Here is a 57,044-nt window from a genome sequence, read left to right on the forward strand (position 1 = left end):
GTTCATCCTGAGCCAGGATCAAACTCTCCGTAAATGTGTTACAGACACAGACCGGGGACCAAGGAAAATTGGTCGACCGCCCTGCACTAAATTCGAAACCGGCTAAAAAAACCGTCCCAATACCCACGGGGTGGGCGGAAACGGCCTGTTCAACCAATCAATATAAATAAATTGGTATCAATAAACTTGGCACACTATTGAGTTCTCAAACAACAGACTGCTTCCGGCACCGGCAGGCGATCCTCAAGGGGATCAAGCTCTGCGTCGCTCCGGAGCAACTTTTCTATCTTAGCCACGCTGTCCTGTGGGTGTCAAACCGGCCGTTTGTCCTTCCGGCGAACCGGTGGGAACCGAAGTTCCCGGACTCACGACTGTTGGTTGAAACCCGAGGGATCCGGCCTCCTGGATCAAAGTCCAGGATCGCGATTCCCTCGATCAGCGCGGGTATTAACTCTAGCACGGTTTTCGGGGACTGCGCATACACGTGCGGCCCGGACTCCCCTGCGGGTGTCCGGGCCGCCAACTGCACCTACGGCTTGGGGACCAGGTACAGCACGCCCAGCGGCGGAACCGTGAGCGTGGCCGAGGCGGGCTGGCCGTTGCAGGCACCCTCTACGGCCTGGACAACCCCCATGTTCCCGACGCCGGATCCGCCGAACTCGGCGGCGTCGGTGTTCAGTGCTTCCACCCATTCACCGGCCCACGGCATACCCAGCCGGAAATCCTGGCGCGGGGCGCCGGCGAAGTTCGCAATGCACACCACCGGATTGCCCTGGTGGTCCCAGCGGATGAAGGAGAGGACGTTGAGTGCGCCGTCGTTCTCATTGATCCATTGGAAGCCTGCGGGCTCGTTGTCGCGGGCGGACAGAGCCGGCGTGCTGCGGTAGATCTCGTTGAGCTGCTTGACCATCAGCTGGACACCCTTATGCTGCGGGGTATCGGTCAGGTACCAATCCAGTCCGTACTGCTCGGACCACTCCGCTTCCTGGCCGAATTCGGTGCCCATGAAGATGAGCTGCTTGCCCGGGTGTGCCCACTGGAAGGCCAGGTAGGCACGCAGGTTGGCCAGCTGCTGCCACCGGTCACCGGGCATCTTGCGCAGCAGGGAGCCCTTGCCATGCACTACTTCGTCATGGCTGATCGGCAGCAGGAAGTTCTCCGTGTACGCGTAGACCAGGGAGAAGGTCAGCTGGGCGTGGTGGTACACGCGGTTGATCGGGTCTTCGGACATGTACTGGAGGGTGTCGTGCATCCAGCCCATGTTCCACTTGAGCCCGAAGCCGAGGCCGCCGGAGCTGGTGGGACGGGTGACGCCCGGGAAGGCGGTGGATTCCTCGGCGATCATCACGATGCCGGGCACCCGCTTGTAGGCAGTCGCGTTGACTTCCTGCAGGAAGGAGATCGCCTCGAGGTTCTCCCGGCCGCCGTAGATGTTGGGCGTCCACTGGCCTTCCGGACGCGAGTAGTCCAGGTACAGCATCGATGCCACGGCATCCACGCGGAGCCCGTCGACGTGGAATTCTTCCAGCCAGTAAATCGCGTTGGCCACGAGGAAGTTCCGCACTTCACGGCGGCCGAAGTCGAAGACCAGCGTTCCCCAGTCGAGCTGCTCCCCGCGGAACGGGTCGCCGTGCTCATAGAGGGTCTGCCCGTCGAAGTTCGCCAGCGCCCACGGGTCCTTCGGGAAGTGGGCCGGAACCCAGTCCAGAATGACGCCGATGCCGGCCTGGTGCAGCCGGTCCACTAGGTAGCGGAATTCGTCCGGATGCCCGAACCGCGCGGTGGGGGCGAAGTAGGAGGTGACCTGGTAACCCCAGGACCCGCCGAACGGATGTTCGGCTACGGGCATCAGTTCGACGTGGGTGAAGCCCTGCCACTGCACGTACTCGGCCAGCTGATCTGCCATTTCGCGGTAGTTCAGTCCAAGCCGCCAGGATCCCAGATGGACCTCGTACACGCTCATGGGCGAGTTGTGCGGATCCCGTGCGGCCCGGGTTTCCATCCATTCGGCGTCGCCGAATTCGTAGGTTGACTCGACCACGCGTGAGCCGGTCAGCGGCGGCACCTCGGTGCCCTTGGCCATCGGGTCGGCCTTCTCCCGCCAGACACTGTCGCTGCCCAGGATTTCGTACTTATAGCGGGCACCGGGTTCGACGCCGGGAACGAAGATTTCCCAGACGCCGGAGCTGCCGAGGGAGCGCATCGCGTTGATGATGCCGTTCCAGCCGTTGAAATCTCCCTTGACGCGCACCGCGCGGGCATTGGGAGCCCAGACGGCGAAACTGACGCCGGAAATGTCGCCCAGCACCGAGTCGTAATGGTGCAGGTTCGCGCCCAGGACCGTCCACAGGTTTTCGTGCCGGCCCTCACCGATCAGGTGCAGGTCCACGTCGCCGAGGGAGGGAAGGAAGCGGTACGGATCATCGAAGAGCTGGGGCTCCCCGTCGTCGTACGTCACCTCCACGCGGTAGTCCGGAACGGCGCCCGCAGTCTGAGCGGGCAGGGTGCCCACCCAGATGCCGTTGTACTCGTGCTGCAGCGGTACACGGTTCCCGGAGGTCACCGCCACGACTTCGCGTGCCAGCGGGCGGAGGGTCCGAATGGTCACGACGGTTCCGGACTCATCCAGATGTGCGCCAAGGACCGCGTGGGGCTGGTAGTAACTGCCCTCGGAAACGGCCTGGAGCACGTCCTCGGAAACGGGGATGGGCTCGGTGGAGACGGGAACGTCGGGCACCTCGGGCTCTGCGGTAGCGGATGTGGACCGCGTCTTGCGTGGCTTATTCACTGTGCTCTCTTCCTGGCTCTCGTCCGCGCGTGCTGCGTTTTCGGCCTGCGCCAGAATGTTGCGGACGGCCGTGGCCGGCACGCTGATCCAGCGGGGGCGGTTCCGCATCTCGTAGACAACTTCGTACAGCGCCTTGTCCAGCCACAGGGCCAGGAACAGGGGGTCGCTGCGGTTAATGGTGGTGCCGGTTTCCTTCTCGTAACCGCGAAGGAAGGCGTCTGACGCTGCCGTTGCCCACCGGTGGGCGGACTCGTTGCGCTCCTGCACGGATTCGGCCGCTTCGCCGGTACCCTCGGCGCCGTCGATCAGGGCGACGCCGGCGGCGTAGTCGATGGAGCGCAGCATGCCCACGACGTCGCGCAGCGGCGCATCCGGCACGCTCCGTTCCGCGGCCGGCCGCAGCGGCTCGCCCTCGAAGTCAAGGACGATCCAGCCCCGTTCCGGAACGCGCAGGACCTGGCCGAGGTGGTAGTCCGCGTGGATGCGCTGCAGGTTGGGCAGCGTCTGGAGGTTGCGAACCTGCTCCAGCAGGTACTCCACGGCATCATCGAAAGGCCCGACGACGACGCCCGCTTCCGCCCAGGCCCACCGGATCCGGGAGCTGAGGGACTCAAGGAACTCTGCACGTTCCGCAGCGCTGGGAGGCCGGCTGCCGAACGCAGCCGCCAGCTGCTGGTGGATGCGGCCGGTGGCGGCACCGAGCTCTTCGGCCTCCGCAGTGAAATTCCGTCCGGCAAGCGCGGCCGAGGACGCGGTCCGCCAGGCGTCTTCGCTGCCCGGGAAGAATTCCCGCAGCACGGACAGGTGTCCGGTCAGCAGGGTCTCCCCGGACTCGTCCGCAGGATCCGTCCAGGAGCCGGTCACCCAGCCGTAGGTCGCCGGAACGTCCACCGACCCTACTTCGGTCAGCCGTGCGCTGACCTCCACGTCCGGGCTCTCGCCGGCAGCCACCACGCGGTAGAACTTCACGATCAGCGGTGCCTCCGGGGCCTGCACAACCACGGAGGTGTTGGACTGTTCGCCCTTCAGGGCCTTGGTGGGCAGCGGCGCCCGGAACGGCCCCCAATCGGCGAAGCCGTCCTGGGCAAAACCGTGCGTGTGCCCGTCCAGGGACGAAGCCTGGGACCGCATCAGCTCCAGCCACGCGGTGACGAAGACCGGGTCGGCCGTGGCGTCGTAGAGCCACCGCTCCCCCAGGTCCTCATGCTGGGCACGGCCCAGCAGCGAGTCCTCCAGCTCGGGCGCCGGGACCCTCCGGTAGCTCACCGGAACGCTGATGACGTCCCGGCGGTCGCCGGAGACGACGGCAATGAGGTGGACTTCCAGCCCGACCTCGCCGGCGGGATCCTCAAGCCTGATGCCGCCGACCCTGTCCAGCAGGACTTCGCGGCCTTTTGCGGGGAACCAGCGTTGTTCGGGCAGCCAGGAGGTCAGGATTTCGGGCAGGGACGGTGTCAGCGGGCTCATCTCCGTGCCGCCTCCGAGATCGGAATCACGGGAATGGCTTCGGTCTGCGGCGAGGACGTGTCGGACTTCGCCGACCGCAGGCGCAGCCAGTAGAAGTCGTGGCTGCCCAGGGTCAGCGTCAGGGCACCGTCTTCTCCGATGGTCGGGAAGAGCGTGCCGCCGAAAGCGTCCCGCAGTCCGCGGTTGGCGAACTCCGGCAGCTTCATGGACGCGGAGATGGGGTGCTGGGAGAGGTTGAAGATGCACAGCACTGTCTCGCCCACCTCGCCCTCCGGGTTGTTGTCCGGCAGCTCGCGCACAAAGGCCAGGGCGGCCTCGGCATCGGTCGGCACGTTGCGGTAGGAACCCAGGCCGAAGGCCGGGTGGGCGCGGCGGACCATGATCATCTGCCGGATCCAGTGCAGCAGCGAACTCGAGCTCGCGAGCTGGGCTTCCACGTTGACGTGGTTGTAGTGGTACACCAGCGACTGCACCACCGGCAGGTACAGCTTGCCGGGATCGGCGGTGGAGAACCCGGCGTTGCGGTCCGGATTCCACTGCATGGGCGTACGGGAGGAATCGCGGTCTTCCAGCCAGATGTTGTCCCCCATGCCCAGCTCATCGCCGTAGTACAGGAACGGGCTGCCCGGCAGGGCCAGCAGCATCGCATGGATCAGTTCGATTTCCGACCGCGAATTGTCCAGCAGCGGAGCCAGCCGGCGGCGGATGCCGATGTTGGCCCGCATGCGGGAATCCGGGGCGTACCAGCCGAGCATGGCCTGGCGCTCTTCATTGGTGACCATTTCCAGCGTCAGCTCGTCATGGTTGCGCAGGAAGGTGCCCCACTGGGCGCCGGCCGGGATTGCAGGCGTCTCTTCCATGGTCTGGATGATCGGCGCGGCCTTCTGGTCCCTCAGCGCGTAGAACAGGCGCGGCATGATCGGGAAGTGGAAGCACATGTGGCATTCGTCGCCGGTTTCGTCGCCGAAGTACTCCACGACTTCGTGCGGCATCTGGTTTGCCTCGGCGATGATGACGCGGCCCGGGTAGTTCTCGTCGACCATGGTGCGCAGGTCCTTGAGGAACCGGTGCGTGGCCGGCAGGTTTTCACAGTTCGTGCCGTCCTCTTCGAAGAGGTACGGGATGGCGTCGGCCCGGAAGCCGTCGATGCCCTGGTCCAGCCAGAAGCGGACGACGTCGAAGATCGCCTCGATGACCTTGGGGTTCTCGAAGTTCAGGTCCGGCTGGTGGCTGAAGAACCGGTGCCAGAAGAACTGCCGGCGGACCGGGTCGAAGGTCCAGTTCGATTCCTCGGTGTCCACGAAGATGATCCGGGCGTCTTCATACTTCTCATCCGTGTCGGACCAGACGTAGAAGTCTCCGTAGGGGCCGTCCGGGTCGCTGCGGGACTCTTCGAACCACGGGTGCTTGTCCGAGGTGTGGTTCAGCGGAAGGTCGATGATGACGCGCAGGCCGCGGGCGTGTGCTTCGGCAACCAGGCGCTTGAAGTCGCTGATGGTGCCGAATTCGTCGAGGACATCGTAGTAGTCGGAAATGTCATAACCGCCGTCGCGCAGGGGCGACTTGAAGAACGGCGGCAGCCACAGGCAGTCGATGCCCAGCCACTGCAGGTAGTCCAGCTTTTCGATCAGGCCGCTGAAGTCGCCTGATCCGTCCCCGTTGGCGTCGGCGAAGCCGCGGACCAGGACCTCGTAGAAAACGGCTTTGCGGTACCAATGCGGGTCATTGGTCAAGCCGGGAGCATGCAGTTGAAACGGGTTGGGCACTAGGAGTTCCTCCGAACTGACAGGATGTGCGCGGGTTCAAAGTGGGCGTCCAGACGGACGTAGTTGTGGGCTCCCCAGCGCCAGCTCTGGCCGCTGATGAGGTCATCCACCCAGAAGGTGCCGTCTTCGTTCAGATCCTGCGGGGCGAGGTGAAGCGCATCGAGGTCGAGCGTGACAGTGGATTCGCGGGCGCTGTGGGGATCCACGTTAACCACAATAATGAGTGTGTCCTTGCTGGACGGATCGCCGGGGCGGGTCTGTTTGTGCTTGGAGTAGACCACTGTGGACTCGTCGGTACTGGAGTGCACCGTGAGGTTTTCGAGGTCCCCCAAAGCGGGATGGTTCCGGCGGATTTCATTCAGCCGGGTGATATAGGGGGCGAGACTGCGGCCTTCTGCTTCCGCTGCGGCGAAGTCCCGCTGCTTGTACTCGAACTTTTCGTTGTCGATGTACTCTTCGGCGCCAGGCCGGGCTACGTGCTCGAACAGCTCGTAGCCGGCGTAGACACCCCAGAGCGGGCTGCCGGTGGCAGCCAGTACGGCCCGGATCTTGAAGGCACCGGGACCGCCGAACTGCAGGAATTCGGTGAGGATGTCCGGGGTATTGACGAAGAAGTTCGGGCGGAAGAACGCCGAGGACTCATGGGAGACCTCGGTGAAGTACTCCTCGATCTCCTCGCGGGTGTTCCGCCAGGTGAAGTAGCTGTAGGACTGCTGGAACCCTGCCTTGGCGAGGGCATGCATCATGGGCGGGCGCGTGAACGCCTCGGCCAGGAAGATGACGTCCGGGTGCTCTTCGTTAACCGTGCCGATCAACCATTCCCAGAACCGCAGCGGTTTGGTGTGCGGGTTGTCCACCCGGAAGATGCGGACGCCGTGGCTGATCCACAGGCGCACAATGCGCAGGATCTCCTGCGACAGGCCTTCATAGTCATTGTCGAAGTTCAGGGGGTAGATGTCCTGGTACTTCTTCGGCGGGTTCTCGGCGTAGGCGATGGTGCCGTCAACACGCGTGGTGAACCATTCCGGGTGGCTGGTCACCCAGGGATGGTCCGGGGAGGCCTGCAGGGCCAGGTCGATGGCGACCTCCAGGCCCAGGCCCCGGGCACTGTCGACGAACGCGTCAAAGTCCTCGAACGTCCCCAGATCGGGGTGGATGGCGTCGTGTCCGCCTTCGGCCGCTCCGATGGCCCAGGGGGAGCCGGGATCCTGCGGACCGGCGACCAGGGTGTTGTTCGGACCCTTGCGGTGCGTGGTGCCGATCGGATGGATGGGCGGCAGGTAGATAACGTCGAACTGCATGTCCGCCACGCGCTGCAGGCTCCGGGCAGCGGTCCGGAACGTTCCGGAGGTCCACTCGCGGGTGGAGGGGTTCAATTCGGCACCCTCGGAGCGCGGGAAGAATTCGTACCAGGCGCCGCGGCCTGCCAGCTCCCGCTCTACGAGGAGGGGGAAGCGGTCCGAGCTGGTGACCAGGTCACGGATCGGATCGCGGTCCAGGATGGCCGTCACGGCTTCGGTGCCGGCGGCAGCGAGGCGCTCCTCCACCGGGAGGCCGGTGTCTGCGAGCGCTGCTGCGGCGGCGCGGAAGACCTCGGCGTCGGCTCCGCTGCGTTCGGCGGCTGCGAAGCTGAAGAGCTGGTGGCCTTCGGTGAGCATCAGTTCGACGTCGACGCCGGCGGCAATCTTCACTTCTGCGTTGTGGTGCCAGGTGGCGTAGACGTCGGCCCACCCCTCCACGGCGAAGCTCCAGTGGCCCGTCCCAACAGGACGCAGCATGCCTTCCCACCGGTCGAGTCCCAGACCCACCGGGTGCATCCGGCTGCGGGCGACGACGGCGCCCTCCGGGTCGTAGAGAACGGCACTGGCCCCTACCAGGTCATGTCCCTCGCGGAACACTGTGGCCCCGATGACGAGGTCCTCTCCGGGTACGGCTTTCGCGGGGAATCTCCCGTACTCCACTACGGGGGAAACGTTGGTGATGGGGATCCGGCCAAACCGGAGATCCTTCGAGGGCAGGTCTTCTGGTGTCAACGCGCTGGATGTGGTCACAGACTAGACGTTATCGAGAATTTGGGCAGAATGCTAAGGCAACGTACTTTTACGGAATCACCTCCGACCGGCCACTGTTTGGCCGGGTTTTCAAGATGCCCGATATTTACTCGGGTAATTGTCCGTCATTTCGGTTTCTGAGCCGTCAAGTGCGCTAGCGTGACCGGGGTGAAGGCAATCCGTAGATTTACCGTCCGTACTGTCCTCCCGTCCAGCATTGCCCCTTTGGGCCGGCTGGCATCGAACCTCCGGTGGTCGTGGCATCAGCCCACACTCAGGTTGTTTGAGAGCCTGGATCCCGAGGCCTGGCGGGCCAGCGGCGGTGACCCGGTGAAGCTCCTGGGCACCGTAAGCCGGGAGAAGCTCGAGAGCATTGCACAGGATGAGCACCTGGTCTCGGTGATCTCCGATCTGGGCGCCGATTTGGACAGATACCTCAACGAACCACGCTGGTACCAGGGACTGGGTGAAGACGCCCCTACGTCGATTGCCTACTTCTCCCCCGAGTACGGCATCAGCGCCGTGCTGCCGCAGTACTCCGGCGGTTTGGGCATCCTCGCCGGTGACCATTTGAAAGCAGCTTCCGACCTCGGCGTACCCCTCGTGGCCGTGGGGCTGCTGTACAAGGCCGGCTACTTCAAGCAGGCCCTTTCCCGCGACGGGTGGCAGCTGGAGACCTACCCCGTGCTGGACCCCAACGGCCTGCCGCTGACCCTGCTGCGCGAAGAAGACGGCACCCCCGCAAGAATCACCCTGCCGTTGCCGGACAACCGTCACCTTTCGGCGCAGATCTGGCGCGCCGACGTCGGACGCGTGCCCCTGCTGCTGCTGGACTCGGACGTCATCGGAAACGACGACGCCGCCCGCGGCATCACCGACCGCCTGTACGGAGGCGGCGGGGACCACAGGCTGCAGCAGGAACTGCTCCTGGGCATGGGCGGCGTCAAGGCCCTCCGTGTGCACCAGCGCCTCACCGGTGCCCCTGCAGCCGAGGTCTTCCACAGCAACGAGGGCCACGCCGGTTTCCTGGGTGTGGAGCGGATCCGCGAACTGATGGACCAGGGCATGACCTGGGAGGAAGCGCTGACCGTCTCCCGCGCCTCGACCGTCTTCACCACGCACACCCCGGTGCCGGCCGGCATTGACCGGTTCGAACAGACCCAGATCCGCCACTTCTTCACTGCCGGCCTCGCACAGTCGGTCCCCACCGACAAGATCCTGTCCCTCGGGGTGGAGAACTACGAGGGCGGAGACTCGACCAAATTCAACATGGCCGTGATGGGCCTGCGCCTGGCTCAGCGGGCCAACGGCGTGGCCAAGCTGCACGGGGAAGTGTCCCGGGAGATGTTCTCCGGCCTGTGGCCGGGCTTCGACAACTCCGAAGTTCCGATCACCTCCGTCACCAACGGCGTCCATGTCCCCACCTGGATCGATCCGGAGGTCACTGCCCTCGCCAGCGAAAAGTTCGGCGTCGCCACCGTGCACGACCGCGACTGGGGCAGGGCCTACGAGATTGACGACAAGGACCTCTGGGACCTGCGGAGGAAGCTGCGCAGCAACCTGGTCCAGGACGTCCGGCGCCGCGTGAAGCGCGCCTGGCGCCGGCGCGGTGCATCGGATGCCGAACTCGCGTGGACGGAGAACGTGCTGGATCCGGACGTGCTGACCATCGGCTTTGCCCGCCGGGTGCCCACCTACAAGCGGCTGACCCTGATGCTGCGGGATCCGGACCGGCTCAAGGCACTGCTGCTGCACCCCACCCACCCGATCCAGGTGGTAGTGGCCGGCAAGTCCCACCCTGCCGATGAGCAGGGCAAGAAGATGATCCAGGACCTGGTGCGCTTCACCGACGACCCTGAGGTCCGGCACCGGATCGTGTTCCTGCCCAACTACGACATTGCGATGGCTCAGACCCTCTTCCCCGGATGCGATGTATGGCTGAACAATCCGCTGCGTCCGCTGGAAGCCTCGGGCACCTCCGGCATGAAGTCGGCCATCAACGGCGGGCTGAACCTCTCCATCCTCGACGGATGGTGGGACGAGATGTACGACGGCAACAACGGATGGGCCATCCCCTCCGCCAACCCCACCAAGGGCACGCGGACGCGCGAGGTCTACAACGCGGACCAGCGGGACGACATTGAGGCAGCCGCGCTGTACGACCTGCTGGAAAATTCCGTGGGACCGATGTTCTACGGAACGGAGCCGCCGGCCGATGCCGGAGCGGCCGGACCCTCGGATCCGCCCACTGATTCGCTGCCGCACGAGTGGCTGGAAATGGTCAAGCACACGCTGGCGGATCTGGGGCCGAATGTGTCCGCCTCGCGGATGCTCAAGGACTACGTCAACCGGCTGTACCGGCCCGCAAGCTCCTCCGGCCGGTACATGGCGGCAGACGGCTACACGGCGGCAAAGGACCTCGCCCTGTGGATCGCGAAGGTCCGGGACGGCTGGTCCACGGTGCAGGTGGAGAACGTGGATTCCGTGGGCGTCAGCGAGAACCCGCAGATCGGCGACAGCCTCACCGTCCAGGCCTACGTCTCCCTCGGGTCCCTGCGGCCGGAGGACGTCAGCGTGGAAGCTGCCTACGGCATGGTGACCGAGAACGACAAGATCAGCGAGCACCGCATCCAGGAGCTGGCCCCCGCGGAGGATCTGGGCTCCGGACGCCACCTGTTCCGCGGGACCATCCGGATTGAGCAGGCCGGACCGTTTGGCTACACCGTCCGGGTGCTGCCGACGCATTCGGGGCTGGCGTCGAAGGCTGAACTGGGGCTCGTCGTCAACGCCTGATCATGCTGTGCCTGCTGCATGTGGCGTAGCTGCGCCTCGTGCTCCAGGCCGCGCGCCGGGCGTTCCGGAACGGCGGCAACGAAAATCCCCGCTCGCAGAGCTCGCGGAGATTATTAAAGCCGCCTAACCCGGAACGTCCGGAGCGCACACGTGCCCGTCTCACCTGTTCGCCATCATGGGCTCACTTGGTCGGTGTCCGCGTCACCAAATCGGCGTCCCGGGCAGCCTGTAGGGCATGTATGCCGTCGTCGCCTCGTGGGAGGGGGCGAAGCGTCTCCGATGCCGGTCTAGGCGCGGTAGAGGCTGATGGAGTTGGCAGGGACGGTGTCCGTTTCCCCAGGGGACAGGAGACGGACCCCGTTCTCCGGAGAAGCCGTCGAAAAGACGAGCTTGTAGGATTCGCCGGGGACGGCAGTGTCCCCTAAAGCGTGGCCGGTATCGGAAGCCGCACCGAGGACAGCCGGTGCGTCCGGAAGGCGGATCTCGACGTCGGACCGGCTGCCGTTCAGGACGAGTAGTCCGTTGACGGAACCGGTTCCGGAGCCGGTCAGCACCTGCACCACCCGGTTGGCGGGATCGCCCCACTGTTCCGGGGTCATGGGCTTGCCCTCCGGATCGAACCACAGCAGGAAGGACTGCCGCCGGTCGGCCGGGAAACGGTACGGCTGGCTGGCCAGGTATTCCCGGCGCAGCCGCAGCAGCTCGCGGGTGGTGGACAGCATTCGGCGGGCGGCGTCGTCGAGGTTCCAATGCAGCCAGGAAAGCTCGGTGTCCTGGCAATATGCGTTGTTGTTGCCGCGCTGGCTCCGCCCGATTTCGTCTCCGGCCGTCAGCATCGGCACGCCTAGGGACATCGCGAGCGTGGCCATCAGGTTCCGGGCGGTCAGTGCCCGGGCGGCGTTGATCCGTTCATCATCCGTGGGTCCCTCGATGCCGTGGTTATAGCTGCGGTTTTCCCCTGAACCGTCCCGGTTTTCTTCACCGTTGGCCTCGTTGTGCTTGCGCTCAAACATTGTCAGGTCGGAGAGCGTAAACCCGTCGTGGGCGGTGATGAAGTTGATCGATGCCAGCGGCGTCCGGCCGGAGCCGGCGAACAGCTCGGCCGAACCGGCCAGGGCACCGGCGAGCCGCGCGATGGAGCCACCTTCCCGTCCGGCGGTATTGTCCGCCTGCCCGCGGAGCCAGAAGTCCCGGGCAATGTCGCGGAAATGGTCGTTCCAGTCCGCCCAACCCTGCGGGAACCGGCCGGTCTGCCAGCCGTCGTGGCCCACATCCCACGGCTCGGAGATGAGTTTTACGTCCTGCAGGACGGCATCCGCCGCGACGGCCACAAGGAAGGGGTGCCGCGGGTCGAACCTGCCGTCGGCGTCGCGGCAGAGCGTGGGTGCCAGGTCAAAGCGGAAGCCGTCCACCTGGAATTCCTGCACCCAGTACCGCAGGGAATCCAGGGCCATCTGGATGACCCGGGGTTCACTGAAATCCAGCGTGTTGCCGCACCCCGTTGTGTCCAGGTAGGCGCCGTCCGGACCATGACGGTAGTAGGTCTCGTCCCCCAGTCCGCGCCAGCTCAGCGCGGGCTGGTCGGCCTTCCCCTCTGCGGTGTGGTTGTAGACCACGTCCAGCAGGACTTCAATGCCGGCCTCGTGGAGGGACTTCACCATGGCTTTGACTTCGTCCTGCACCGCCTGCGCGCCGGCTTCCCGCGCGGCCCGGGTGGCGTAGCCGTTGTGCGGCGCGAAGAACGCGAGGGTATTGTACCCCCAGTAATTGGCCAGGCCCAGGTCCTGCAGATGCAGTTCATCGGTGTGGAAATGCACCGGCAGCAGCTCCACGGCCGTGATGCCGAGGTCCCGCAGATACTGGACCATCACCGGATGGCCCATGCCGGCATAGGTTCCGCGGAGCTCTTCGGGGATCCCGGGATGCAGCATGGTCTGGCCACGGACGTGGGCTTCGTAGATGACGGTGTCCCGCAACGGGGTATGCGGCCGGCGGGTGGTGCCCCAGTCAAAATCCGCGCCCGTGTACACCGAGAAATAGAGCGGGCTGTTGTCCGGCCCCTGGACTTCTTCGACGCCCCGCCCGTAGGGGTCCAGCAGCAGCTGGAAACTGCCCGGCTCGGCGGGAAGCTCCCGGCCCCGCGGCCAGAAGCCGTAACGGCCCCCGTGCGGCAGGCCAAAGATCCGGCCGTGGTGGATGCCCAGCACGGTGTCCGTCAACGAGGCCAGGGTCCAAATACCGGGCGCCGTTTCGTAGTACACGTCCACCTCGGGCAGGCCCGGGGCGTACACGGACACGTTGACGGCATCCGGGACGTCCGGCACACCGGGAACGGTGTGCCGGACGCCCAGGGGTAAGGGCCGCGAGTCCCGCTTTGAGGCGCTGCCCGCGGTGGTTCCGGTGATCACGTGTGCCATGCATGCCCTTTGCTGCCGGTACTGCCCTTTTGCGGCCGGTGGCTCCGGCCCCGAACTAGGCGGAGCGCTGCCGGGAGATCTCGTACAAGGTAATGCCGACAGCCATGGAAGCGTTAAGCGACTCCATGGCGGAGTCGATGGGAATGGAGACGATCTGGTCGCAGTTCTCGCGGACCAGGCGGGACAGGCCCTTGCCCTCGGATCCCACCACGATGCAGATCGGTTCCTTGGCCAGCACGATGGCCGGAAGCGAGACATCGCCGTCGCCGTCCAGGCCGAGGACAAAGATGCCCATCTTCTTGAACGTCTTCAGCGTGTTGTTCAGGTTGCCCGCACGGGCCACGGGAACGCGCACAGCTGCGCCGGCGCTGGTCTTCCAGGCGGAGGCGGTGACGCCCACCGCGCGGCGTTCCGGGACGATGACGCCGTGGGCGCTGAAGGCCGAGGCGGACCGGATGATCGCGCCGAGGTTACGCGGGTCGGTGATGCCGTCCAGGGCGACGAAGAGCGGCGCGTTGCGGACGTGGCCCTTCTTCCAGGCTTCCAGCGTCTCCGAGGCCAGATCAGTGGGATCGGCGTACTCGTACGGCGGGATCTGCAGGACCAGGCCCTGGTGCACGGCCTCGTTGGTCATGCGGTCCAGTTCGGGCTTGTGCGTTTCCATCACCGGCAGACCGCGCTCAGCGGCGATCTTCAGGGATTCACGGACACGGTCATCCATGTCGATGCGGACGGCAATGTGCAGCGCCTTGGCCGGGATGCCGGCGCGCAGCGCCTCGACCACGGAGTTGCGGCCGGTGACAACCTCTTCGGCGACCTTGCCGCGGACGTTGGTGCCGCTGCGGCCGCCGGCGCGGGCATCGCCGCGCTTGGGGTCGCCGCGTTTGGCGGCGGAGCGCTCAGCGAGCTGCTTGCTCTTGAACGCCTTGTGATAGGGGCGCTCTTCAGCCTTGGGTGTGGGGCCCTTACCCTCGAGGGCCTTGCGGCCGAGCCCGCCGGTACCGCCGCTGGGGCCCTTCTTGGCTTTGCGCATTGCGCCGGGACGTCCATTGTTGGCCATCGGTTACACCTTTACTAGAAGAAAGCATTCTCTTCCAGTTTACGCAGTCCGCGGACCGGTTGGTGGACAGCGCCGCTGGAGTCAGGCGACGCTCCACGTCACGCCGTCGGCGCCGTCCTCCACGGTGATGCCGGCGGCAGCCAGCGCATCGCGGATGGCGTCGGCCCGCGCCCAGTCCTTTGCGGCCCGCGCGGCCTTCCGCTCGGCAAGGCGGTCCTGGACCAGCGACTCCAGCGCGGCGTCGGCGGGACCCGCCGCGGCAGCGGCATCGGCGGTGTCATCCAGTCCCAGGACGGAGGTCATAGCCCGCACCTCGCCCAGGGCCCGTTCCACCGCCGCGCCGTCGCCGGCTGCCAGGGCGGTATTGCCGGCACGCACCGTGTCATGCAGCACGGCCAGCGCCTGCGGAACGTTCAGGTCATCGTCCATCGCAGCGGCGAAGGCATCCGGAACCGCGGCGGGCGCGGTGTCGGCCTTGGCAGCGGCCTTGGTGATAAACCCGTCAATACGCTCGACGGCGGAAGCGGCCTCCTGCAGCGAGGTGGGCCGGTAATCCAGCACGGACCGGTAGTGGGCCTGGCCCAGGTAGTAGCGGACCACGCGGGGGCTGGCCTGCTCCAGCATTTCGGTCGGGCTGATGGTGTTGCCGATGGACTTGGACATCTTCTCGCCCTCGAAGGTGACCATGCCGTTGTGCATCCAGAAGTTCGCGAACCCGTGGCCGGCCGCCTGGGACTGCGCCATCTCGTTCTCATGGTGCGGGAAGCGCAGGTCCAGCCCGCCGCCGTGGATGTCGAACTCGGTCCCGAGGTATTTGGTGACCATGGCGGAGCATTCCAGGTGCCAGCCGGGACGTCCCCGGCCCCAGGGGCTGTCCCAGGACGCGGTGTCCGGCTCGCCTTCCTTGTGCCCCTTCCACAGTGCGAAGTCCCGCGGATCGCGCTTGCCGCGCGGGCCGGCGTCGGGCGCTGCCTGCATGTCGTCGATGTTCTGGCGGGTCAGCGAACCGTACTTCTGCCAGGAGCGCACGTCGAAGTACACGTCGCCGGAATCATCCAGGGCGGGATAGGCGTGCCCGCGCTCGATCAGGGCGGCGATCAGCGCGTGCATTTCCGGGATGTGCCCCGTGGCGCGCGGTTCGTAGGTGGGCCGCTGGACGCCGAGGGTGTCATACGCCTTGGCGAATTCCTGCTCAAAGCGGTAGGCCAGCGCCCACCACGGCTCATCCGGCACGACGCCGGGAGCGGGTTCGGCGCCCACGGAATCGGCCGCCTTGGCCAGGATCTTGTCGTCAATATCCGTCACATTGCGCACCACGGTGACCTGCAGCCCGCGGTAACGCAGCCAGCGGGTGAGCTGGTCGAAAGCAATGGCCGAGCGGACGTGCCCTACGTGCGGCAGCCCCTGCACGGTGGCGCCGCAGTAGTAGAGGCTGGCCTTGCCTTCCACCAGGGGAACGAAGTCCCGGACCTGCGCTGTTGCCGTGTCATAGAATCTCAAGCTCACTGCTCTAGGCTAGCCGAAACGGCGGGCCCTCAGTCAGCGGCGGTCTCAGCGGCGGCAACGACGGCGGTGGCCACCGCCGCGATTCCCTCCCCGCGGCCGGTGAAGCCCAGGGCATCGGTGGTGGTGGCCGAAACGCTGACCGGTGCACCCGCGGCCGCGCTCAGGACCGCTTCGGCCTCCGCCCGGCGGGGACTGAACTTGGGCCGGTTGCCGATCAGCTGGACGGCGACGTTGCCGATCTCGAAGCCGGCCGCCCGCACAATCCGTGCCGCTTCCCGCAGCAGCACCGTCCCGGCAGCGCCGGCGTATTCGGGCCGGTCGGTGCCGAAGTGGGTGCCGAGATCCCCCAGGCCGGCCGCGGAGAAGAGCGCGTCGGCGGCGGCGTGGGCCACGGGGTCGCCGTCGGAGTGGCCGGCCAGGCCGCGTTCGCCCTCCCAGTGCAGCCCGGCTACCCAGAGCTGGCGCGGGGCGTCGTCGGGCGCGAAGGCGTGGACGTCCACGCCGATTCCGGTACGGGGCAGGGCCATGTCAGTTCTCCTGGCGGTGGTGCCCGCCGGCCAGGATCGCTTCTGCGAGCACCAGGTCCAGCGGGGTGGTGATTTTCAGGGACAGCTGTGAGCCTTCGACCACGTAAACCTCGGTCCCCAGGGACTCCACCAGCATGGCGTCGTCGGTGACCGCAGCCGCAGTGTCGGCATCGAAGGAAAGGGCCGCCTCGTGGGCCCGGCGCAGCAGGGCGGCATCGAAACCCTGCGGGGTCTGGACGGCGCGCAGCCGGGAACGGTCGGGGGTCCCGGTGACAACCCGTGCGGCGGCTGCTTTCGGAACGGGCACGGGCGCCGTGTCCTTCACCGTGTCCACCACGGGCACGGCGGGGATGACGGCGGCAGCACCGGCGGCCAGCGCGGCGGCCACGCGGTGGAAGACCTCCGGCGGGGTGAGCGCACGGGCGGCATCGTGGACCAGCACAGCGTCCAGGTCCGCGGGCAGCACCTGAAGCGCGGCCCGGACGGAGTCGGACCGGGTGGCGCCGCCGTCGACCGCCGGAACATTCCCCGGGAACCCGGCGCAGATGCTGCGCATTACGGTGTCGCCGGCCGGCACGGCAACCGCAACGGCGGCGGCGATGTCCGCGGCCCGGACGGCGCGCAGGGCATGGAGGAGCATTGGTTCACCGGCAACCGGCACCTGGGCCTTGGGCATGCCGTAGCCGAGCCGTTGACCGGATCCTCCGGCTACTACGACGACGCCGATCCGGGGCGGGCGGGAAGAGGAAGGGGACACCGTTCCACCCTAATGCCAGCGCACCGGTGCTTAAACAGCGATTGCCGGCCCCGAAGGACCGGCAAGCGCAGGAAGTGACGTAGCTGCCTAGCTCGCGAGGACTTCGTCGAGCACGGCTGCGGCCTGGTCTTCATCCGTTTTCTCAGCAAGCGCCAGTTCCGAAATGAGGATCTGGCGTGCCTTGGCGAGCATTCGCTTCTCGCCGGCGGACAGCCCGCGGTCATGGTCGCGGCGCCAGAGATCGCGGACGACCTCCGCTACCTTCACGACATCACCGGACGCGAGCTTTTCCAGGTTCGCCTTGTAACGGCGCGACCAGTTAGTGGGCTCTTCAGTGAGCTCGGCGCGCAGGACGTCAAAGACGTGCTCCAGGCCTTCCTTGCCCACTACATCGCGCACCCCAACGAGGTCGACGTTCTCAGCCGGTACTTCTATGGTCAGATCACCCTGGGCCACCTTAAGCTTGAGATACATTTTCTCTTCGCCCTTGATGGTTCGCATCTTGATCTCTTCGATCTTCGCGGCACCGTGGTGAGGATAAACAACTGTTTCGCCAACCTCAAAAACCATGTGGTCTTTCCCCTTTCCCGGGGCTCAGTTTATCAGAGATGCGACACGCCGAGTAGAGTTTGCGCAGGTCAGGTACTGCATGGGCTCCGTTGTAGGTAGTATTCCGCCTTTCGCGGGTAGTCGAAGCCGTTCCGCGCCGCCCCGGCAGAGCCGTCCGCAGCAGCCGTCAAATCCTGTTTTTCAGTGTTTTGCGGATAGGCTAGGCAGCAAAGATAGCCTTAGGTCGGTAGACCGCAATACTTCAGGAGTTTGTGCTGTGAGATTCACACCCAAGAACCGGGTCCGGCGCACCGCTGCGGCCGGTGTCATCGCGCTGGCCATGCTGGGCACGGCAGGCTGCAGCGCTGTGAACGAGCAGGCAACCACCATCGAGTACTCCCCGTCCGACGGGATCCTGGAGAACGTCGGCGACCTGCAGCTGCGCAACATCCTGGTGGTCAGCAACGGCTCCGGCGAACCCGGCCGGCTGATCGGCACCGTCATCAATGACGGCGCACAAACGCAGAAGTTCACCCTTGCCGTTGGCGGCGCTTCCCTGCCCTTCGAGCTCGAGGCCGGAGACAAGGTTGTCTTCGAAGACGAGGCCGAGGCCCAGGTCTACGTCCCGGAGGTAGAGGTCGACGCAGGCACCGGCATCAACACGGAGCTGACAGTCAACGGCGACACCACCACCTTGAACATCCCGGTGGTCAACGGCGATCAGCCGGACTACCGCCCGTACCTGCCCGCTGAATCGGAGTACACACCGCGTCCGACGGAGGAACCGTCCGGCGAGGCCGAGGGTCACTGACACCCTTCCGAACAGAGATAGAAGGGGCCGGCGCACTGCGCCGGCCCCTTCTGCATTTCGGGTTATGCCTCGAACTTGTAGCCCAGCCCGCGGACGGTCACCAGGTGACGCGGTGCGGAGGAATCGGCTTCGATTTTCGCCCGCAGCCGTTTGACGTGGACATCGAGCGTTTTGGTGTCCCCCACGTAGTCCGCCCCCCAGACACGCTCGATCAGCTGGCCGCGGGTCAGAACCCGGCCGGAGTTCCGCAGGAGCAGTTCCAGCAGTTCGAATTCCTTCAGCGGGAAGGGCACACTGGCGCCGTGGACCTGCACCACATGCCGGTCCACGTCCATGCGGACCGGCCCGGCCTCCAGCGCCGCGCCGGCAAAGTCCGCACCCTCCCCCCTGCGCCGCAGCACCGCCCGGACCCGCGCCAGCAGCTCGCGGGAGGAATACGGTTTGGTGACGTAGTCGTCTGCCCCGATCTCGAGCCCCACCACTTTGTCGATTTCGGCATCGCGTGCGGTCAGCATGATGACCGGGACGTCGGACCGCTGGCGGATCCGGCGGCAGACCTCCGTGCCGGAAAGCCCGGGCAGCATCAGGTCCAGCAGGATCAGGTCTGCGCCCGTCTGCTCGAAGGTTGTAACGGCATCGGTGCCGTTGTCCACTACGTCGACGTCGAATCCCTCCCGTGCCAGCAGGTAGGAGAGGGCGTCGCTGAAGGACTCCTCGTCTTCGACAATCAGGATTCTGGTCAAGCGGGAACTCCCTGTTTCGATTCGCGGATGTCCGCGGGGTCCATTTCCGGCAGCCGCACGGTGAAGGTGGATCCGTGCCCCGGGCGGGACCACAGGTCCACTTCCCCGCCGTGGTTGGCGACGACGTGTTTGACGATGCTCAGCCCCAGCCCGGTTCCGCCCGTGTGCCGGGAGCGGGCGGAGTCGATCCGGTAGAACCGTTCGAACACCCGTTCCTGTTCCTCGGGAGCGATGCCCGGACCCTGGTCGGTTACGGCCACCTGGGCCATGCCGTTGCGGGACTGCAGCCCGATTCCCACCCTGCTGCCTGCGGGTGAATAGCGGATGGCGTTGTCGATCAGGTTCCGGAAGGCGGTGGTCAGCATGGGGGCATCCCCGTAGACCGCGGCATCCGACCTGCCGCCCAGGATCACCTCGATGTCCTTGTTCTCGGCATTCAGCCGGTTGGCTTCAACGGCGTCCTCGAGGATCCGGTTCACGTCCACGGGCTTGGCACGGTCCACGATGTCGGTGCTCTGCAGGCGGGACAGCTCGATGATGTCCTGCACCAGGGCGGTGAGGCGGGTGGATTCCCGGTGCATCCGGCCGGCGAACCGGCGGACGGCTTCCTCGTCCCCCGCGGCGTCGTGCAGCGCTTCCGAGAGCAGCGAAATGGCACCCACCGGCGTCTTCAGCTCGTGGGAAACGTTGGCGACGAAGTCATTGCGGACTTCCTCGGTGCGGGTGATCTCCGTCCGGTCATCGGCCAGGATCAGCACGTACTCCTCCCCCACCGTGGCCACCCGGACCTGCAGGATGAGGGACCCTTCACCAAGCGGGCCCCGCGGAAGCTCCAGCCGGGCCTCCTCGATGACGCCGTCGCGGCGGACCCGCGCGCAGATCTCCAGCAGCCGGTCATTCATGATCGTGTGCCCGCGCACCAGGCCGAACGCGTAGGCTCCGGGACTGGCCCGGACGACGCCGTCGATGGCATCGGCAACGATATAGGCCCGTCCGATGACGCCGAGCACCTCCGCCGCGCCCTCGGGGACCGTCGGCTCGGAGATCTCCGCCAGCTCCCGCCGCTGCCGCTGGCTGGCCGCGTACGCAAGGACGCCGAAGACACCCACAACCAGGCCGAGAACGCCGGCCAGCAAGGCCAGCAGTACAGGATTCACTCTCATAGCTTAGGCCGGTCTCCGCTCCCCGGAGCGAAACCGGTGGCTTTGGACCATTCGTTAAACTAACGTTCATCTAAGGGCACCGTGTGGTTCACTCCCGGCTGACATCCTGCAGGAGCGGCTTTCGGTGCAGGACGTACCGAAGGCCGCCGCACCGCCCCGCAGCCCGCCTACGATCCACCCGTTTTTGAGAGGACCCTTAAGTGCGCAAGGTTTTCCAGGCCGAGCTTCACCAAATCGGTGAAGAACTGACTCAGATATCCCAGCTCGTAACGGAGGCAATGCGCAAAGCGACGCTGGCCTTCGAAGGCGCCGATATCGAACTCGCGCAGGACGTGATCGCCGCAGACGCGCGGATCGACTTCCTGCAGAACGACCTCGATGAGCGCGCCATCGATGTCCTGGCCCTTCAGGGTCCCGTGGCCAGCGACCTGCGGATGATCGTGGGATCACTGCGGATGAGCGCCTCCCTCGAACGCATGGGCGACCTGGCCCGTCACATTGCCCAGCTGGCCCGCCTGCGTTATCCCGCCAATGTGGTGCCGGACAACATGGTGGAGACCTTCCGCGAAATGGCCCAGCTGGACATCCGCATCTCGGAACAGCTGTCCGAGCTGCTGGAGACCCGGAACCTGGAAATGAGCAAGGAAATCTACGACGCCAACAGCCGGATCAACGAGCTGCACGCCGGGGTCTTCAAATCCATTGCCTCCCCGGACTGGAACGTCCCCGCCGTCAGCACGGTGGACCTGACCCTGGCCAGCCGCTATTTCGAGCGCTTTGCGGACCACGGCGTCTCCGTCACCCGCAAGGTCAATTACCTTGTGACCGGCGAGTGGCACCCGCTGTCCGAGTCGGGCGTGTAGCCGTTCCCCCAGCGGCAAAACCTGACGCACCAAAAAGGGCGGTCCCGATCGGGACCGCCCTTTTGTGCGTCAGTGGCAGCTATTACTTCTTCTTGCCCTGGCTGGCTACGGCCTTGATGGATTCGGCGGCGGCCTCGGGATCGAGGTAGGTGCCGCCGGCCTTGACCGGCTTGAGGTCTTCATCGAGTTCGTACACCAGCGGGATGCCGGTGGGGATGTTCACGGCCGCGATATCGGCGTCGCTGATGCCGTCCAGGTGCTTGACCAGCGCGCGCAGGGAGTTGCCGTGCGCGGCGATCATCACGGTCTTGCCAGTGCGGATGTCCTTGGAGATGTCCGATTCCCAGTAGGGCAGGAAACGTTCCAGCACGTCCTTGAGGCACTCGGTGCGCGGCAGTTCGTTCGATTCCAGGTCCGCGTAGCGGGGATCGTGGGCCTGGGAAAAGTCGCTGTCATCCGCCAGGGGCGGCGGCGGGGTGTCGTAGGACCGGCGCCAGAGCATGAACTGCTCCTCACCGTATTCGGCCAGGGTCTGGGCCTTGTCCTTGCCCTGCAGCGCGCCGTAGTGGCGCTCGTTCAGGCGCCAGCTGCGCTTGACGTCGATCCAGATGCGGTCGGCGGCACCCAGGGCCAGGTTCGCGGTGTTGATGGCCCGTTTCAGGCGGGAGGTGTAGAGGATGTCCGGGAGAACGTTGTTCTCTACCAGCAGCTCTCCGCCGCGGAGGGCTTCTTCACGTCCCAGGTCCGTCAGATCCACGTCCACCCAGCCCGTGAAGAGGTTCTTTTCATTCCATTCACTCTGCCCGTGGCGCAGAAGGATCAGTTTGTAGGTCATATAAGCATGGTATCGGAGAGCGTACCCGGCAGGGAGGGCGGCGGCACTTTGGCCGGGCAGATGGGCGGGGCCCGGAATCTAATGAGCAGATAACGGGGGTATCCGCGGGAGTCCTCGATCTGGTGAACAGATAACGGCGGTATCCGTCGGCCATAACCCCGTTACCTGCTCAGTAGATCGGTCCCGTCCGGAGAATCGTCCGTGTGGCCTGCACGGGATCCCACCGGGCCGGGTGGTGCTGCTGTTTCTCCTGGGACACCTTTGGCCACAGGCGCACCATTGCATGGAATTCCGTGTCCGCCGGCGGCGACTCGGCCCCGGTCCCCGGCTCTCTGCCCCCGGCCGCCGGTCCCGCCGCCGTCAGGGGCATCCGCTGGTGGCCGGTAACATTGGGTGGTGCAAAAACAGCTGAAACCCGTAGGAACTGCGACCAGGGGCACTACAAACCCCAACCGGCTCCGAAGGGTGGACCGCTGGCTGGCAGGACCGGCACGGTGGCGGCTGCGGCAGGCCGCCGACCCTTTGATCGTGGATCTGGGCTACGGCGCCGCCCCCACCACCGCCGTCGAACTCCATGGCCGCCTCGGCCGGGTGCGGGCAGACGTGGAAGTCATGGGAATCGAGATTGATCCGGCCCGCGTCGCGGCGGCCAAGCCCCTGGAACGTGCGGGGCTGAGCTTCCGGCAGGGCGGCTTCGAGCTGCCGGTGGACGGGCGCCGTCCAGTGATGGTCCGTGCCTTCAACGTGCTGCGCCAGTACGCGGAGGAGGACTATGCGCAGCATTGGGACATGGTCTGCTCCCGGCTGGCACCGGGAGGAATTTTCGTGGACGGCACCTGCGACGAGATCGGCCGGCGTTCCACCTGGGTGGAGCTGGATGCCTCGGGTCCGGTGTCGCTGAGCATTTCCCTGCGGTTCGGTGCGTTCGGGCGCCCCTCCGATGTTGCCGAACGGCTGCCCAAAGCCCTGATCCACCGCAACGTCCCCGGCGAGCGGGTCCACACCTTCCTGCAGGCAATGGACCGGGCGTGGGAGGAAGCTGCACCGATGGCCTCGTACGGCAACCGGCACCGCTGGCTAGCGATGTGCAGCGCGTTGAAGGCCGGCGGCGTGCCGCTGCTGACGGGGCCGTCGCGCTGGCGGCTGGGCGAAATCACCGTGGCCTGGGACGCCGTCCGCCCTTCCTAGCCGGCGGCCGGACGGGCTCGAGGCTCGCCGGCGGCGAAAGGGCTTAAAGCAACCGGCCCCGGACCTGCCGTGGAAACGGCTGGTCCGGGGCCGGACGGAAGTTCAACGGTTCGCGCTTACCAGGGGCCGTACGGGCCCTGGTTGCTGTTCCCGCGGCCGCGGGAACTGCCGATGGCGGGCTTCACATCGGCCAGGTACACGCAGGCGGCAACAACTGCGGCAAGCTGGAACAGGATCAGGCTCAGGGACGGCAGCAGCACGGACAGCACGCCAACGGCGGCGGCTCCGCCCGTGAGGCCCAGCCAGAATCCCTTGGTCCGCTTGTAGGCACGTTCAAAATCAGCGGGCTTGCGCCGGGCGCAGTCCAGAAGTGCCCAGAGTTCAATGCCAAGCGCCACAAGGCCGAGCGCCAGGTAGAGGTAATACTGAATCATCATCATGAGGGCCACAGCGCTAGCCTACCGTGTAAGTGCCTGCTCTAGGTCCCCCCAAAGGTCTTCGACATTCTCAATGCCGACCGAAAGGCGCAGCAGTCCCTCCGGAACGGTGTGCGGCTCTCCGGGCTGGCGGCGCCGCCGTTCAATGAGCGATTCCACTCCGCCGAGCGAGGTGGCCGGCAGCCAGAGTTCCACGGCGTCGGCAACCTTTTCCGCGGCGGCAGCTCCCCCGGCGACCTCGATGCACAGAATCGAGCCGAATCCGGACATCTGCGCGGCGGCCCGGGCATGCCCCGGGTCCTCCGGCAGACCCGGATAACGCACATGCTCCACCTGAGGGAGGGTCTGCAGCCGGCGGGCGAGATCCATGGCGGTGGCCTGCGAGCGCTCCATCCGCAGGGCCAGCGTGCGCAGCCCGCGCAGTGCCAGCCACACTTCAAAGGGCCCGGCCACCGCCCCGTGCAGCGAGCGGTACCGGAGCAGGCGGTCCCGGAGATCCGGATCGGACGTAACGGCCGCACCCAAGACGACGTCGGAGTGTCCGGCCAGGTACTTGGTCACGGAGTGCACGACGACGTCGGCACCTAGGTCCAGCGGCCGGGTCACCAGCGGGGTGGAGAACGTGTTGTCTGCAACCACCAGCGCGCCGGCCGCGTGCGCTGCTTCTGCCAGTGCCGCGATGTCCGCCACCTCCAGCATGGGATTGGTGGGGCTCTCCACCCAGAGCATCGAGGCGCCGTCGAGGTGCGCAATCACGTCCCCGGTCTGGTCAATATCCACCGTCCGCACGGAAAACCGGCCGTTCGCCGCCTCTTCGGCGGCCAGCAGGAGCGAGCCCTGGTAGCTGTGCCGCGGCATCACCACGACGCCGCCGGCGGGAACCAGAGACAGGGCTGCCATTACGGACGCCAGTCCCGAGCCGAAGACCAGTGCCGGCAGGTCCGCACCCTCAAGCTCGGCGAGCGCCTGCTCGAAAGGATCCCAGGTGGGGTTCGAATACCGGCCGTAGCCGCGCTCCCCCGGGACGGGAGTTCCCGTGCCGAAGTAAGTGGAGGACAACACGATCGGCGGATTCACCGGCGCGTCGTGTTCCCGGGGCGGGCGTCCCGCGGAAACGACGAGGGTATCGGGGGAAACGGCGTGCCCGTGCGGAGAGGTTTGGCTCATAAGGAACAGCGTAGACCGCCGGTCCGCACGGAGTGCCGTGACACTGTGCCGCCGGTGCTCCGGGCGGCCCAGTGTCGGCGCCCGGCCTCCCCAGCCGGACTAGGTAGGCTAGGCGGGTGAGCAATTCTAATCTCCCTGAAACCCGCGGCCTGTTTATTGCCATGGAGGGCGGAGACGGCGCCGGGAAATCCACCCAGGCGCAGCGGCTGGCAGCCGCACTGCAGGAGACCGGCCGTACGGTCCTGCGCACCCGTGAACCGGGCGGCACCCCCGTGGGCGAACAGCTGCGCGCCCTGGTCCTTGACCACGGCAACGGCGACATTGATGCGCGCACCGAAGCGTTGATCTTCGCTGCATCCCGCGCCGCGCATGTCCAGCAGGTCATCGAGCCGGCCCTCGCCAACGGAACGGTGGTGGTCTGCGACCGCTACGTTGACAGCTCCATTGCCTACCAGGGCGCCGGCCGGCACCTGGGCACCGAATCCGTCCGCACCCTGAACGAGTGGGCCACCGGCGGCCTGCAGCCGGACCTCACCGTCCTGCTGGACGTCGATCCCGAACGCGGACGGGACCGCCGGACCGCCGGCCAGGCTACCGAGGACCGGCTCGAGTCCGAACCGGACACCTTCCACCAGCAGATCCGCCTGGCGTTCCTTGAGGCCGCGCAGGCGGCTCCCGGCCGGTACCTGGTGCTCGACGCCGGCCGGCCCGTGGACGAACTTGCCGGCACCATCCTGCACCGCGTGGAAAAGCTGCTGCCGTGAGCGTGTGGGACGACCTGCAGGGGCAGGACCCGGTGGTGGCCCAGCTGCGCCGCGGCGCAGCCGATGCCCGGCCCAACCACGCCTGGCTGTTCACCGGCCCGCCCGGCTCCGGCCGCTCCAATGCTGCCCGGGCCTTTGCCGCGGCGCTGGTCTGCGAGCAGCAGGACCCGGAACTGCGCGGCTGCGGTGAGTGCAAGTCCTGCCGCACCGTACTGGCCGGCTCGCACGCCGACGTCGCCTCCGTCACCACGGAAAAGGTCACCATCAGCATCGATGAGGCCCGCGAACTGGTCCGGAAGGCCCAGGACAAGCCGTCCACCGGCCGCTGGCGCGTCATCATTGTGGAGGACGCTGACCGGATGCAGGAGCGCAGCACCAACGTGCTGCTGAAAGCCATTGAAGAGCCGCCGCCTAGGACCATCTGGCTGCTCTGTGCACCCAGCCCGGGCGACGTGCTGGTCACCATCCGGTCCAGGTGCCGTCCCGTGGGGCTGCGGCTGCCGCCGGTGGAGGATGTGGCGGAACTCCTGATCCGGCGCGACGCCATCGATCCGGAGGTGGCGCTGAACGCTGCCCGGGCCGCGCAGAGCCACATCGGCGTCGCCAAGCGCCTGGCCACCGACGAGGGTGCGCGGCAGCGCCGCGAGAGCATTGTGCGGCTGCCCCTGTCGCTGCGGAATGTCTCCGGCGCCATGAAGGCCGCGGCGGACCTGGTGGCACTGGCCGAAGCGGAGGCTGCGAGCTCCTTTGAACAGCGCGACGCCGCGGAGAAGGAAGCGCTGCTGGCTTCGCTCGGCGCACCTGCCACCGGCACGTTGCCCCCGGCGCTGCGGAGCCAGGTCAAGCGGCTCGAGGAGGACCAGGTCCGCCGGGCCAAACGGTCCAAGAACGATTACTTTGACCGCGCCCTGACGGACCTGCTCTCCTTCTACCGCGACGTGCTGATGATCCAGCTGGGCGGCTCCGGCCCCCTGGTCAACGAGGGACTCCGCCGCGAGCTGGACGAGTTCGCGGCGTACGGCTCTCCGGAGCAGACACTGATGCGCATGGAGGAGATCAACACCGTGCGGCGCCGCCTGGTGACCACCAACGTCGCACCGCTGCTGGCGATCGAAGCGATGGCGCTGAGCCTGCTGTAATGTCCAGTTATCCGCCGCATCCCGCCAGTCCGGCCGGCCCGCGTACCAAGCCGCTCCAGGAGTAAGAATGACCACCGCCACTGCACGCCGCCGCTTCCCGCGACTGGCCGCCGCCGCTGCTTCGGTGGTGCTGCTGGCGTCGTCGACCGCCTGTACCGCGGACTCCGGGCCGGGTGCCGAAGAAACCGGCAGCGGGGACACCGCCACCACCGCTGCCGCGGAGGTCATTGGCGACGTGCCGGAGGAGCTCAGGGAGTTCTACAGCCAGGACGTCACCTGGTCGGAGTGCGAAGGAGACTTCCGCTGTGCCTCCGTCACCGTCCCCATGAACTATGCAGACCCTGATGCGGCCACGGTGGAATTGTCAGTGATCATGGCGGAGGCGGAGGAGGAAGCCCGCGGCACGATCCTGATCAACCCCGGCGGTCCCGGCGGATCCGGATACGACGTCGTCAACCAGTCCCTGGAAAACATCACCAGCGATCGGCTGCGGGAGAACTTCAACATCCTCGGGTTCGATCCGCGCGGCGTCGGCCGGTCCACCCCGGTTCAGTGCCTGAGCGATGAGGAAATGGACGAGGCCCGGGCCGAGTACATCGATCCGAGCACCCCCGAAGGTCTGGCCGCCTCGCGGATCAGCGCGAAGGAGTTCGCGGATGCCTGCGCGGCGGAGACCGGTGAACTGCTCGGCTTTGTCGACACGGCCAGTGCTGCCCGCGACATGGACATCCTGCGGGCGGTTGCAGGCGATGAAAAACTCAACTACCTCGGGTTCTCCTACGGCACCTACCTCGGCGCCACCTATGCCGAGCTCTTCCCGGAGAAGACGGGGCGGCTGGTCCTCGACGGCGCCCTGAACCCTGCGTCCACCAACGAGGAAGTCACCCTCGGCCAGGCCGCTGCATTTGAAAAGGCCATCCGCGCGTACGTCGAGGACTGCGTGACAGGCAGCAACTGTCCGCTCGAGGGCAGCGCCGACGACGGCGTCGCCACCATCCGCCAGCTGCTGGCCTCCGTCGAGGCCAGTCCCATGACAGCGGCCGATGGGCGGCCCGTCACGGTTTCCACCTTCGTCAGCGGCTTCATTCTTCCGCTGTACGACGACGTCAACTGGCCGGTGCTCTCGCAGGCACTGGAGACCGCACTGCAGGGCGACCCGACGTATATGCTCCGCCTCGCGGACATCAGTGCGGACCGTGCGGAAGACGGCACCTACCAGTCCAACAGCACCGTGGCATTCAACGCGGTCAACTGCCTCGACTACCCCATGGTCAGCGACGACGCACAGATGGCAGCGGACGCCCGGGACCTTCAGTCGGCGTCCCCCACCATCGGCAAGTACCTGGCCTACGGCGGCGTCACCTGCGAGGCCTGGCCCCACGCACCGGTGAATGAACCGCATCCCATCAAGGCCTCCGGCGCGGCGGACCTGCTGGTGGTCGGCACCACCGGCGACCCCGCCACCCCCTACGAATGGTCCGAGGCCCTGGCCGCACAGCTGGAGTCCGCGGTGCTGGTGACATGGGAAGGCGAGGGCCATACGGCGTACGGGCGCGGCAGCCAGTGCATCGAAGACACGGTGGATGACTACTTCGTGGACGGGACCGTTCCGGAGGACAACACGGTCTGCTGATCTCCGCAGGACGGTGCCCGATCCGGGGCTTTCGCTGCAGGTGACGGGCGGCCGGGGCGGCAGCCGTTTTGACCCCGCGCCGCCGGTACGTATAAAGTAGTTCTTTGTGGATTCTGGCCGGTAACGGACAGCTGAAGCCCGCCTCCTTAGCTCAGTTGGTAGAGCGTCTCACTCGTAATGAGAAGGTCGCCAGTTCGATTCTGGCAGGAGGCTCAGATAAACCCCCGGCATTTATGCCGGGGGTTTTCTGTTGTCCGGGGCAGGTCCGCCAAGGGCGTCTTGCGGAAAAACTGCGCAGAACTTCCGGCTTCCTTGCGCCATGCTTTGGGCTTTCCCGCTGGCCGCGGCCATAGTCTCGGGACAGCAAACGGGACAGGCCTCAGGCCGTAGGGACAATTCGCCGTCCCGGTCTGTGCCGGGTGCACCCCCCGGGGGCTGGGCGCCAACCGCTCAAGCGCGGCGTGACCTAGCTGCCGGCCCCTTGATACGCCCGGCCGTCCCCGGGCATCTGACCAGGAACCCCCGCCGTTTTCCCCAAGAAACGGCGGGGGTTTCTGCTTTCCGGGCGTGCGGAAAGAGGCTCAGCGGCCGAAAGGGAAAGACCGGTGCTGGTTAGGAAGCGGGGCCGGTTTCCGGCGGAAGGGTCCTGCCGGCCAGCAGCGCCTTGATGCGCTCTTCGGCGTCCGGTACGGCGGCGGCACTGGCGGCCATATTGGCTTCTTCCACTGCCCGCAGTACCTCATTGCGCTGGATTTTGACGCCGCGGGGAGCATCGATGCCGATACGGATGCCGTCGCCGCGTGAATCCAGGACGGTAATGACAATGTCATCCCCGATCAGGATCTGTTCCCCGGACCTGCGTGTTAGCACCAGCATTCGCCCACTCTACCCCACGCCGGGGCCGTTGACGCTGGCCGGGAAGGGCCCCGGACGGCGACGGCGGAGCTCTGACGTCAGAGCACCGGCGTGGGCGAGGGGCCGCCGTCGAGCCAGCCGATCGGCAGGCCCAGCGCGTTGACGGACTGCGGCGTTCCGGTGGTGTCAATGCCTTCGACGGCAGCGGCATCCACTGCTGCGACGGCACGCACCGCCCCCACCCAGGCGGCTGTGTCTTCCGGTTTCCGGCCGGCGTCGACCGCCACCCAGACCTGGTCCGCGGCCAGGGCGGAAATCAGCGTCGAATGCCTGCCCATTTCGGTGCCGGATCGTCCCAGCCCGTAGGCCAGGAAGATGCTGTGGCCGGCCATCACACCGGCAGCGCGCGCGGTTGCCACTGCGCGCCGGTCCGCGGCGCGGCCCACGCCGTCGGTCTCCAGGACGCCGGCCACGCGGACGGCTGCCGCTCCCGCGCCGGACAGGTCAGCCATGGACCGGCAGACCTCCAGCGCGTCATCGCCCAGACCGACCACCATCACCAGGTCTCCGGCGCCGTCGAGGGGCGCGGGAGCCATGGGGACGTCGCTGCGCCGGGCAGGTTCCATGCCCTGGTGGATCCAGCCCGACGCTGCCTGGCTCTGTGGCAGCTGGTCGGGGACGAAAGGAGCCGGGCTCTGCGCCGGAGTGCCGGTGCTCGCGGCGAGGGTATCCATCAGTTCGGCGAACGCATGGGACCCGGTGGAGACAGCAGGCGTCACCGCCAGTGCCGGAACGTCCGGGACGAAGGGGGCGACGGGGTGCAAAGTGGATTCGGCCCGCTCCGCCTCCTCGAGCAGGGCGGAAATTCCGGCACTGCCGGGCACGGTCCTGCTCGGCAGGTCCGGTTCCACGGGTGCACGACGCCGGCCGCTGGGCGGCAGCTCCACGGTCACCTCATAGTGCTGGCGGGACAGGAAACCGCCGATCCCGCCCACGGTCACCTTTTCCGCGGCAACAATCCGCGCCCGGGGGCCGTGTTCGGCCAATACCTGGGCTTTCAGGACGTCAAGCGACGGCCCCTCAAGCTGAAATCGTCTCGGTTCCACGTACCACCCCTACAGTCTCGATACCGACATTACCCGCTGTGGCCTCCTGGTAGGACAGCACCGGCAGGCCGCCGGTCTGCGCGGAGACCAGCCGCCGAATCGCCGGGCGCAGGGCCGGAGCACAGACCAGCACCGCGTTGTATCCGGCGTTTTCGGCCGCAGCCACGGCGTTCTTCAGCGATGCCAGCACGGTTTCCACCCGTGCCGGATCAAGCAGGATCTGGCTGCCCTGGTCCGAGGGCCGCAGCGCTTCGAGCATGGACTGCTCCAGCGCCGGGTCGATCATGATGACGCGCAGCACCCCGTCGGCAATATACTGGGCTGCCAGCGCGGGGCCGAGGGCGGTCCTCGCGGTTTCGATCAGTCCCTCCGGGTCCGGGGAGACCTTGGCCCGCAGCAGCAGCGACTCATAGATCCGGGGCAGGTCATTGATGGGGATCTGTTCCGCCAGCAGTCCCTGGAGCACACGCTGCACCTCGGCGAGCGAGAGCACGTTGGGAACGAGTTCTTCCACGGCGGACGGGTTGACCAGCTTGACTCCCTCGGTCAGCACCCGGACGTCCTCACGGGTGAGCAGACGGGCAGCGTTGGCGCTGATCACCGCGGAAAGATGCGTCACCAGGACCGAGACCCGGTCAATTACGGTGGCTCCGGACATTTCCGCCGCGTGCTGCATTTCCGCCGGGACCCATTTGCCGGCCAGCCCGAATACCGGCTCCACAGTGGCGGTTCCGGGCAGCCCTTCCAGATAGTCGCCCAGGGCCAGGATCTTGCCCGCCGGGGCATCCCCCCGTCCGGCCTCCACGCCGGCTATCCGGATGACATAGGTGGACGGCGGCAGGTCCACACTGTCGCGGGTGCGGACCGGAGGCACCACAATGCCCAGATCCATGGCGATCTTGCGCCGCAGTGCGCGGACCCGGGCGAGGAGGTCGTCGGATCCGCCGGTGACGATGTCCACCAGGTCCGGTGCCAGCAGGATTTCCAGTGCGTGGACGCGCATCTGTTCAATCAGGTCTTCCGTGGTCTCGGAGCTGGCGGGTGCATCCAGTGCCGCCTGTGCCGAGTCCTTCTCTGCCTGGTCGGACGCTTCCTTCGTCTTGATCCGCTGGGAAATGAAGAGCAGCAGGGCACCGATGATGATGAAATAAAGTGCTGGCATGCCCGGAATCAGCGCCATCACGATGGCCGCGCCGCCTGCGATCATCAGGGCGTTCCGGGACTGGCCCAGCTGCGCGCCGGCTGTGGAGCCCATGTCCGCCTCGGCATTGGACCGGGTGACGATCATGCCGGTGGAGACGGCCATCAGCAGGGCGGGGATCTGCGTGACCAGGCCGTCGCCGATGGTCAGCAGGCTGTAGGTGCTCACCGCTTCGCCGGCGCTCATGCCGCGCTGGATCATGCCGATGGCGATGCCGCCGATGAGGTTGATGATGATAATGATCAGGCCGGCAATAGCGTCACCCTTGACGAACTTCGAGGCACCGTCCATGGCGCCGTAGAAGTCCGCTTCCGCTGACACTTCGGCCCGGCGTTCCCGGGCCTGGGTATCGGTGATCAGGCCTGCGTTTAGGTCTGCGTCAATAGCCATCTGCTTGCCCGGCATGGCGTCCAGGGTGAACCGCGCACCCACTTCAGCTACGCGCTCGGCGCCCTTGGTCACCACCACGAACTGGATGACCACCAGGATCAGGAAGATCACCGCGCCGATGATCAGCGAACCGCCCACGGCCACGTGCCCGAAGGCTTCAATCACCTGGCCTGCGTACCCCTCCCCCAGTACCAACCGGGTGGAGGCCACGTTCAGGCCCAGCCGGAACAGGGTGGCCACCAGCAGCAGGGACGGGAACACGGAGAAGTCCAGCGGCTTGCGTACGAACATGGTGGTCAGCAGGATCACCAGGGCCAGCAGGATGTTGATGATGATCAGCACGTCCAGCAGGCCGGCGGGGATGGGCACCACCAGCAGCAGGATGATACCGATGACGCCGACGGGGACGGCAAGTTTCAGGAGGTTCCGGTTGTTCTTCATGACGCGGCCTTACGGTGTTGTGGGGTGGTTCCGGGTTCGGGCGGTGCGGGCGCCATGGTGTGCATGCCCCGGGCGGCGCCGCGCCGCTTCAGGGCCATAACGAAGGCCAGGACGCGGGCGACGGCGTTGTAGAGTTCGACGGGAATTTCGGAGTTCAGTTCACAGGCGCTGTGCAGGGCACGGGCCAGCGGGATGTCGGAGACCATGGGAACGCCCTGCTTTTCGGCCTCCTGGCGGATCCGGGTGGCAATGTTGTCCGCCCCCTTGGCCACGACCCGCGGCGCGGACTTGCCCGGCTCGTATTTCAGGGCGACGGCCACGTGCGTGGGGTTCACGAGGACGACGTCGGCATCCGCCACGGCGGCGATCATCCTGTTCCGGCTCATGGCCAGCTGCCGGGACCGGCGCTGGGACTTGATCATCGGGTCGCCGTCGCTGTTCTTGTTTTCGTCCTTGACTTCCTTTTTGCTCATGCGCGTCCGTTTCCGGTTGCGCTTCATAACCACCATGATGTCCGCCGCGGCGAGGATCAGGCCTGCAGCGACGGCGGCCTGCAGCAGGGATACGGTGCCGCCTGTTGCCGCTTCCAGGACGGCCGAGACCGGCAGCCCGCCGGCAGCCATCAACACGGGCATCAGCTGCTGGATCACTGCGTACAGGACCAGGCCCACCACTGCCGTCTTGAGCAGGGACTTAGCGCCGTTCCACAGGGCCTGGGTGCCGAAGACGCGTTTGACACCGGCGACCAGGTTGAACTGTTCGAACTTGCCCTTGAATTTCTTCATGTGAACCCCGCCCTGGACCGCGGCGGTGAGCAGGACGGCGGCCGCAACCACCCCCAGCAGCGGACCCAGGATGAAGGCCAGGGTGCCCAGGCCCTCGTCCATCTGGGCCAGGGCCAGCTCGGGGTCAGGGTTCGCAATGGTGGTGGCGACGCCGGCCAGGATCTCCCCGCCGGCCTCGGAACCGCGAGAGATGGTCACCGGCATCATGAGGGCGGCGGCGCCCACTCCCACCCAGGCAGTGAGGTCCTCCGAGCGGGAGAGCTGGCCTTTGGACCGGACTTCCTTCATCCGTTTGTCGGTGGCCTGCTCGGTCTTTTCCCCCGAGTCCTGTTCCGGCATCTATCCCACCCCCGTCAGGGCGCGCTCGATGGTGGAGACCAGCCCGGACACAATGCGGGGCAGGGCCAGGAAGACCATGGAGGCCAGGGACAGAGTCAGCAGGATCTTCAGCGGGAAGCCGAGGGCGAAAGCATTCAGGGCCGGGGCCACCCGGGTGAGCAGGCCCAGCCCGGCGTCGGCCAGGAACAGGACCACCAACAGCGGACCGGCAATCTGCACCGAGGCCAGGAACATCTGCGACACGGCGGCGGTCAATGCTGCCACGGGTTCACCCAGATCCAGGCCGCCGGTCAGCGGCAGCGCCGTGAAGCTGCGCAGCAGCCCGCCGATGATCAGCTGGTACCCGTCCGAGGCGAAGAGCAGTGCCAGTGCGGTGATCTGGAAAACGCGCGTGAACTGGGCGCCGTTGACCATGGACTGCGGGTCGAAGGCCTGGGCCAGCTGGAAGCCGCCGAAGGTATCAATCAGGTTGCCGGCAGACTGCACGGCCGAGAACACCACCAGCACCAGGAACCCCAGCACCAGGCCGACCAGCAGTTCCATCACGACGGCCATAAAGAACGCCCCGGTGCCCAGGGCACTGTATCCCTCGCTCACCTGCGGGGCTATGGCCAGCCCCAGACCGAGCCCCAGCATGACTTTGATCCGGGCCGGGAAGGCATTGTAGGAGAACGGCGGTGCAATGATCAGGAAGGCCACCATCCGGACCGAGGCCAGCAGGAACGCCTCGATCCAGTCCTGGTCAAGGGTGATGTTCATCTAGCCTCCGCCGAGCAGCGACGGGATCCTCTGGAACATCTCGTGAGTGAAGGACACCATTTCCGCAATCATCCAGTGTCCGCAGACCAGCAGGGCGAGGCCCACGGCGATGGCCTTGGGCACGAAGGAAAGCGTGACTTCCTGGATCTGGGTGATGGACTGCAGCAACGAGATGGCAAACCCCACCACCAGCGCCGTGATCAGCACCGGTGCCGAAAGCTTGGCGGCGACCCACAGTCCCTGCGTGGCGATGTCCAGGACGGCGTTTGTATCCACTAGGTGCCGCCCTGATAGCTGTTGACCAGCGAGGTAATGATCAATCCCCAGCCGTCCACGAGGATGAACAGCAGGATCTTGAACGGCAGCGAGATCATCACGGGCGGGAGCATCATCATGCCCATGGACATCAGGGCGGCGGAGACCACCAGGTCAATGACCAGGAACGGGATGAAAATGACGAAACCGATGATGAACGCTGCCCGCAGTTCGGAGATCATAAACGCCGGGATCAGCGTGGTCAGCGGAACGGACTCGGGGCTTTCAGGGTTCTCCTGCCCGGCCGCGCGGGTCATCAGCGCAATGTCCTCTTCGCGGGTATGGGCGAGCATGAACTGCTGCAGCGGCCCGGTCCCGGTATCGATGGCAGCGTCGAAGTTGATGTCGCCGTCGAGATAGGGCTGCACGGCGATGCTGTTAATCTCGCTGATCACCGGCGCCATGATGAACAGGGAGAGGAACAGTGCCAGCCCGGCCAGCACCTGGTTGGGCGGGATTGACGGCAGCGACAGTGCGTTGCGGGTCATGGCCAGCACCACGAAGATCTTGGTGAAGGAGCTGAGCATCAGCAGCAGCGACGGCGCCACGGAAAGCAGGGTGATGCCGATCAGGGTGGTCACCGCGGTGGAGGGCGAGCCGTCCTGGCCGTTGATATCGATGCTCACCCCGCCGCCGTCGTCGGGCTCAGTGGGTGCGGTCGGGTCAGCGGGCGCCGACGGAGCCGGCGGATCGAAGGTGGTGGCGTGCCCGGCGGCCGCCCCCAGCAGGAGCAGCGCGGCGACGGCGAAGAGCAGGGCGGCGGCCAGCGTGAGGGCGTGCCTGGCCCGGCCCGCATTGACGGCGGCGCTCACCCTTTGCGTCCCCGGCGCAGGGCGGTGCCGGCCTGGCGCCAGGTCTCGGGGGCGAGGATGGAGCCGGCCAGGGCAGACTTGGCGGGTACCGGCGCCATGGGCCCAAGGGCGTGCGCTCCGCGCCCGGAGCGGCGCGGCGGCAGCCCGGAGGAGGAGTCGACGGCGCCGGACGGGTAGGGGCGCCCTGCCTCGGCGGCTTTCAGCGAGGCGGCAAAAGCGGCATCGGAGGCGGCATCCGGGGAGGATTCCGCCGGAATCTCCGTGGCGTGCAGCAGGTTCACCGATCCTTCGGCCACCCCGAGCAGGAGCCGCTTCCCGTCGGTTTCCACCATGACCAGGGAGGTCTTGGGGGTCAACGGCTGGCGGCTGACCACGCGCACGGGCTGGTTCGTACCGGCGGACCCGATGGTGCGGCTAAACCGGCGCTGCAGGAACCACAGGAGTCCGAGCACGGCGCCGAGCGAAACCAGGACACGGAGTCCCAGAAACAGGGTGTCCACTAATTGAGCCCCTCGACCACGTCCAGGATCTTCGTGATCCGTACGGCGTAGTCCTGGTCAATGACCACAACTTCGCCGTTGGCGATCAGCCGTCCGTTCAGCAGGATGTCGGCGGGCGCACCGGCGGAGCGGTCCAGCTCCACCACGCGGCCGGGTTCGAGATTCAGGACGTCGCGCACGGACATGCGGGTGTGCCCGATCTCGACCGTCAGTGCCATTTCGATGTTGTTGATGCGGCCCATCTTGCCGATGATCGAAGGATCGCCGGTCCCGCCCGGGGTGCCCGGGGTGTCCCGCAGCCGAATGGCAAACCACCCGGCGGTGCCTTCCGGGGAGCGCAGTTCGAAGACGACGCTGTCCGGGTCCGCAAAGAGGGCGGAGGCGTCCTCGGTGCGGGCCTCGCCAAGCACGCCGACACCCAGCGTGGCGCTGGCAGCTTCGAGCGAGGGACGCAGCACATCAGCCGCCGAGACGAGCGCCGAGTCGGTGCCGGCGACGTCGGCCAGCGGTGAGGAGCTGTCCAGGACCAGGGCCAGGTCCGCCGATTCGGTGCCTACGAAGGATGCGGTGACTGCCGTGGCCGTGTGCGACGCCGGCACTCCTGCTCCGGTGTGCGGGATCGGTTCCAGGACAAGGGGCGTGGGCAGGCCGCGCACCAGTGCGGAAACGGCGTCGGCGTGCAGGCTGTGGGGGCTGGACATGGGTTACTTCTCCTCGATATGAACGATGCTGCCGGCCAGGCGCGACCCGCTGGCTCCTACGGCTGCCTGCGCCAGCGTCTGTCCGTCAACGGTGACGTTCAGCGGGCGGTGGCGGGGGTGGCCGAGATTCAGGACATCCCCCACGGCAAGATTGAGCACCATGGCGGGTAACACGGTGATGGGTTCCAGCTGCAGGCAGACCTTCACGGGCACCTGTGCCAGCTGCATCCGAACCAGTTCCGCTGCCGGTGCAGTGCTGGACTGAGCGCCCAGCGGGTCCAGCCGGGGAAGGATGGCGGCGGCCGGGATGGCAATGGTGGCGGCAGCAGCACTGTCGCCCACCACCATCTCCAGACCGGCAACAATCATGGCGTCCCGGGAGGCGGCGGCCTGCGCGAACTGCGAGTTGTACTGGATCGAGGCCGGACTCAGCGGTGCGGTCATCAGGTGCCCGAGGGAGTAATGCAGGTCCTCCACGGCGTCGTCCATGATTTTGTCCAGCAGGGCCTGCTCGATATGGGTGAATTTCCGCTCCGGCGCAGACTGGGCACCGGTACCGCCAAGCATGTGCCCCACCCAGGTCAGGGCCGCGGGAATGGGGAACTGGATGACGGCTTTGGCTGAAATTCCGGCCACGTCGAACAACACCATGCAGGTGCTGTCCGGCAGCGACCCGGCATATTCGTCGTAGCTGAGCACCTGCACCTCTTCCCTCGTTACCTGGGAGAGGACCCGAACCTTGGCGGTGAGCTGCGTTCCCCACTGGCGGGCAAAGGTTTCGAAGGCCATTTCCAGCACCCGGGTGTGTTCACGGGCAAGCGTGGTGGGGCGGCTGAAGTCATACGCCATCACGGGCTTGGCATCTTGGGGCACAGCTAAGGAAGGTGATTCTTGGACCGTCACAAGGGGAACTATCGGCACCCACCGCCGGCTGGTTAGGAGATCCGTGCCGGCAGCCGCGGCCGGCGCCGCTCAGGAGTCCGGCGGTCCTTCGGCGGCGATGGCGGGCATCAGTGCGCGCACGTCCTCCCGCTGTCCGGAGAGCACCACAATGTCCACCCGCCGGTTGCGTGCCAGCTCCTCCGCCGTTTTCCCCGGCGTCAGCGGACGCGATTCACCGTAGCCCACTGCCTTGATGCGTTCCTGGGTCACTCCCCCGTTGGACACCAGGTACCGGAGGACGTTCACCGAGCGGGAGGAGGACAATTCCCAGTCCAGGGCGTTGTCCGCAAACTGCCGCACCTGCGCAGTGTGGCCCTCCACGGAGACTTCATAGGTGGTGGGAGCCAGTGCCGGGCCCACGGTATCCAGCACCTGTACGGCCTGCGCCGTAAGGTCCGCCATGTCCGGATCGAAGAACATGTCGGAGCTGACCAGACGGATGGTCAGTCCGCGCTCGTCAATCTCGAACCGGACCGCATCTTCCAGGCCCTTTTCCTGCAGCCCGGCGTAAATGGCGTCCTGCAGTTCCGTCAGGTCCTGGACCTCCTGCGCTGCCAGGGCAGCCAGTGACGCCTCCGGCTCAATGACCTCTGCGTCATCGACCTGCTCCGGGGGAACAATGACGCCCACGGCGGTATCCACGGTGTTGGTCTCTTCGGCACCGAAGCCCGTGGCCAGTGACTCCTTCAGCTGGGAGAACTTCTTTGCATCCACCGTGGACATGGCAAAAAGCACGATGAACATGCACATCAGCACGGTGACCATATCCATGTAGGAGGCCATCCAGCGTTCGTCCGGATGCTCGTCCTCTTCATGCTGTTTGGGACGCCGGCGGCTGGTGCTCACGCTGCGTCCCGGACCAGGTCTGTCTGCTCAGCCTTTTCGGTTTTCCCCGACAGGGCGTGTGAAGGGACCAGGGCCCGCAGCCGCTCGCCGAGCAGGCGCGGCTGGCTCCCGGCCTGCAGGGCCAGGACGCCTTCCATCAGCAGGTTCATTTCATCCGCTTCAAGTTCCGCCAGCCGCTTGAGCCGGGTGCTGATGGGCAGCCAGATGAAGTTCGCAGACAGCAGGCCCCAAAGGGTGGCCACGAAGGCAGTGGCGATCATGGGACCCAGATGGTCCGGGGTGGAGAGGTTCTCCAGGACGTGGGTGAGTGAAACGACGGTGCCGATAATCCCGATGGTGGGTCCGTAGCCGCCGAGGCTGTTGAAGAACTTCACCGGAATCTTGTCCGTGGCCGCCTTGCTGGCGATTTCGTCTTCGAGCAGCATCCGCAGTTCTTCGCCGTCGGTACCGTCGGCGATATTCTGCAGGGCTGTGCGCAGGAAGGGATCCTCCGCCTCGGCCGCGTCCTGTTCAAGGGCAAGGAGCCCCTCGCTGCGGGCCTTTTCCGCGAGCAGCACTACGCGGTCAATGGTTTCCTGCGGGCGGGGCGTCTTGCCCATGAAAGCGCGGGGCAGGGACTTGAAGGACAGCACGAAGTCCTTGAACGTGCCACCGGCCAGGCCCACGGCGATGGTGGCGCCGAAAACGAGGATCATCGGTGCCGGCAGCAATAGCGCGGAGACATGGGCACCTTCGAGGGTGATCATGGCGTAAAGCGACCCGAAGGCGAGGACTAAGCCGATAATTGTTGCTGGATCCATTAGTCGTTCCTAAGGCGTTGGGGCACGGTCTTGCCGGCGGATACTTTGTCCCCGGACGGGTTTTCCGAAAGAGCGTCGGGAACCAGTTCCAGGGGACGCCCGGCGGGCTGCGGGGGGATGTCCCGCGCCATGGAGATCACCATGGCCCGGTAGCCGGCGATCCGGTCGATGACGTCCTGGAGGCTTTCAGTCACGATGTACTTGGCGCCGTCGACCATCACCAGGGTGGTGTCCGGATTCGAGTGGATCCGTTCGATCAGGTCAGGGTTGATCGCAAACTGAGCGTCATTGAGCCGCGTAAGAACAATCATTGACCCGTCCAGGCTGGTTCGACAGGACTCGATTAGGCCCTCACCCTTACTTTCGGCCGCCGCGGCCCCGTCGTTAGGAATAGCGGCGGCGGACACACTGGTGGGCGGCTCCTTTAACGACGCAACGGCCCCTTCTGCGGGTGTGCAGGAGGAGCCGCTGCTTGGGCGGGATGCCGGTTAGCGTTTCAGGTTGGTCAGTTCCTGCAGCACTTCGTCCGAGGTGGTGATGATGCGGGCGTTGGCCTGGAAGCCGCGCTGGGCCACGATCAGGTTGGTGAACTCCTGCGACAGGTCCACGTTGGACATTTCCAGCATGCCGCTGCCGATGCCGCCGGCGCCGCCCTCTCCGGCGCCGCTGATGACCGGGTCCCCGGAGTTAGCCGTGGCGGTGTAGCCGGAGTTGCCGGCCTTCTCCAGGCCGGCAGAGTTGGTGAAGGTGGCGACGGCGATGCGGGCGAGGGCCTGCTTGGCGCCGTTGGTGAAGGAACCGATCACGGTGCCGTCCTTGCCGATGGAGAAGGACTCCAGCGTGCCGGCGCTGCGGCCGTTGGCCGTGACAGAGGCGGTGCTGACGCCGGCGTAGCTGGTGAGTCCGGTGAGGTTCACGGCCACACCGCCGACAGTGATGGTGTCGGCGTTGGCGCCGGGCTGGGCGCCGTCGGCAAAGGCAAGGTTCACAGGTGCCGCGTCCTTTGCGCTGACGCTCCAGCCGCCTGCGGTGCGGGTGAAGGTCAGGGGAACTACTGACGGATTGCCGTTGGCATCGTAGGTGTCCATATCGCGGATAACTGTGCCGCCCTCCGGGGTCTCCGAGGGCAGGTTTCCGGTCATGGTTGCCGTGTCGGTGGCCACTGCCGGGACAACGGCGCCGTCGGGCAGGACAATGTTGCCCACTGCACCACCGGTGTTCAGGGTGCCGTCCGCGTTGGCAGTCCAGCCCTGGACGATGCCGCCGTCCGTCGAGACCAGGCGGCCGTCGCCGTCCACATTGAATGCGCCGGCGCGGGTGTAGGTGGAGGTGGCGCCCTGGCGGGTGATGAAGTAACCCTCGCCGTTGATCATCAGGTCCTCGGCCCGGCCGGTGGCCTGCGCCGAACCCTGTGTGAAGTTGGTGGTGATCCCCGAGACCACCACGCCGAGTCCGACCTGGGCCGGGTTGGATCCGCCGTTGTTGGCGCCCGGGGCGGTGGCACCCTGGGTCAGCTGGGACAGGGTGTCCTGGAACTGCACCGCAGTGGCCTTGTAGCCCGTGGTGTTGACGTTGGCGATGTTGTTGCCGGTGACATCGAGCATGGTCTGGTGCGAGCGGAGTCCGGAGATACCGGAGTAAAGGGAGCGAAGCATGGTGGCGCCTTTCAGCTTTGGTAGTGCCGGGAGGAAGGGTTACGCGGTTGCTGCGGGTGCATTGGGTACGTCGGGGGTTTGCGCTGCTTCGCCGTCGACGACGCCGGAGATTCGGTCCAGCAGGACGTCCTCGCCGTTGATGTTGACGGTCGGGACGCCGGCGGCGTAGGACACCGATTTGGCGGTTCCGGTGACGGACACACCCTCGTCGTTGGTATAGGTGACGGTCTGGCCGATGAGGGCAGCGGCGGCGATGCGCATCTGCAGGGAGAAGTTCTCTTCATCCATCTTCGCCATGGCGGTGAGTTGTTCCATGGATGCCAGCTGAGTGGTCTGCGCGATCATCTCGTTGGTGTCCATAGGCGAGCTCGGATCCTGGTTGCGCAGCTGGGTGACCAGCAGATGCATAAAGACCTCACTGTCCATGGTTTGTTTGGGCGCACGGGTGGTCGCCTCGGTGGCGATACCGCCGGGGGCCGTTACTGCTTCTACGGGCACGGGGTCTCCTTTTCTAGGCCAGGAAATCGATGGTCGATGCCGACGCCGGGAATCCGGGCCGGTAAGTGCGTGGGGCGGAGTCCGCCGGCAGCCCGGGGTCCGCAGGGGTGCCCGGAGCCGCGTCCCGGTCCGTTCCGCCGTTCCGGCGTTCCGCTTCCCCGCCCGGGGAGTCCTGGGCGGAGAGTGAAAGGTTCGCGTTCATTCCCGACCCCGCAAGATCCCGGCGCAGGTCCGTCATCAGGCTCCGCAGCGCCTCACGGCCGGCGTCGGACGGTGCGAAGAGTTCGATCCGCACCCCGTCAGCACCCACGTGGGCGCGCACGGTGACCGGGCCGAGGGTGTCCGGCGTGATGCTCAAGGTCATCACGTGCTCTCCCTGCGGAGCTGCCGCCAGGGAAAACAGCGGCTGGGACACCTGGGGCAGCAACGCGGGAGCTGCCGGTACCGGGGATGCCGGCACGGCTGCCGGGACGACGGCGGCACCGGAGACCGCCGGCGAGAGCGGCATCGGGGGAAGGGCCGGTACCGGTCCGACGGCGGCGGTCTCGGCAACTGCGCCGGCAACGGCCGGGGTGTCGGCGGTCTGAAGAACGGCTCCGGCGGCAAACTGTGCCGCGGAAACCGGCGCTGCAGACCCGGGATTTCCGGCGGCGCTGGCCAAGGCGCCGGTGGACGGGGGCTGCACAGTTCCGGGGACTGCGGGATCCGCTGCGGCTGTATTTGCCGCGGGGCCTGCTTCAGCCACTCCCCCGGCATCAGCGGCGGCCGCATTGGACGTGGAACCCGCAACGGAGGTGGCCGCAAGGGCGGCGGCCGCAAGGCCTGCAGCCACGGCGGAAGGGGTGCCGGCGGCATCCCGCACCATCGGGCCGGCAGCCGGAACGGCAAGGACAGCACCCGGATTGCCGGCCGTATTGGTCGGCGCCGAAGCCGGGAACTGCCCGGTTGATCCGGGCATGGGCTGTCCGGTCCCGGACTGCAGCGGCGAGACAGTGTCGGGTTTCCGATCAGGGGTGCCCGGAGCGCTAACGGAAAGAGGGCTGGCGGACTCTTTGTCCTTCTCCGCGCCGTCCTGATCGGCGCCGTTTTGTTCGGGCTCCGGTTTCCCAGCGGGAGCTGCCGGAGCGCCGGGAGCCGAAGCTGCAAGGGCCTCCTGCAGCGAAGATCCGAACTGGTCTGCACCGCTCGAGGCAGAGCCGGACCCCGAGGCACCTGTCCGGGGAACAGCCGCGGTGGCTGCGGGGAGTGGCAGGCCGGCGAAGAGGCTCATGCTGCCGATCCCATCATCGCTGCCTGGGCAGCGCGGGCCGAGGCGACCAGGTCGGAGAGACCGGCGGCGTCGGCTGCACCGGTGCCGGAGGCCCCGGCGGATTCCGTCGGCAGGATGCGCCGGATGGTGGTCAGATTGGCGTCGGTTTCCCACGCGTCACGGATGGCGATGGTCTGCCCGGGCTGCGGAGCGTCCACCGCTTTTCCGTTGCCGAGGTAGATTGCCACGTGTCCGCCGTCGTGGCTGAACAGCAGGTCACCCGGCTGGGCCTCGGCGAGGGAGGCAACCTCGGTCCCGGAGTTCATCTGGTCCCAGGTGACGCGCGGCAGCGTGTAACCGAGATCCTTGTAGACGTTCTGCACGAAGGACGAGCAGTCCAGGCCTTGTGCGGGATCATTGCCGCCCCAGATATAGGGCAGGCCCAGGTATTTCTGGACCGCGCCGAGCACCTCGCCGTCCGCTGCGGCGCCGGCCGGCGTGCCGCCGTCAACGCTCCCGGCACCGGCGGACGCCGCGGAGGTCAGCGAGGACAGGGTGGAGGCGAACTCCGCGTCTGTTCCTGCTGCCACGGCAACAGAGGCAGCGGCCGCCGGCTTCACGGCGGCGGCGCCGGAGAGCTGGCTCAGCGTGCTCCGGATTTCTTCGATCCGCCCCAGGGCGTCGGTCATGCTCATGATTTGGCTTCCTTCTGCCTGCGGTGCCAGGCGGAGCCGGCGAGTTCATCCAAAATGGTTTGTTCCGTGCGCAGGTCCTCGGCGGCTTCACCCTCGGCGAACTTGCCTTCCAGCTTTTCCAGTCCCACGGAGCGGGCCCGGGCGGAGGAAAACTCGGTGCGGGCTGCTTCCACTTCGGCCGCATGGCGCGTGCCCAGCGCGTTCAGGTCCGCGAGCATACTGCGCGAGGAGGAGCGGGCAGCGGCGATGGCGTTCATCGTCGTAGCATCCACCGGCTGGCTAAAGGACGCTTCGAGGGCGTTGTACACCCCGGCACGGGCTTCCCGCGTTTCCTGCATCCGGAGGTTGGCTGCAGCGAGTTCACCGGCGGCCCGGTCCTGCTGCAGCTGGCGCAGGCGAAGCAGGCCGGCGAGGGGGAAAGTCCGGGCCATCAGGACACTCCCAGCATCCGGGTGAGCTGGTGCAGCTGCGCCCAGGCGGTCTCCGCCGGAGTCTGTTCATCCATACGCTGCTGCAGGAACGCGTTGATCGCTTCCTGGTTGTCCACTGCCGCGTCCACCAGCGGATTGGATCCGCGCTGGTAGGCCCCGACGTCGAGCAGGTCCTGGGCCGCCTTCCGGGCGGCCATCACCCGACGCAGCATCGATGCCGCGTCGCTGCGTTCCCGCGGGTTCACGCGGGAGGCAACGCGGGAGATCGAGGCCAGGGCGTCGATGGACGGGAAGTGGCCGGCGACGGCGAGCTTGCGGTCCAGGACCACGTGTCCGTCGAGGATGGACCGGGCGCTGTCGGCAATGGGCTCGTTGTGGTCATCGCCGTCCACCAGCACGGTGTACATGCCGGTGACCGATCCGCGTTCGCCGGTGCCGGCGCGCTCGAGCAGCTGCGCGAGCAGGGAGAAGGTGGAGGGCGGGTAGCCCCGGGTGGCCGGCGGTTCGCCCACGGACAGGCCGATTTCGCGCTGGGCCATGGCCACGCGGGTCAGGGAATCCATCATCAGCATGACGTCGGCGCCGCGGTCGCGGAAGGATTCGGCAATGCGAGTGGCCACAAACGCGGCACGCAGGCGCATGAGCGCAGGTTCGTCCGATGTCGAGACCACCACGATGGACCGTGCCAGGCCCTCGGCGCCCAGGTCGTCTTCGAGGAACTCGCGGACTTCACGGCCGCGCTCCCCCACAAGGGCGATCACGGACACTTCCGCATCCGTGCCGCGGGCGATCATGGACAGCAGCGAGGACTTGCCGACGCCGGAGCCGGCGAACAGGCCCATACGCTGGCCGCGCCCCACGGTGGTGAGGGTGTCCATTACCCGGACGCCCAGCTGCAGCGGAGTGTCGATCCGGGCACGCAGCATCGCGGACGGGGTTTCATGGTCCAGCGGAACCATGGCCTCCACCTGCAGCGGGCCTTTTCCATCGATGGGCCGGCCCAGGCCGTCCAGCACCCGGCCGAACAACCCGGTGCCGGTGGGCACCAGCAGCGGTGTGCCCTTGGAACGGGCCGGCGTTCCGGCTGTCAGACCGGTGAGCCGGCCGAAAGGCATGCAGCGGATTCCTTCACGCGTGGCGGCAACGACTTCGGCGTCCACCTCGGAGCCGGGGTGCCCGATGGACACCAGCTCGCCCACGCCGCAGTCCAGGCCGGCAATCTCAATGCTCAGCCCCAAGACGGAGGACACACGTCCAATGCGCTGCGGTGCGGCGGAGCGCAGGGCTGCCGTAAAACGGTCGGCGCGGGGGCGCCAGGTGGTGGCGGTCATGATGCCTCCCCCAGCAGTGCGGTGCGGGCACGTTCGACGGCGGAGGCCAGCGAGGCGTCCAGATAGCCGTCCGGGAACTCGGTGACGGCGTCACCCCGCTGCAGGCCGGCGTCGCCCACAAACTCGACCCGGGCACGGCGCAGCGTGTCTTCGTCCAGGGACGCGAGGTCCACCGGATGCATGCGGACGCGCTGGACCAGATCCGTGTCTACGCCTTCGAGGGCACGGGCCAGCGCTGAACGGGCGGAGGTGTCGCCGGAGGCGAGTTCCCGGCCCAGCAGTGCTTCGGCCAGATCAACAGCGGCGGCGGCCAGAGTGTCCTGGACATCGGTGATCAGGGCAACGGTGCGGCCCTCAAGGCTGAAAACGGCGGAGTTGAGTGCGGAAAGGCTCCGGTTGAGGCGCTCCTGTCCGCGGCGCATTTCGTCCTCGTACTGTTCCTGCAGGGTGCGGCGCAGCAGGTCGGTGTCCGCGGCGGCGGCGCGAAGGCCGGCCGTGTAGCCGGCGGCATGCCCGCGGGCCTCCACCTGCGCGTTGAGGTGCGCTTCGTCCGTGGCGCCCAGGGAGGTGTAGACCAGGCGGGAGAACGTCTGCTCGTCAGTAGACATATTCCTCCTCGTCCGCGCGGTGCACCTCGATGACACCCTGGGCTTCCATTTCCCGGATGGCCCGGACAATGTTGGCCCGGGCCTCTTCGACCTGTGACAGCCGTGCCGGACCGGCTGCCTTGATTTCGTCGTCGAGGAGTTCGCGGTTGCGTTCGGAAACGTTGGACCGGATGACCTCGAGGAGCGCCTCGGTGGCACCCTTCAGCGCCAGGGCCAGCGTGCCGACGCTGATGCCGCGCAGCACCAGCTGAACGTCGCGGCGTTCGAGCTTGACGAGGTCGGCGAAGGTCAGCATGCGTGAACGCACCTCTTCAGCGAGGTCGGGATCGCGTTCCTCCAGTGCCTCGAGGAGGGCACGTTCCGTGCCGGCGTCGGAGCGGTTGATGATCTCGACCAGCGGCTGGACGCCGCCGATCGTGTCTGCTGCCTCTCGGGAGGCTCCGAGCGCAGACGCCCGAGTTTTCAGTGTTTCGGCGACCACGCGCACCGCTTCCGGGGTGGCGCGGGACATGGTAGCGATTGCCTGCGCAACATCGGTCCGCAGATCGGCGTTCAGGCCGGTGAGCACAGCTGACGCGCGCTGGGGCCGCATGTGGGCGAGGACCAGGGCAATTGTCTGCGGGAGCTCCCCGTCGAGGAGCGAGATCACCTGGCCCGGTTCCGCACTTTCGAGGAATTCGAAGGACCGTCCTGCTGCCGAGGAGCTCAGGCGTTCCATCACGCCGGAGGCGCGCTCAATGCCGAAGGACGCCTGGAGCAGGCCCATGGCACGGTCCCGTCCGCCGAGCGCCCGGCTCCCGCCCCGCGCGGTCATGTCGTAGAACTCGTTCAGGGTGTCCTCGGCGATGGCCGGGTCGATTCGCTTAAGCCGGACAATCTCTGCGGCAATGGTCTGGGCCTCAGCCTCGGTGAACTGCTGCATCACCACGGCGGCCCGAGAGGTTTCCAGCTGCATCAGAACCACTGCCGCCTTCTGGACACCGGTAAGCTCCGCGGTTCCGGCCTGCTCCTGGCGCGCCTTGGCGTTGGCGGCCAGGGCGGCCGGCATTCCGACCGTGGCGGTGGCGAGTTCGGTCATACCCGGCTCTCATCCATCATGTTGCGCAGGTAATCCGCAGTCCGCAGCGGGTCCTGGGCGGCAAGGGCATCGAGTTCCGCGCGTTTGCGCTCATGGTCGGTGGCAGCGGCGACAATCTGCATCGATGCGGTGTCCAGCGGAACCACAGCCGGCTCGGGAAGCATCGCCAATGCCGTAGGCGGCGCCAGCGGGTCCAGCTCCGGCAGTTCGCCGATGTCGATGGCTTCGCGGTTCTGCCGGCGGGAGCGCATGGCGTAGGCGACGAGCGCCAGGATGAGCACCAGGACAATACCTGCCACGATGATGCCCATCTGGAGCATCTGTGCGCGGCGTTCGGCTTCTTCCGCCGCCTGTGCGTCGGCCAGGGCATCCTGGGCGCTGGTGGCGCCGTCCGCGTTGAAGGAGACCATTTCCACGGTGATTTCATCGCCGCGTTCGGCGTTGATGCCGGCGGCGGTCGCAACGAGTGCTTCCAGGTCCGCGACATTCAATCCGGCGGCCGCATTGGTGTTCAGCGCTACGGAGACTGTCTGGCGGTTCAGGGAACCAGCCGGGATCTCCCGGGTTTCGGTCACCTTGTTCACGGCGTTGTTTCTGGTGCTGGTTTCCGAGCGGAAGGCGCCGTCGTCGCTGGTTCCGTTGGGCACGGCAATGTTGTCCGGCCCGAGGATGCCTGCGGCTCCGCCTTCGGCACCGCCGGTGTATTCCTCGGTGCTGGTGGCTTCGTTCAGCGCGGGGGTGTCCTGCGGTGCGGTAAAGGATTCCTCCACGCGGTTGGCGGATTCGTAGTTCATGTCCGCTGCCACGGCTACCGTGGCGTTGCCGGGACCGACGACGCGGTCCAGCATGGTCTGCACGGAGGCGGTGATGCGCTGTTCATAGTCGGTGGCCTGCTTGTCGGCTGAGCCGATGGCTCCGGTGCCGACGGCGGAGAGCACGGTGCCGGTGGCATCGATTACGGCAACATCGGTGGACTGCATACCGTCCACCGAGGCCGAGGTCAGGTGCACAATGGCCTGCACCTGGTCGGAGCTGAGGGTGCTCCCGCTCTGCGTTTCCACGAACACCGAGGCGGTGGGATCAACCTTTTCGGAGACAAAGACGGTGTCTTCCGGGATGGCCAGCTGCACTGAGGCGTTCTTCACGCCGTCGATGGCACCGACGGTCTTGGCGATTTCGCCTTCCAGGGCCCGCTTGTAGGTGACGGACTGCTGGAATTCGGAGGAGGTCACGCCCATTTCGTCCAGCAGCGAATAGCCGCCGGTGGATTCGGACGGCAGGCCGGCGCCGGCGGCTTTGAGCCGCTGGTCGTACACGTGTTCCTCGGGAACCATGATGGTTCCGCCGCCGTCGGCTACCTCGTAGGGCACGCCGTCGGTCTTGAGCTGTTCAACAATGCTGTTGGCATCCGTGGCTTCGAGACCGGAGAACAGCGGGGTGTACGCCGGCTTGGTCAGCCACGACGTGAGCAGGGCGATGCCGAGGGCCACCACGGCAATGCCGATGATGGCAATGGTCTTCTGCGCCAGGGTGAACTGGCCAACGGTCTTGCCTACGCGACCGGTCATCGCGCTCAGGGGACCGGGCATCAGGCCTGCATCCGCATGATTTCGTTGAACGCGTCAACGCCCTTGTTCCGCACGGCGGCAACAAGTTCCAAGGTGACGGACGCCCGGGTGGAGGCGATGGTGGCGGCATGGATGTCATCCAGATCCCCGGTGACTGCCTGCACGGCGAGCGTCTTGGAGGTGGACTGCAGCTCGGTGATGCCGTCCACGGCTCCGGTGAGCTGCGTGGCAAAGGAGGAACCGTCAGTGGCGGCGGCAGGCCTGGCGGCGTCCACGTAACCCGTCGGGGTGGTGCCGCTGACGGCGGCGATGGCGGGAACGGGCATTAGGAGCGTCCAATCTGGAGTGCTGCTTCGTAGGTGCTCTTGGCACGGTCAACCACGGCCGCATTGGCTTCATAGCCGCGCTGGGCGAGGATCAGGTTGCCCATCTGCTCCGAGAGGTCAATGTCCGGGTAGCGGACATAGCCTTCGGCGTCGGCCAGGGCGTGGTCGGGCTGGTACACCACCCGGCCTTCAGCGTCGCCGTACTGGACGCCGGCAACCTCCACTCCGGTGCCATTCGGTCCTTCCTGCGCCACGATGTAGCGGGCCTGGAAGGCAGCACCGTCGGTGCTGGAGACATTGTTGGCGTTGGCCAGGTTGTCGGAGACTGCGTCAAGCCACTTGCGGTGGGTGGTAAGTCCGGTGGCGGCAATGCCGATGGCATCGAAAGTCATTAGTTGGTCCTCAGTGCGGTGCGCAGGGAGTTGGCTTCTCCACCGACGGCCTGGGTGGCGAATTGGTAGCGCAGCACCGTGTCGATGTTGGACAACGTTTCGGTGTCCAGGTTGACGTTGCTGCCGTCCAGGCGGGTGGGTTCAAGGGAACGCTCAGTGGTGGGCGCAACTGCGCCGCTGCCGGCTTTTACTGATTTAGCGAGGGCGTCCTCAAAGGTGACGCGCTGGGCCTGATATCCGGGCGTGTTCACATTCGCGATATTGCTCGCAATGGTCCGCTGGCGGAGGGCAAGGCCGTCCAGTGCGCTTTGAAGCGCAATGGAGGATACGGAATCGAACACAGTGTGAACCCAGGTTTCGCTAAAGGGACAGTGCGGCCGATCCGTGGCCTTTTACATGAGCTATCCGTGCTCACTAATTGTTATCGGCACATTTTGCGAATGCGTAAGTCATAACCGAGTAATTTTTCCGTTTTTGCCGGGTATGGGTTAAGGGAAAAGTAAGCAGCCTTGCATTCCAGCTGCTTTTAGCCGTCCACTTCCAGGTAAACGGCTGACGGCGCCGGACCGGTCACGCTGCTGATCAGCAGAGATTGCTTGCGGTTGGTCCGTGATTCGTTCCGCAGCTGTGCGTAGGCACGGGACTGTGCCTTGGACAGCAGCCGGGCGCGGACCATCAGTGCTTCCGGGAGCGGTCCGAGCTCGGCCGGCGGATCCCAATCGGCGGCCGCTTCGCGGGCCTGTTCCGCAACGGTGCCTTCGAGGAAGGTTTCCAGGTTGTCTTCGAGCTGGGTGAGGACGGTTCCCCAGAGCGCCAGGTTGGCCAGCTCCCCGGGGGTGCGGTACAGCTCTTCCGGTTCAGCCGACACCGAGGATCGCTCCCCTAGCGCCGGCGGCGGCGGGGACTGCACCGGCTCCGGGTGCCGGCTGGGCTGCGGGAAGCTGCGCGGCGGCGTCGTGCCAGGCCACGCGGAGCGGCTCCAGCAGGTCGATGCATTCACGGGTGAGCTTCGCGTTCCGGCCCACGTTGGCACTCACGAGGGTGGAGAACGAGTACGTGTAGATCGCCTGCAGGTTCTCCGCGCCGTCCCACACATCTGTTTTCAGGGTACCCAGCAGCTCGGTAATGATGGCCTGCGCGTGGATCAGGTTCTCGGATGCCACGGCCCAGTCGGCCTGCTGCTGCGCAGTTTCCGCGCGGGTCAGGTCCAGCAGGAGGCGGTCATACAGCATGGTCAGCAGGCGGGCCGGGGAGGCCGACATTACCGCGTTGCGGGCGTATTCGGCCCGTTTGGCGGCCATTGAGTAGTTCACGTTCACTTCTTACTCGAGGAGGCGGAGAAGGAATCCAGCTGGGAGGTGAGCCAGTCCATTTGGCTGTTGAGCTTGCCGAGCGTGACTTCGAGGGTGGACCAGGTCCGGGTCAGTGTGGCCTGCCGGGATGACAGCCGGCGGTCCCAGTCCGCAATCTGCGTGTTCAGGGACTTGACTTCGCTCTCCTGGCCCTTGATCCGCAGGGTGATGCTGCCCTCGTACTTGTCCGAGATCTGCTTGCCGGCGGTCTCTACCCGGGAGGCAATGGTCTGCAGGGCGGCCTGGGTTTTTTCCGGGTCGGCTTTCAGGGCGGCGGCGAACTTGTCGGCATTGAATTCCACCGTGCCGTCCTTGGTGATGACGATGCCGATTTCCGACGGCGACCGGCCGTCCACCGGGGACGTGGCGGCCCGCATGATCGTGTCCTTGAGCGCCCGCACCCCCGAGTCACCGGTGAACTGGCCGCCGGAGGCTTTGGTGGTGCCGTCGGCGGTGGACACGCTGACGGCGGAGTTCCGGTTGATGTAGCTGAAGACGTCCACCAGACCGGCCACGAGATTCGCCGCTACATCGGTGACGGCCTTCTCGTCGCGGTTCACGCTGACGGTGACCGGGGCGGCGGAGACTTCCTTGACCGAGACATCCACCCCGGGGAGCAGATCCGCGAAGGTGTTGGTGGCGGACGTGATGAGAGTTTCCGCGCCGGCTACCCCTGCCCACAGGGTGACCTGCGCGTCCTGGGCGGGTCGGATATTGCCAAGGTCCGTGCCGTTGTGCGAAATGCTGAACGCACCCTCGCTGCCGGTGGCGGTGGCGGTGAACTGCATGCGGTACTGGGCTACGCCGTCGACGCTGCCGGCGGCGATCTTCACGGCCGTGACGCCGAGGTTGGCCTTGTTGACGGTGTTGATGACCTCGTCCAGGCTCTTGCCCGCGGTGTCGAATTCGGTAATGGTGCCGTCCGCGGAAATGGACAGGGCGTCGCCGTTGGGCCAGGCCGCCATGGCTCCGGAGAGGGATACCTGGGCGGTGGCGAGCCTGTCGACGCGGATGTCCAGTGCACCTGCGGCTGCCCCCGGCTTGGTAACGACGGTGACCTTGTCCGAGGATGCGGTGGCAGAGTAGAGATCTGTTCCGGCAGGTTTTGCCACCTTGCCGGCGCTCTCCGCCAGGGAGGCGATCTTGGCGTTCAGGTTCTGCAGTGCGGTAACGAAGGTCTGGCTGGAGCTGACTTTTTGCTTCAGCATTGCCTGCGGGCGGGCTTCCACCGCCATCAGCTGGGCGATCATGGCCGTGGTGTCGGTACCGGTGGTGATGCCGTCTATGCCTGCCATGCCCGCTCCTTCTGCTTCTGTGCTGCGCTGACCGGGCCGGGCCCGGACATGGGAACGGCAGGTACTGGGCTGACGGCGGAGGCTGTGAGGTCCAAGTCATCTGCCTCCGCCGCCAGCGGCCATTTACCTGCCGGTGTTACTGGTGGTGCTTACTTACTACTGCAGGAGCTGCATCACGCCGCTGTTCATCTGGTTGGCCTGGGACAGCATTGCGGTGCCGGCCTGGGACAGGATCTGCGAGCGGGTGAAGCTTGCCATTTCCTGAGCCATGTCCGTATCGGTGATGCGGGACTTGGCAGCGGAGAGGTTCTCGACGGAAACGTTCAGCGACTTGGTTACTGATTCCAGCCGGTTCTGGGAAGCACCCAGCTCGGAGCGCTGGCCGGAGATGGCCTTGATGGCCGCATCGAGACTCTTGATCGTTACCCCTGCTTCCGCAGTGGTCCCTACCTTGAACGCCGTGGCACCGGCTGCGGCACCAAAGGACTCGGTCGTCGCTGTCCCGACGCCGGTGGTCGCGTCAAACGTGGTTCCCATCAGGCTGGTGGTGACGTTGCCGAGCTTCACTGCGATGGTGTCGGCGGCGCTTCCGCCCGCACCAACCTGAACGTTGATGATGCCCTTGTCAGTTCCCGAGCCGGCGGTGCCGTCGAGCAGGTTGATGCCGTTGAAGTTGGTACCTGAAACGATGCGGTTGAGTTCCTTGCCCAGCTCATTCGCTTCCGTCGAGATCGCGGCGCGTGACTCAGCATTGTTCGAGTCGTTACCGCCCTGCACCGCGAGGTCGCGCATACGGTTCAGGATGGAGTGGACCTCGGTCAGGGCGCCTTCAGCGGTCTGGATGACGCTGATGCCGTCCTGGGCGTTGCGGGCTGCAACGGTCATGCCGCTGACCTGGTTCTTCAGGCCTTCCGAGATGGCCAGGCCGGCTGCGTCATCGGCAGCACGGTTGATGCGCAGGCCGCTGGAAAGCTTCTCCAGGGACTTAGCCTGTGCATTCTGGTTCATGTTCAGGTTGCGGTAGGCGTTGGTTGCCGCGGTGTTGGTGTTGATTGTGAAACCCATGATGTATTCCTCCGTGAGTGGGCTGTGTTCGCAGGCCCATCCATGGGCCTACACCACTAGTTATCGGCGGAGCACCAAGGGGTGTTAGCAGTTTGGGAAAAGAATTTGAAATAAAGATTTACGGCGGCGGAAAGCCTAGGAAGCGGCCGGCTTGAACGTCACGGGCCGGCCGGGCAGCCCGGGGACCAGCCCCTGCGTTCCGGGAAAAACCGGTGCCAGATGGTGCCGTGTAATACCGCCGGCGGTACGGTCCCCCACCGAGGTGAGGTAGGCATTGCGGCGGGCCGGGGCAATCCGGGACTGGAGTTCCGGTGCGGCACTGGTGTCGGAGTAATGCGTGCCCAGGCCGTCACGGAGCAGGCGGACGGCCTCTGCGCGCTGCTGGGACACGGCGGAGTGGGTGCTGCCCAGCTCTTCGGCTATTTCCTTGACCGTGCGGTCGTGGAAGTAGATCTCCTCTATGACGTACCGCATCTTCTCCGGCAGGGCGGCGACGGCGGCCTGCAGGTACTTCAGGCGTTCCGAAGCCAGGAGGGAACCTTCCGGCGACGGCATATCAGCGACGAGGAAGTCAGCCACGGACTCGTCCAGGCTGCACACTGTGCGGGATGCGTCGGAAAGGGCATCCTCGGCCACCATACGATCCACACCCAAAGCGGAGGCGATTTCGTCCACGTTCGGGGTGCGGCCCAGGGCGGCAGTCAGGGTTTCCTTCACCGCGAGGGTTTCCTTGATCCGACGGCGGGCCGAGCGGGTGGCCCAGTCATTGGAGCGCATCTCGTCGGCAAACGCTCCGATGATGCGGCGCCGGGCATAAGCGCCGAAAGGCACACCCAGATTCGGGTCGAACGAAGCGGCCGACGTTATCAGGGCAATGGACCCGACGGAGGCCAGGTCGTCACGCGAGAGGTGCGTGGCCTTGGCGCAGACTTCGGATACGAGATAACCGACCAATGGCAGATTTTCCACCACCATGGCATTACGTGCAGAATGATTCATTTTTGGACCCCCAAGTCCTTGTTCCCCAACAGTCCCCCAACTGCAACCGTTAAACGCGCTGGCTTAGTGGTCAGTGGCTGAGTCCGCTGGTGAATCCACTCTCGAGCGCTTTAGCTGAAACATACCACTAACATTCAAGATGAACCGGCCGATAGTGTTTTGTGGCGGACATATTGGAATATGCCCGCCAATCCGAAGACTTTTGCCGCAGGTTGGGGCCTGGAATCAGACGTCTTATTCCGTACCAGAGATATTCAGTGCACTACCTAGGAGGTGAGCCAGGCATGGGTACCCAGAGACTCTCGGCCCTTCTATGGGAAGAGCGTGAATTGTTGGAACTTCTTGTGTTCAAGCTCGAAGAAGAACAACTGCTGCTTACCTCCGGAAAAACCAAATGGCTGACGCACGCCACCCGTGAGGTTGAACAGGTCCTCGAGCGGCTCCGCGCCGCCGATCTCGGCCGGGCCGTCGCCGTCGCCGGCCTCGCCGTCGAATGGGGCACCTCCGAAGATGCGACCCTGCGCGAATTAGTGGCCGCGGCACCCGCCGGCCCCTGGACGGAAATCTTCAACGCCCATCTGCAGGCCATGACGGAGCTGACCGTGAAGATCCGCGAACTGCGCGATATTAACGAACAGTTCCTGCGCGCTGCAGCACGGTCCGCCCAGGAAACACTGGCGGGACTGAATCCCGAGGCAAACACCTACACGGCGGCCGGCACCTCGGCCACCCGCATGTCAGCCGCCCGGCTGGTTGACCAGAGCATTTGACGTTAGGGACTCCTAGACAATGAGCACCTTCAGCGGCCTGAACACGGCCTACACCGGCCTTTCCGCCGCACGAAAGGGCCTGGACGTAGTCGGCCAGAACGTGGCCAATGCCAATGTCACCGGCTATACCCGCCAGCGGCTGAACACTTCCGCTGCTGCCCCGCTCGCCCCCGTCGGCCCGTTTGCCGCGGGCACCGGGGTGGGCCAGGGCGTTTCGGTGGACTCCGTTGCCCGGCTGGGCAGCCTCCAGCTGGATACCCGGGTCCGCAGCACCGCAGCAGCGGCGGGCTACTCCGCTGTCCGCGCCAATGCCCTCCTCGAGTTGGAAGACAGCTTCAACGAGCCCGGCACCAAGGGCCTCTCCGCCTCGCTGCAGTCCCTGTCGGCGGCGTGGCAGGGGGTGGCGAACAAGCCCGGCGACAACTCAGCCGCCGCCGTACTGCTGAATGCAGCCACCGCCGTCGCCGCCCAGATCGGCGCCGGCTACAACGGGGTGGCCGAGCAGTGGACCAGCACCCGCAGCGGACTCAACGACATGGTCACCGAGGTTAATGCCGGCGCGGCACTGCTCGCCAACCTCAACGGCACCATCCGGTCCACGCTCGCGTCCGGCGGATCAGCGAACGAACTGGTGGACCAGCGCAATGCCGTGGCCACCACCCTCTCGGCGCTGACCGGAGCAACCGTCCGGGAATCCTCCGGCGGCATGGTGGATGTCCTAATTGACGGCAATGCGCTGGTCTCGGGCACGTCCGCACGTTCCCTCACCGTCTCCGGCGGCCGTTCCATGACGGACGCGGCGGAGACGGTGGTGGCCTGGACGGACCGCCCCGGTTCCGCGGGCATCAGAAAGGGCGAAATCGCCGGCGCTGTGTCCCTTTTGACCCCGGCAGCCAAAGGCGGGACGCTGGCCACGGCCGCGGCCTCCTACAACGACGTCGCCTCCGCGCTGGCCGGGACCGTCAATGAACTGCACCGGCAGGGAGCCACCACCACCGGTGCAACCAACCGGGATTTCTTCGCCGTGGGCAGCCCGGCCGCCACCACATTGAAGGCTCTTCCGACCGACGCCTCCGGCATCGCCGCCGGCTTCCCGACCGCTGCCGGCAAGGGAAGTCTGGACGGCAGCCTGGCGGACCAGATCTCCCAGCTGGGGTCCAAGCCGGGCTCAGCCGACAGCGTGTGGAGCACCTTCGTCACAGCCACCGCTTCCCTCAGCCGCGCCGAACTGCAGCAGGCCACCCTGGCCGACGTCGCTGCCTCCTCCGCAGTGGACCAGCAGCTCTCCAATGCCTCCGTGGACCTGGACGAGGAAAACGTGAACCTGTTGATGTACCAGCAGGCCTATCAGGGTGCCGCCCGCGTTATGACAGCTATTGACGAAATGCTGGACACCCTCATCAACCGCACCGGAATTGTTGGAAGGTAATCGTGATCACCCGCACCACGAATCAGACCATGGCCCGCGCAGCCCAGCAGAATCTGCAGGCCAGCATGTCCCGGATGACCAAGCTGCAGGAGCAGGTCAGCTCCTCCTCGGCTATCTCCCGGCCCTCCGACGACCCGGGTGCTACGGCCAGTGCGCTCAAGGTTCGGGCGGAAATCCGCGCCAACACCCAGTACGCCTCCAACCTCAACGACGCCGAGGGCTGGCTGAGCGTCACCGACACCGCCCTCAGCAACACCACGGATATTTTGAACCGGGTCAAGGACCTCACTATCAGCGCCGCCAACGGCGCGCTGACTCCGGACAACCGCAAGGCCATCGCCGTCGAACTGACCGGCCTGAAATCCGATTTGCTGCGCGAGGCCAACACCACCTTCATGGGCCGGACGGTCTTTGCCGGCACTTCCGACGCCGGCGCTGCCTTCACCTCGGCGAACGGTTCCTACACCTACACCGGTAACGGCGTACCAACCTCCCGACGGCTGGACAGCGGCACGCTAATGCAGGTGGACACCAACGGCGCGGCCGTCTTCGGCACCGGGGATGCCTCCGTCTTCCGGGTGGTCGATGACCTCGTGGCCGGGCTGGAGTCCGGCAAGGACGTCAGCGGGTTCCTGGGGAGAATCGACGCCGCGGCAAGCACCGTGCTGGTGGAACACACCGGCCTCGGAGTGCGCCACTCCGCCACCTTGAAAGCGAAGGATGCTCTTTTGGACCAGTCCGTCAGCCTTGAAAGCCGCCGTTCCGGCATCGAGGACCTGGACACCGCCAAGGTGATCCTGGACATGAAGCTGCAGGAAGTCGCGTACCAGTCGGCACTCTCTGTGACGGCGCGGGCCCTGCAGCCCACCCTGATGGACTTCCTGCGATGAGCACGGTCCTGACCTTCCTTGCACCGCCTCCGGGGTTCGCGCCGGACGTGGACTTCCGTCTGGACGACATTGACGGTGCCAGCGGCCTGTACGCCATGAGCTCTACAGGAACCGTGGCCGCCCACCGGCTGTTTGTCCTCGACGCGGCCGTGTATCTGCCGCAGTACCATCCGGAAATCACCGACGAGCAGCGCCGC

The 57,044-nt window shown here is 66.3% G+C and carries 55 protein-coding genes and 1 tRNA gene (1 of these 56 running past the window's edge); 12 read left to right on the top strand and 44 right to left on the bottom strand.

The features are described from left to right. Window positions 1-529 precede the first annotated feature (529 nt). The 3 genes from glgB to NNX37_RS15055 are packed head-to-tail and all read right to left on the bottom strand — an operon-like array spanning window position 530 to window position 8,072. Window positions 530-4,255: a 1,4-alpha-glucan branching protein GlgB gene (glgB, locus tag NNX37_RS15045; RefSeq protein WP_255793568.1), complete on the bottom strand. Its 3,726-nt coding sequence runs from the start codon at window positions 4,253-4,255 to the stop codon at window positions 530-532. Next, window positions 4,252-6,021, bottom strand: a complete 1,770-nt coding sequence (gene treS, locus NNX37_RS15050; protein WP_255793569.1) for a maltose alpha-D-glucosyltransferase — start codon at window positions 6,019-6,021, stop codon at window positions 4,252-4,254. The genes glgB and treS overlap by 4 nt, the downstream gene beginning before the upstream one ends. Next, window positions 6,021-8,072 (bottom strand): alpha-1,4-glucan--maltose-1-phosphate maltosyltransferase, encoded by a 2,052-nt coding sequence (locus NNX37_RS15055; RefSeq protein WP_255793570.1) that lies wholly within the window; start codon window positions 8,070-8,072, stop codon window positions 6,021-6,023. Before NNX37_RS15055 ends, treS begins: the two co-directional genes overlap by 1 nt. A gap of 168 nt (window positions 8,073-8,240) precedes the next feature. Here NNX37_RS15055 and glgP point away from each other — a divergent pair, with 168 nt between their 5' ends. Then, window positions 8,241-10,865, top strand: coding sequence for an alpha-glucan family phosphorylase (glgP, locus tag NNX37_RS15060; protein ID WP_255793571.1), 2,625 nt, complete (start codon window positions 8,241-8,243; stop codon window positions 10,863-10,865). 287 nt (window positions 10,866-11,152) lie between these two features. Here glgP and glgX read toward each other — a convergent pair whose 3' ends face one another. The 6 genes from glgX to NNX37_RS15090 all read right to left on the bottom strand — a co-directional run bounded on the left by glgX (window position 11,153) and on the right by NNX37_RS15090 (window position 17,702). After that, complete coding sequence (gene glgX, locus NNX37_RS15065; RefSeq protein WP_255793572.1) at window positions 11,153-13,282, bottom strand: glycogen debranching protein GlgX; 2,130 nt, start codon at window positions 13,280-13,282, stop codon at window positions 11,153-11,155. A gap of 55 nt (window positions 13,283-13,337) precedes the next feature. Then, complete coding sequence (gene rlmB / locus NNX37_RS15070; RefSeq protein ID WP_255793573.1) at window positions 13,338-14,342, bottom strand: 23S rRNA (guanosine(2251)-2'-O)-methyltransferase RlmB; 1,005 nt, start codon at window positions 14,340-14,342, stop codon at window positions 13,338-13,340. Between the two features lie 81 nt (window positions 14,343-14,423). Beyond that, window positions 14,424-15,848, bottom strand: coding sequence for a cysteine--tRNA ligase (cysS, locus tag NNX37_RS15075; protein ID WP_255793574.1), 1,425 nt, complete (start codon window positions 15,846-15,848; stop codon window positions 14,424-14,426). Window positions 15,849-15,877: 29 nt separating this feature from the next. After that, on the bottom strand, window positions 15,878-16,375 hold the full coding sequence (gene ispF / locus NNX37_RS15080; protein WP_255793575.1) for a 2-C-methyl-D-erythritol 2,4-cyclodiphosphate synthase: 498 nt from the start codon (window positions 16,373-16,375) through the stop codon (window positions 15,878-15,880). A 1-nt stretch (window position 16,376) separates the two neighbouring features. Continuing rightward, the gene (ispD, locus tag NNX37_RS15085) at window positions 16,377-17,132 is read right to left on the bottom strand and encodes a 2-C-methyl-D-erythritol 4-phosphate cytidylyltransferase (RefSeq protein ID WP_255793576.1); all 756 of its coding nucleotides are present in this window, start codon (window positions 17,130-17,132) and stop codon (window positions 16,377-16,379) included. A gap of 87 nt (window positions 17,133-17,219) precedes the next feature. Next, window positions 17,220-17,702, bottom strand: coding sequence for a CarD family transcriptional regulator (locus NNX37_RS15090; RefSeq protein WP_066300159.1), 483 nt, complete (start codon window positions 17,700-17,702; stop codon window positions 17,220-17,222). A gap of 256 nt (window positions 17,703-17,958) precedes the next feature. On the opposite strand from NNX37_RS15090, the gene NNX37_RS15095 reads away from it, so the two are divergent. Beyond that, entirely contained in the window at window positions 17,959-18,492 is a 534-nt protein-coding gene (locus tag NNX37_RS15095) for a hypothetical protein (protein WP_255793577.1), read from the top strand. 62 nt (window positions 18,493-18,554) lie between these two features. On the opposite strand, the gene NNX37_RS15100 is transcribed toward NNX37_RS15095, so the two are convergent. Together NNX37_RS15100 and NNX37_RS15105 are read right to left on the bottom strand one after the other, a co-directional pair. Continuing rightward, on the bottom strand, window positions 18,555-19,235 hold the full coding sequence (locus NNX37_RS15100) for a response regulator transcription factor (RefSeq protein ID WP_255793578.1): 681 nt from the start codon (window positions 19,233-19,235) through the stop codon (window positions 18,555-18,557). Further along, window positions 19,232-20,398: a sensor histidine kinase gene (locus NNX37_RS15105; RefSeq protein WP_407079975.1), complete on the bottom strand. Its 1,167-nt coding sequence runs from the start codon at window positions 20,396-20,398 to the stop codon at window positions 19,232-19,234. The genes NNX37_RS15100 and NNX37_RS15105 overlap by 4 nt, the downstream gene beginning before the upstream one ends. A gap of 200 nt (window positions 20,399-20,598) precedes the next feature. On the opposite strand from NNX37_RS15105, the gene phoU reads away from it, so the two are divergent. Continuing rightward, complete coding sequence (phoU, locus tag NNX37_RS15110; RefSeq protein WP_255793580.1) at window positions 20,599-21,261, top strand: phosphate signaling complex protein PhoU; 663 nt, start codon at window positions 20,599-20,601, stop codon at window positions 21,259-21,261. Window positions 21,262-21,343: 82 nt separating this feature from the next. On the opposite strand, the gene NNX37_RS15115 is transcribed toward phoU, so the two are convergent. Then, window positions 21,344-22,096 carry a phosphoglyceromutase gene (locus NNX37_RS15115; RefSeq protein ID WP_255793581.1) on the bottom strand — a complete coding sequence of 251 codons (753 nt, stop codon included), beginning with the start codon at window positions 22,094-22,096 and terminating at the stop codon, window positions 21,344-21,346. A gap of 393 nt (window positions 22,097-22,489) precedes the next feature. Between NNX37_RS15115 and NNX37_RS15120 the strand changes: the two genes are divergently transcribed. Continuing rightward, a complete protein-coding gene (locus NNX37_RS15120; RefSeq protein WP_407079976.1) occupies window positions 22,490-23,284 on the top strand; it encodes a class I SAM-dependent methyltransferase in 795 nt (264 codons plus the stop codon). Window positions 23,285-23,400: 116 nt separating this feature from the next. Here NNX37_RS15120 and NNX37_RS15125 read toward each other — a convergent pair whose 3' ends face one another. Then, window positions 23,401-23,724: a DUF2516 family protein gene (locus NNX37_RS15125; RefSeq protein ID WP_255793704.1), complete on the bottom strand. Its 324-nt coding sequence runs from the start codon at window positions 23,722-23,724 to the stop codon at window positions 23,401-23,403. An 18-nt stretch (window positions 23,725-23,742) separates the two neighbouring features. Next, window positions 23,743-24,888: a trans-sulfuration enzyme family protein gene (locus NNX37_RS15130; RefSeq protein WP_255793583.1), complete on the bottom strand. Its 1,146-nt coding sequence runs from the start codon at window positions 24,886-24,888 to the stop codon at window positions 23,743-23,745. A gap of 161 nt (window positions 24,889-25,049) precedes the next feature. On the opposite strand from NNX37_RS15130, the gene tmk reads away from it, so the two are divergent. The 4 genes from tmk (at window position 25,050) to NNX37_RS15150 (ending at window position 28,637) form a co-directional block, all read left to right on the top strand. Further along, window positions 25,050-25,652 (top strand): dTMP kinase, encoded by a 603-nt coding sequence (tmk, locus tag NNX37_RS15135; protein WP_407079978.1) that lies wholly within the window; start codon window positions 25,050-25,052, stop codon window positions 25,650-25,652. Further along, window positions 25,649-26,791: a DNA polymerase III subunit delta' gene (locus NNX37_RS15140; RefSeq protein WP_255793585.1), complete on the top strand. Its 1,143-nt coding sequence runs from the start codon at window positions 25,649-25,651 to the stop codon at window positions 26,789-26,791. Before tmk ends, NNX37_RS15140 begins: the two co-directional genes overlap by 4 nt. A 67-nt stretch (window positions 26,792-26,858) precedes the next feature. Beyond that, window positions 26,859-28,424, top strand: a complete 1,566-nt coding sequence (locus NNX37_RS15145; protein WP_255793586.1) for an alpha/beta hydrolase — start codon at window positions 26,859-26,861, stop codon at window positions 28,422-28,424. 140 nt (window positions 28,425-28,564) lie between these two features. Then, window positions 28,565-28,637 (top strand) — tRNA-Thr (locus tag NNX37_RS15150). 399 nt (window positions 28,638-29,036) lie between these two features. On the opposite strand, the gene csrA is transcribed toward NNX37_RS15150, so the two are convergent. The 30 genes from csrA to NNX37_RS15300 all read right to left on the bottom strand — a co-directional run bounded on the left by csrA (window position 29,037) and on the right by NNX37_RS15300 (window position 53,758). Beyond that, on the bottom strand, window positions 29,037-29,300 hold the full coding sequence (gene csrA, locus NNX37_RS15155) for a carbon storage regulator CsrA (RefSeq protein ID WP_255793587.1): 264 nt from the start codon (window positions 29,298-29,300) through the stop codon (window positions 29,037-29,039). Window positions 29,301-29,377: 77 nt separating this feature from the next. Beyond that, window positions 29,378-30,385, bottom strand: a complete 1,008-nt coding sequence (locus NNX37_RS15160) for a hypothetical protein (protein ID WP_255793588.1) — start codon at window positions 30,383-30,385, stop codon at window positions 29,378-29,380. Continuing rightward, window positions 30,360-32,417 carry a flagellar biosynthesis protein FlhA gene (locus tag NNX37_RS15165; RefSeq protein WP_255793589.1) on the bottom strand — a complete coding sequence of 686 codons (2,058 nt, stop codon included), beginning with the start codon at window positions 32,415-32,417 and terminating at the stop codon, window positions 30,360-30,362. Before NNX37_RS15165 ends, NNX37_RS15160 begins: the two co-directional genes overlap by 26 nt. Beyond that, window positions 32,414-33,541: an EscU/YscU/HrcU family type III secretion system export apparatus switch protein gene (locus NNX37_RS15170; protein ID WP_255793590.1), complete on the bottom strand. Its 1,128-nt coding sequence runs from the start codon at window positions 33,539-33,541 to the stop codon at window positions 32,414-32,416. Before NNX37_RS15170 ends, NNX37_RS15165 begins: the two co-directional genes overlap by 4 nt. Beyond that, a complete protein-coding gene (locus NNX37_RS15175; protein ID WP_255793591.1) occupies window positions 33,542-34,300 on the bottom strand; it encodes a flagellar biosynthetic protein FliR in 759 nt (252 codons plus the stop codon). It abuts the gene before it with no gap. Continuing rightward, window positions 34,301-34,576, bottom strand: a complete 276-nt coding sequence (fliQ, locus tag NNX37_RS15180) for a flagellar biosynthesis protein FliQ (protein ID WP_255793592.1) — start codon at window positions 34,574-34,576, stop codon at window positions 34,301-34,303. Then, window positions 34,576-35,427 (bottom strand): flagellar type III secretion system pore protein FliP, encoded by an 852-nt coding sequence (gene fliP, locus NNX37_RS15185; RefSeq protein WP_255793593.1) that lies wholly within the window; start codon window positions 35,425-35,427, stop codon window positions 34,576-34,578. The genes fliQ and fliP overlap by 1 nt, the downstream gene beginning before the upstream one ends. Beyond that, window positions 35,424-35,927 (bottom strand): FliO/MopB family protein, encoded by a 504-nt coding sequence (locus NNX37_RS15190; protein ID WP_255793594.1) that lies wholly within the window; start codon window positions 35,925-35,927, stop codon window positions 35,424-35,426. The genes fliP and NNX37_RS15190 overlap by 4 nt, the downstream gene beginning before the upstream one ends. After that, a complete protein-coding gene (gene fliN / locus NNX37_RS15195; protein ID WP_255793595.1) occupies window positions 35,927-36,628 on the bottom strand; it encodes a flagellar motor switch protein FliN in 702 nt (233 codons plus the stop codon). The genes NNX37_RS15190 and fliN overlap by 1 nt, the downstream gene beginning before the upstream one ends. 3 nt (window positions 36,629-36,631) lie before the next feature. Then, window positions 36,632-37,501 (bottom strand): flagellar motor switch protein FliM, encoded by an 870-nt coding sequence (locus NNX37_RS15200; protein ID WP_255793596.1) that lies wholly within the window; start codon window positions 37,499-37,501, stop codon window positions 36,632-36,634. A 99-nt stretch (window positions 37,502-37,600) separates the two neighbouring features. Then, complete coding sequence (locus tag NNX37_RS15205) at window positions 37,601-38,416, bottom strand: OmpA/MotB family protein (RefSeq protein WP_255793597.1); 816 nt, start codon at window positions 38,414-38,416, stop codon at window positions 37,601-37,603. Then, window positions 38,413-39,216, bottom strand: coding sequence for a motility protein A (locus tag NNX37_RS15210; RefSeq protein WP_255793598.1), 804 nt, complete (start codon window positions 39,214-39,216; stop codon window positions 38,413-38,415). The genes NNX37_RS15205 and NNX37_RS15210 overlap by 4 nt, the downstream gene beginning before the upstream one ends. Continuing rightward, a complete protein-coding gene (locus tag NNX37_RS15215; protein ID WP_255793599.1) occupies window positions 39,216-39,527 on the bottom strand; it encodes a flagellar FlbD family protein in 312 nt (103 codons plus the stop codon). Before NNX37_RS15215 ends, NNX37_RS15210 begins: the two co-directional genes overlap by 1 nt. Before the next feature lie 177 nt (window positions 39,528-39,704). Continuing rightward, window positions 39,705-40,871: a flagellar hook protein FlgE gene (locus NNX37_RS15220; RefSeq protein WP_255793600.1), complete on the bottom strand. Its 1,167-nt coding sequence runs from the start codon at window positions 40,869-40,871 to the stop codon at window positions 39,705-39,707. A 39-nt stretch (window positions 40,872-40,910) separates the two neighbouring features. Then, a complete protein-coding gene (locus tag NNX37_RS15225) occupies window positions 40,911-41,369 on the bottom strand; it encodes a flagellar hook capping FlgD N-terminal domain-containing protein (protein ID WP_255793601.1) in 459 nt (152 codons plus the stop codon). Window positions 41,370-41,382: 13 nt separating this feature from the next. After that, on the bottom strand, window positions 41,383-42,639 hold the full coding sequence (locus NNX37_RS15230) for a flagellar hook-length control protein FliK (protein WP_255793602.1): 1,257 nt from the start codon (window positions 42,637-42,639) through the stop codon (window positions 41,383-41,385). Beyond that, window positions 42,636-43,313: a C40 family peptidase gene (locus NNX37_RS15235; protein WP_255793603.1), complete on the bottom strand. Its 678-nt coding sequence runs from the start codon at window positions 43,311-43,313 to the stop codon at window positions 42,636-42,638. Before NNX37_RS15235 ends, NNX37_RS15230 begins: the two co-directional genes overlap by 4 nt. Further along, window positions 43,310-43,744, bottom strand: coding sequence for a flagellar export protein FliJ (locus NNX37_RS15240; protein ID WP_255793604.1), 435 nt, complete (start codon window positions 43,742-43,744; stop codon window positions 43,310-43,312). The genes NNX37_RS15235 and NNX37_RS15240 overlap by 4 nt, the downstream gene beginning before the upstream one ends. Next, on the bottom strand, window positions 43,744-45,075 hold the full coding sequence (locus NNX37_RS15245) for a FliI/YscN family ATPase (protein WP_255793605.1): 1,332 nt from the start codon (window positions 45,073-45,075) through the stop codon (window positions 43,744-43,746). Before NNX37_RS15245 ends, NNX37_RS15240 begins: the two co-directional genes overlap by 1 nt. Beyond that, complete coding sequence (locus NNX37_RS15250) at window positions 45,072-45,683, bottom strand: FliH/SctL family protein (RefSeq protein ID WP_255793606.1); 612 nt, start codon at window positions 45,681-45,683, stop codon at window positions 45,072-45,074. Before NNX37_RS15250 ends, NNX37_RS15245 begins: the two co-directional genes overlap by 4 nt. Next, the gene (gene fliG / locus NNX37_RS15255) at window positions 45,673-46,731 is read right to left on the bottom strand and encodes a flagellar motor switch protein FliG (protein WP_255793705.1); all 1,059 of its coding nucleotides are present in this window, start codon (window positions 46,729-46,731) and stop codon (window positions 45,673-45,675) included. The genes NNX37_RS15250 and fliG overlap by 11 nt, the downstream gene beginning before the upstream one ends. A gap of 26 nt (window positions 46,732-46,757) precedes the next feature. Further along, on the bottom strand, window positions 46,758-48,329 hold the full coding sequence (gene fliF, locus NNX37_RS15260) for a flagellar basal-body MS-ring/collar protein FliF (protein WP_308206335.1): 1,572 nt from the start codon (window positions 48,327-48,329) through the stop codon (window positions 46,758-46,760). A gap of 20 nt (window positions 48,330-48,349) precedes the next feature. Next, window positions 48,350-48,655 (bottom strand): flagellar hook-basal body complex protein FliE, encoded by a 306-nt coding sequence (fliE, locus tag NNX37_RS15265; protein ID WP_255793608.1) that lies wholly within the window; start codon window positions 48,653-48,655, stop codon window positions 48,350-48,352. Then, entirely contained in the window at window positions 48,655-49,047 is a 393-nt protein-coding gene (gene flgC / locus NNX37_RS15270) for a flagellar basal body rod protein FlgC (protein WP_255793609.1), read from the bottom strand. The genes fliE and flgC overlap by 1 nt, the downstream gene beginning before the upstream one ends. After that, the gene (locus tag NNX37_RS15275; protein WP_255793610.1) at window positions 49,047-49,388 is read right to left on the bottom strand and encodes a flagellar basal body rod protein FlgB; all 342 of its coding nucleotides are present in this window, start codon (window positions 49,386-49,388) and stop codon (window positions 49,047-49,049) included. The genes flgC and NNX37_RS15275 overlap by 1 nt, the downstream gene beginning before the upstream one ends. A 185-nt stretch (window positions 49,389-49,573) precedes the next feature. Continuing rightward, entirely contained in the window at window positions 49,574-49,915 is a 342-nt protein-coding gene (locus tag NNX37_RS15280) for a hypothetical protein (protein ID WP_255793611.1), read from the bottom strand. Continuing rightward, on the bottom strand, window positions 49,905-50,360 hold the full coding sequence (fliS, locus tag NNX37_RS15285; protein WP_308206336.1) for a flagellar export chaperone FliS: 456 nt from the start codon (window positions 50,358-50,360) through the stop codon (window positions 49,905-49,907). Before fliS ends, NNX37_RS15280 begins: the two co-directional genes overlap by 11 nt. Before the next feature lie 2 nt (window positions 50,361-50,362). Beyond that, the gene (gene fliD / locus NNX37_RS15290; protein WP_255793613.1) at window positions 50,363-51,694 is read right to left on the bottom strand and encodes a flagellar filament capping protein FliD; all 1,332 of its coding nucleotides are present in this window, start codon (window positions 51,692-51,694) and stop codon (window positions 50,363-50,365) included. A 156-nt stretch (window positions 51,695-51,850) separates the two neighbouring features. After that, window positions 51,851-52,759 (bottom strand): flagellin N-terminal helical domain-containing protein, encoded by a 909-nt coding sequence (locus NNX37_RS15295; RefSeq protein ID WP_255793614.1) that lies wholly within the window; start codon window positions 52,757-52,759, stop codon window positions 51,851-51,853. A gap of 135 nt (window positions 52,760-52,894) precedes the next feature. Next, window positions 52,895-53,758 carry a sigma-70 family RNA polymerase sigma factor gene (locus NNX37_RS15300; RefSeq protein ID WP_255793615.1) on the bottom strand — a complete coding sequence of 288 codons (864 nt, stop codon included), beginning with the start codon at window positions 53,756-53,758 and terminating at the stop codon, window positions 52,895-52,897. Between the two features lie 284 nt (window positions 53,759-54,042). Here NNX37_RS15300 and NNX37_RS15305 point away from each other — a divergent pair, with 284 nt between their 5' ends. The 4 genes in view from NNX37_RS15305 to NNX37_RS15320 are tightly spaced (at most 19 nt apart) and all read left to right on the top strand, a layout consistent with a single transcriptional unit that may run on beyond the window. Next, window positions 54,043-54,528, top strand: a complete 486-nt coding sequence (locus NNX37_RS15305; protein ID WP_255793616.1) for a flagellar protein FlgN — start codon at window positions 54,043-54,045, stop codon at window positions 54,526-54,528. A 19-nt stretch (window positions 54,529-54,547) separates the two neighbouring features. After that, a complete protein-coding gene (gene flgK, locus NNX37_RS15310; RefSeq protein ID WP_255793617.1) occupies window positions 54,548-55,957 on the top strand; it encodes a flagellar hook-associated protein FlgK in 1,410 nt (469 codons plus the stop codon). 2 nt (window positions 55,958-55,959) lie between these two features. Further along, window positions 55,960-56,847 (top strand): flagellar hook-associated protein FlgL, encoded by an 888-nt coding sequence (gene flgL, locus NNX37_RS16585; protein ID WP_255793618.1) that lies wholly within the window; start codon window positions 55,960-55,962, stop codon window positions 56,845-56,847. Beyond that, window positions 56,844-57,044, top strand: partial view of a flagellar assembly protein FliW gene (locus tag NNX37_RS15320; protein ID WP_255793619.1) — the 5' portion only. 186 nt of this gene lie beyond the right edge of the window; 201 of the gene's 387 nt are visible here — the first part of the coding sequence; the start codon lies at window positions 56,844-56,846; the stop codon falls past the right edge of the window. The genes flgL and NNX37_RS15320 overlap by 4 nt, the downstream gene beginning before the upstream one ends.

This window comes from Arthrobacter zhaoxinii, from assembly GCF_024385505.1.
GTDB lineage: Bacteria > Actinomycetota > Actinomycetes > Actinomycetales > Micrococcaceae > Arthrobacter_B > Arthrobacter_B zhaoxinii.

Coding starts and splice junctions, on each gene's coding strand:
- rlmB (WP_255793573.1), bottom strand. CDS start 14,342: ATGGCCAACAATGGACGTCCCGGCGCAATGCGCAAAGCCAAGAAGGGC.
- fliN (WP_255793595.1), bottom strand. CDS start 36,628: ATGTCCAGCCCCCACAGCCTGCACGCCGACGCCGTTTCCGCACTGGTG.
- NNX37_RS15165 (WP_255793589.1), bottom strand. CDS start 32,417: ATGAAGAACAACCGGAACCTCCTGAAACTTGCCGTCCCCGTCGGCGTC.
- NNX37_RS15250 (WP_255793606.1), bottom strand. CDS start 45,683: ATGTCTACTGACGAGCAGACGTTCTCCCGCCTGGTCTACACCTCCCTG.
- NNX37_RS15240 (WP_255793604.1), bottom strand. CDS start 43,744: ATGGCCCGGACTTTCCCCCTCGCCGGCCTGCTTCGCCTGCGCCAGCTG.
- fliG (WP_255793705.1), bottom strand. CDS start 46,731: ATGCCGGCCGCCCTGGCCGCCAACGCCAAGGCGCGCCAGGAGCAGGCC.
- NNX37_RS15300 (WP_255793615.1), bottom strand. CDS start 53,758: ATGAATCATTCTGCACGTAATGCCATGGTGGTGGAAAATCTGCCATTG.
- NNX37_RS15105 (WP_407079975.1), bottom strand. CDS start 20,398: ATGAGAGTGAATCCTGTACTGCTGGCCTTGCTGGCCGGCGTTCTCGGC.
- NNX37_RS15295 (WP_255793614.1), bottom strand. CDS start 52,759: ATGGGTTTCACAATCAACACCAACACCGCGGCAACCAACGCCTACCGC.
- NNX37_RS15230 (WP_255793602.1), bottom strand. CDS start 42,639: ATGAGCCTCTTCGCCGGCCTGCCACTCCCCGCAGCCACCGCGGCTGTT.
- NNX37_RS15170 (WP_255793590.1), bottom strand. CDS start 33,541: ATGCCGGAACAGGACTCGGGGGAAAAGACCGAGCAGGCCACCGACAAA.
- NNX37_RS15115 (WP_255793581.1), bottom strand. CDS start 22,096: ATGACCTACAAACTGATCCTTCTGCGCCACGGGCAGAGTGAATGGAAT.
- flgC (WP_255793609.1), bottom strand. CDS start 49,047: ATGACTTTCGATGCCATCGGCATTGCCGCCACCGGACTTACCACCCAC.
- NNX37_RS15175 (WP_255793591.1), bottom strand. CDS start 34,300: ATGAACATCACCCTTGACCAGGACTGGATCGAGGCGTTCCTGCTGGCC.
- NNX37_RS15125 (WP_255793704.1), bottom strand. CDS start 23,724: ATGATGATGATTCAGTATTACCTCTACCTGGCGCTCGGCCTTGTGGCG.
- NNX37_RS15130 (WP_255793583.1), bottom strand. CDS start 24,888: ATGAGCCAAACCTCTCCGCACGGGCACGCCGTTTCCCCCGATACCCTC.
- NNX37_RS15220 (WP_255793600.1), bottom strand. CDS start 40,871: ATGCTTCGCTCCCTTTACTCCGGTATCTCCGGACTCCGCTCGCACCAG.
- NNX37_RS15210 (WP_255793598.1), bottom strand. CDS start 39,216: ATGGATCCAGCAACAATTATCGGCTTAGTCCTCGCCTTCGGGTCGCTT.
- fliE (WP_255793608.1), bottom strand. CDS start 48,655: ATGCCCGTTCCCGCCATCGCCGCCGTCAGCGGCACCACCCCGACGGGT.
- NNX37_RS15245 (WP_255793605.1), bottom strand. CDS start 45,075: ATGACCGCCACCACCTGGCGCCCCCGCGCCGACCGTTTTACGGCAGCC.
- NNX37_RS15235 (WP_255793603.1), bottom strand. CDS start 43,313: ATGAGCATGACCGACGCCCTGGGGCGGATCGAAGAAATCCGGAGCACG.
- NNX37_RS15090 (WP_066300159.1), bottom strand. CDS start 17,702: ATGGTTTTTGAGGTTGGCGAAACAGTTGTTTATCCTCACCACGGTGCC.
- NNX37_RS15145 (WP_255793586.1), top strand. CDS start 26,859: ATGACCACCGCCACTGCACGCCGCCGCTTCCCGCGACTGGCCGCCGCC.
- NNX37_RS15305 (WP_255793616.1), top strand. CDS start 54,043: ATGGGTACCCAGAGACTCTCGGCCCTTCTATGGGAAGAGCGTGAATTG.
- NNX37_RS15215 (WP_255793599.1), bottom strand. CDS start 39,527: ATGATTGTTCTTACGCGGCTCAATGACGCTCAGTTTGCGATCAACCCT.
- tmk (WP_407079978.1), top strand. CDS start 25,050: ATGGAGGGCGGAGACGGCGCCGGGAAATCCACCCAGGCGCAGCGGCTG.
- glgB (WP_255793568.1), bottom strand. CDS start 4,255: ATGAGCCCGCTGACACCGTCCCTGCCCGAAATCCTGACCTCCTGGCTG.
- fliF (WP_308206335.1), bottom strand. CDS start 48,329: ATGACCGGTCGCGTAGGCAAGACCGTTGGCCAGTTCACCCTGGCGCAG.
- csrA (WP_255793587.1), bottom strand. CDS start 29,300: ATGCTGGTGCTAACACGCAGGTCCGGGGAACAGATCCTGATCGGGGAT.
- fliD (WP_255793613.1), bottom strand. CDS start 51,694: ATGGCAGGCATAGACGGCATCACCACCGGTACCGACACCACGGCCATG.
- ispF (WP_255793575.1), bottom strand. CDS start 16,375: ATGGCCCTGCCCCGTACCGGAATCGGCGTGGACGTCCACGCCTTCGCG.
- flgK (WP_255793617.1), top strand. CDS start 54,548: ATGAGCACCTTCAGCGGCCTGAACACGGCCTACACCGGCCTTTCCGCC.
- glgX (WP_255793572.1), bottom strand. CDS start 13,282: ATGGCACACGTGATCACCGGAACCACCGCGGGCAGCGCCTCAAAGCGG.